Raw genomic sequence first — 57,332 nt, forward strand, 5'->3', positions numbered from 1 at the left:
GGTTTACGCTGCATCCTGTGTGGGCGTGGGCTCGGGCAGCATGAAGTGGAGCGAAGAGGAACTGAAGGCCCTCGAGGTCGGCGTGGTGGGTGGATTTGCCCGAGGTTGCCATGACGCGGGTATTGCTCACTTCGCCCTGCTGTCCGCCGTAGGAAGCACGCCGAAAAGCCGGTTTCGCTATGTGCGCGTCATGGGGTTGAAGGAGCAGGCCACTGAAGCGGTTGGCTTCCGGCGTCTCGCTATCTTTCGCCCCGGCATCATCGCCGGCAATGCTCACACGCCGGGCTATGTGGCCTGGCTGGGGCGCCTGATTCCGGGGCGGTTTGGCTCGGTCGATCAGGACGACATCGGGCGTGCGTTCGTCGCCGAGTTCGTCAACAACCCGACTGGGAGCGGCGTCGTGCATCTCGAGAACGAAGCGATGAGGCAAGCGTCAAAAGCGCTTCCATCTCGCGGCTAATCGACCAGTTCGATGCCCAGTCCATAAAGAAGGCCGGCGGCCTCAGTGCGTGTGAAGCGCGCACCCTTGACCTGGTTCTCCCGGATATCCATCACGTAGTTGGTCGCTTCGCTGAAGTCCGTGCCTTGCAGCTTCGTGGCGCCAAAGAGGCTTTCAGCGAAGTCGGAGTAGGTAAAGTTCGAGCGGGCGAAATCGCCCTGTCTGAAGTCGACGTTGCGAGCCTTGCACTCTTCCAGCACAAGCTCCTGGAGATTCAGGCCGAAGAACGATGTGTAGTTGACGATCGACTTGCGGAAGGCGAGTTTCGCCGGTGCCGCGTATCGCGGCCAGTCCGCGCGCGTCCAGTCGACGCCGATGACCTTGCACTCGTCAAACGCCACCGACTGAAACTTGCTGGCGTTGAGGTTCACATTGCTCAGGTCACACGACCGGAACGTGCATTCGATGAACTTGCAGTGGTCGAACTCGGCGTCGCTGAAGCTGCACTGGGTGAACGTGCACTCTTCGAAGGTCTTTCCGGCGATCGTACCTTCGGCATGGTCGAGCCCCCGGAAGGTCTTGAGGTAGTAGTCGTTCTCTTCACCGATCATGTCGCTCATGCGCCGATTGTGCCCATGGTTTTAGTCGCAGTCCTGATAGCCGCCGAGTGTGCCGCAATGCCGGCAGCGAAAGAGGTAGGCAGTCGGTGAGCCGTCTTTGTGTAGAGCGCGATAAAAGCGCTCCCAGTCGGGTCCTTCGAGCCCGGCATTTTCTCTGATGGCCCTGGCTGCGTCATCACCCATGGCGTCAAGCTCTTCGTAGCCCTGACGCCCCAGAAAGATCGCCGCATCGTTACAGTGAGTCCACCATTGCTCCTGTTGCCACCCGGCGAACCCAGGCGTGCGATAGGCGACTTCGCCGATCACGTCGGTCGGCACATGGTCCCATGCCCCATAGCCCCCAATCCCCGACTCATCGGCGAAGCAGGCCCCAAACTTCGCATGGGCCGTTCCATCCGAGATGCACCAGGGGCACAGGCTGTCCTGATACTCCCCAATGGCGTAAACGGGGCCGCTGTAGATATATCCACGTACTTGCTCGCAGCACTTACAACGATTGTCCGATACACGGATGCTGCCGGTGGCGACGGCACCGGGGTGATAGCGAAAATGGGGAAGTGTGTTCAACACGATTCACTCACGGCAAGCGGGCTTAACGTCGTCGACTCATGCTGCGTCCCAACATGTGAATCGGCTTGGGGGCATTGGTCGGAAGTGTACTTGCGCTGCTACGCTTTGCCATCCAGCGACCAGGACGAGGACGGCTCCGTTGAAAACGATCGGGATGCTCGGCGGCATGTCTGCTACTTCCACGCAGATCTACTACCGCGAACTATGTCGGCTAACGAGCGAGCGGCTGGGCGGGCTGCATTCGCCGGAGCTGCTCATCCGTTCGCTGGACTTTGCGGGCATCGAGGCCCTTCAGGCGGAAGGAAACTGGGATAGGGCAGGCGACATCCTTAACGCCGAGGCGATGGCCCTCCAGCACGGAGGTGCCGATTTTCTGATCCTGGCCACGAATACGATGCACAAGCTGGCGGACAGGATGATGCAGGGTTTGTCCCTTCCGTTGCTGCATATTGCCGACGCCACGGCGGCGGTCGTACGAGGAAAGGGCTTGCATCGTCCGGGGCTCATCGCCACGGCCTTCACCATGGAGCAGTCGTTCTATCTGGATCGCTTGATAGCGGCAGGTCTCGATCCGATCGTCCCCGACGCCGTCGATCGTGCCGATGCGCACCGGATCATCTACGAGGAGCTTTGCCGCGGTGTCACTACGCCCGAGAGCGAGGCTCGGTTCGTCGCCATCGCTGAGCGGCTTGTGGAGCGGGGTGCAGACGCGATGATCCTGGGGTGTACCGAGGTTGGCATGCTGCTGAGCGAGGGCAATGTGTCCGTGCCGGTGTTCGACACGACCCTGATTCATTGCGAAGCTGCGCTGGATTTCGCTGGAGTGACTCATGACTAAAGTAAAAGTTGCCGGGTTCGGTGTCTCGCTTGACGGTTTCGCCGCCGGCATCGACCAGAGTCTGGAGAACCCGCTAGGCGTGCGAGGCCCGGAGCTTTTCCAGTGGTTTTTCCCTACACAGTCGTTTCGCCAGATGCAGGGGAAAGAGGGCGGTGAAACCGGGCCGGACGACGACTTCGCAAGACGGGCGATGGCCGGCTTCGGTGCCTTCATCCTCGGTCGCAATATGTTTGGACCGATTCGTGGCGAATGGCCTGACGACCAGTGGAAGGGCTGGTGGGGCGACAACCCGCCGTATCACGCGCCAACCTTCATATTGACGCACTACCCGCGGCCGCCCATTGAGATGGAAGGCGGAACCACGTTCTACTTCGTCTCGGAAGGGATCGAGGTCGCGCTGCAACAGGCGCGCGAGGCCGCTGGTGGCAAGGACATCAAGATCGGCGGCGGCGCGGAGACGGTCAGGCAATATGTGCAGGCCGGCCACGTGGATGAGATCCACCTGGCATTTGCTCCCGTCGTACTTGGCGAGGGCGAGTCGCTTTTCAGCGGGCTTGATCTGCGTGCGCTGGGCTACCGGACCGTGGAGCATGTTCCGACGGAGCGGGCTACGCACATTGTGCTGGCGAAGTAGAGGGTGCGGGACGGCCGCGGTGCGGGAAAGGCATTTGGCGTTCGGGAAATCACCAGATGCCAAGGTCATGCGTCAAAACGACCAGGAGCGCACCCCCGACCAGCACGACGATCGGCCAATAGTCGCGGAGAGCCTTTGCCCATCCGTTTTCCGCGACGGTACTTCCGAAGCCAAAGAGGTGCCACACCGCCGTGAGGAACATGAAGGCCATGACGGAGTAGGTGCAGGCCCATGTGTCACATCCCCTCCCTCGGAGTAGGGCACAGGTAACGGATGTCAGTAGCATTTGTGAGCGACTCCTTGCGATTTATCGGGCCGTGATCTTCGTCGGATTAGCGATAGATGTGTCACGAGCTTCCCAGTTTCAGAAAGACGAGCGAGGTGTCCGTGGTTTTCTTGATCTTAACGGGGCTCAACCTGGCCGACGCCATCGCGACCGCGCGGCGTTCCGAGTCGCCGGTCTGGGTCAATGCCGATCTGGTCGGGCCCGAGGAGGCGGCACAGCTTCGCGCTGACGGACTCAATCTCACGACCATCTCGCACTGGATAGATCCGATGGACCGCGCCGACGTCGACGATATGTTGGCGACGATGCGGGAGCATCATCCCGGTCACATGCTGGCTGTCGAGTGGCCTGTCTCCGGCAGCGAATCCCCCCTCTGAATTCGAAAAAACTCAGCCAGCCTGTATTCCCAAACGCAGGTCCATGCGTTTCAGCCGTCATGAGGGTTTCACGTCGGTATCGTTCTGTAATGATGGAGTGCGCATGGAAGACCTGAATATCGCGGAGATCCTGTCCGAGAGCGGGCGCGTGCGCTACCGATATACGCGTTATTTATCAGCCGACGGGACCGAATGGATTCGCCACGGCCGCTTCGAGGCCTACCACGTCAATGGCACGCTCTCGTCGGAAGGCACCTTCGTCGACGGGGTCGAACAGGGCGACTGGCGCGACTATCACCCGAACGGGCAACTCGCGGCGCAGGGCGTCTACAAAAATGGCGAAGCGATCGGCGATTGGCAGTTCTACGATCAGTATGGCGTCGTCCTGGACGATGGTGAAACGCCGTCATAGCGCCAAACGTGGACCAGGCGCGTCTTTCTGAACCCTAGATACAACAAAGCCCCGCATCGCTGCGGGGCTTCGTCTATAATTGGTGCCCAAGAGAGGACTCGAACCTCCACGGTTTTACCCGCTAGTACCTGAAACTAGTGCGTCTACCAATTCCGCCACCTGGGCAGGTGTCACTGAGCATCGCTGCCCCGTGAGCCGCGTAGATTAGGTAGGTCCGGGAAACTTGTCAACGATTTTGCACACAGGATGTGAAACTATTTCGCATCCACCTTCAAAGGTCCTTACGTGACGAAGAAAAACTCAGGTTCGGGAGCCGATCGCGGTCCCCGTAAACCCAAGGCCAGCCGCCCCGGCAAGGCGCTGGACAAGTATCGCGATCGCCCGGCAGCCGCCGTGGTCGATCCCCATGCCGACCGGGAGGCTGCGCTCTACGACCAGCCGATCCCCAGCCGCGAGGCCATCCTGGCGCTGCTCGACGACCGCGGTGAGCTGCTCTCGGAAGAGAGCATCGCCCACGCGCTGCGCCTGTTCACCGATTACGAGATCAATGCCCTGGGCAAGCGCCTGGGCGCGATGGTCCGTGACGGGCAGCTCCTGCGGAACCGCAAGGGCGACTACGCCCCGGCGCAGAAGCTCAGCCTGATCCCGGGCCGTGTCATCGCCAATGCCGAAGGCTACGGCTTCCTCCGTCCCGACGAGAGCGGTGAGGAAGACCTCTACCTCTCGCCCGCACAGATGCGCAGCGTGCTGCACGGTGACCGTGTGCTGGCCAGCGTGGTCGGCATCGATCGCCGCGGCCGTCGCCAGGGTGCGATCGTCGAGGTGCTCGAGCGCCGTTCGCCGCGCCTGGTCGGCCGGGTCGTCATCGAGAACGGCGTGACCCTGGTCGAGCCGGACGACCGCCGCCTGCATCAGAACATCATGATTCCCGCCGGCCGCGAGTCGGGGGCTAACTCCGGTGAGATCGTGGTCGTCGAGATCACCGATCCGCCGACCCCGCACCGGGGCCCGATGGGCACGATTCGCGCCGTGCTCGGCCAGCGCCTGCAGCCGTCGCTGGTGGTCGAGATGGCGATCGCCAGTCACGACCTGCCGCACGAGTTCCCGCAGCAGGTGGTTCGCCAGGCCGAAGAAGTCGAGCCGAAGGTCACCTCCGAGGAGCGGAAGGGTCGCGTCGACCTTCGCAAGCTGCCGCTGGTCACCATCGATGGCGACGACGCCCGTGACTTCGACGATGCGGTCTATGCCGAGCCACTGAAGGACGGCGGTTTCCGCCTCGTCGTGGCCATCGCGGACGTCTCGCATTACGTGCCGGTCGGCACGCCGCTGGACGTCGAAGGCTACAACCGCAGCACGTCCACGTACTTCCCCGGCTTCGTCGTGCCCATGCTGCCGGAGACGCTGTCGAACGGCATCTGCTCGCTCATGCCCAAGGTGGAACGCCTGTGCATGGTCTGCGACATGGAGATCGACGAGGACGGCGACGTCACGCGCTCGAAGTTCTACGACGCGGTGATGTTCTCGCACGCACGCCTCACCTATAACAAGGTGTGGCAGGCCGTCGGCGAGCGCAATGCCGATGTCCGCCAGGAAATCGCCGACGTGCTTCCGCACATCGAGTCCCTGCACCGCCTGTACAAGGTGATGGCCAAGGCGCGCAAGCGTCGTGGTGCGATCGATTTCGAAACGCCGGAAGTGAAGTTCCGCATCGGCCCGGCGGGTGACGTCGAATCGATGGGCGCCTCCGACCGTAACGACGCGCACAAGATGATCGAGGAATGCATGATCGCCGCGAACGTGCAGGCGGCGCGCTACCTCACCAAGCGCAAGATCCCCGCGCTGTATCGCGTGCATGCACCGCCGCCGGCCGAGAAGTACGAAGACCTCCTGCGCTTCCTCAAGGAGTTCAAGCTGAAGATGCCGCCGGCGGACGAAGTCACGCCCGCGGATTTCTCGGCTCTCCTTAAGCGCGTGCACGACCGTCCCGAAGCCGAGCTCATCCAGTCGGTGCTGCTGCGCTCGCAGAGCATGGCGATCTACCATCCGGAGAACCAGGGCCACTTCGGCCTGGCGCTGGATGCGTATGCGCACTTCACCTCGCCGATCCGTCGTTATCCCGATCTGCTCGTGCATCGCGCCATTCGTTATGCGCTGAGCAAGGGCAAGCCGGCCGATTACGTTTATAGCGACACGCAGATGGCGGCCATGGCCGTGCATTGTTCGCAGCGTGAGCGTCGTGCCGAAGAGGCCGAGCGCGATGTGGACGAGCGCTTCAAATGCGCGTGGATGGAAAAGCACGTCGGCGAGGAATTCGCCGGCACCATCACCGGCGTCACCTCGTTCGGTCTGTTCGTCGAGCTCGCGGCGTCGCGCGTGTCCGGCCTGGTGCATGTGTCGCAGCTGCCGAACGATTACTACAAGTTCGATCCTATTCGTCATCTGCTCAGTGGCGAGCGCACGGGTTCCACGTATCGTCTCGGCGACTACGTGAGCGTGCAGGTGCTTCGCGCCAGCCTGGAAGATCGCAAGATCGACTTCCGTCTGGTCGCGCGCCTGGCCCAGTTGCCGAAGCAGGCGCCCAAGGTCGAGGTCGCCGCACAGGTCGCCGAGAGCTCGGGCATGGCCAAGGCGGGTAAGGCCATTGGCCGCGCCGCGAAGAAGGCCATGGACAGCATCTTCGGCAAGAAGAAAACCAAGGCTGCGGTTGCGGTAGAAGCGCCCGCGGCGCATCATCCGGCCCCCGCGCCGGCATCGCGACGCCGCACGGCCGAGCCGGCAGCGAGCGAGCCGTCGTCGTCCCGGTCGCCGCGTCGTCGTTCCGCCGCGCAGGCACCGGTACACGAGCAGCCGGCCGGAAGGTCGACTGCCAAGAAGACCGCCACGAAGAAAACCGCCGTGACGAAGACGACGACACGGCAGGCGCCGGTCGCGACGTCGGATACACCGGCACCGGCCAAGAAATCGGCACGGCGTCGGTCGCGTAAACCCAGGAGCAAGCCAGAAGCATGAGTGAGTCGTGGATCGTAGGAATCAATCCGGTGGAGGGCGCCCTCGCCAACGACCCGGATCGTGTCCGTGAAGTTCTGATCGAACAGAACTCGAAGAACGCGCGCGTGGTCGAAATCGCCGCCCTGGCGCGCAAGCTCGGCATCATCCTGAAACCGGTGAGCAAGGAGCAGCTCGAGAAGCTTGGTGGCGAAGCCCGTCACCAGGGCGTTATCGCGCTTTACGACACGCCGCCGTTGCGTGACGAGAGCCATCTGCCGGCGCTTCTCGAAGCGGCGGGTGGCAACGCCTTCGTGCTGGTGCTCGACGGCGTGACCGATCCGCACAACCTGGGCGCCTGCCTGCGTAGTGCGGCGGCGGCAAACGTCACTGCGGTCGTGGTGCCGAAGGACCGTGCGGTCGGTATCACACCGACCGTTCGCCGTGCCTCGGCGGGCGGGGCCGACCTGATCCCGCTGATCGCCGTGACCAACCTGGCCCGCGCCCTGCGCATGCTCAAGGATGCCGGCGTGTGGATCACCGGTCTGGACGGCGACACCGACAAGTCGATCTACGACATCGATCTGAAGGGGCCGATCGCGCTGGTCATGGGTAGCGAGGGCGACGGTATGCGCCGTCTCACGCGCGACACCTGCGACTTCGTGGCGAAGATCCCGATGCCCGGCGGCATGGAGAGCCTGAATGTCTCCGTCGCCACCGGCGTGGTCCTGTTCGAGGCCCTGAGGCAGCGAGGAGCGAAACGATGAGCAGCATGATGTGGCATGACTGGGCCGGCCTGGTCGGCGTGGCACTGGTGTTGGTCGCGTTCTTCCTGCTCCAGGCTCACAAGCTCTCGGGGCAGGGCTATACCTATCAGGTGATGAACCTGGTCGGGGCCTTCGGCATCCTGCTTTCGTTGATCTTCGGCATGTTCAACCTGCCGGCCTTCCTGCAGGAAATGGCCTGGTTTCTGATCAGCGTCTACGGCATCGTCCGCGGCGTGAAGGCGCGCAAGGCGGCGGTGATTACCCCGGATAGCCTGCCCTGATCGTCGGGTCAGCGAGGGGTTACACACCCTCGGTACAATGGGTGCAGATCGGCGCAAGGCCGGTCTGCCCCTGGGGACGACCCCAGGGCGCGCAGCAACTCCGCGGGGACGACCCCGCTTCTGCGGAGCGACACCATGTACTGGTTCGTGCTTGTTCTGGCGGGTCTGTTCGAGATCGCCTGGGCCGTTGGCCTGAAATACACCGAGGGCTTTACCAAGCTCATTCCCAGCGTGCTTACCGGCACCGCGATGGTTATCAGCATCGTGCTGTTGGCGTATGCGACGAAAAAGTTGCCCTTGGGTACCGCTTATGCGGTGTGGACCGGCATCGGCGCGGTCGGCGCGGTGACGCTCGGGATCATCCTGTTCGGGGAGTCCGCGCAGCCTTTGCGGCTGCTTTGCGTCGGGTTGATCGTGGTCGGGATTCTTGGGTTGAAGCTGACGTCGTCTGTTTGATGATTCATCGGCGAAGGGGGCTCGCGATACCGCCAGGTACCGCGACACCCCTCACCGGCAAAATCAAAACTCCGGATTGGCCGTCGTATCTTTCTTGACGCGCGGTGCCACCAGCGGCTCGCCGTTCACCACGAACCAGACGTTCTCCGCGATGTTCGTCGCGTGATCGCCGATGCGCTCGATGTTCTTCGCCATGAACAACAGGTGCGTGCACGGAGTGATGTTGCGCGGGTCTTCCATCATGTAAGTGAGCAGGGCGCGGAACACCAGGGTGTATTCCTCGTCCAGGCGCGCGTCGGCTTTCCACACTTCGTAAGCGGCCTCGGCATCCTGTTCGTCGTACGCCTTGAGTACGTCGCGCAGCTCCTGGATGGCGAGCTCGGCGAGATTGGCCAGGCCGCCGACGACGGCGATGGGCGCCACGCGGCTGAGCGGAATCGACCGCTTGGCCACGTTCGCGGCATAGTCGCCGATACGCTCGATGTCCGCGGCAATGCGCAGCGCAGCGAACACGTTGCGCAGGTCGCCGGCGATCGGTGCGCGCAGGGCGAGCAGGCGAACCACGTCCTGGCTGATTTCCTGTTCGAGCGCGTCGATGGCGTCGTCATTGTCGACCACGCGCTGGGCAGCGCGCTCGTCGCGGCGTTCGACCACGTCGATGGCGGCTTCGAGCTGGGCGACGGCGAGCTCGCCCATCTTGACGATTTCGCGGGTGAGCCGCTTCAGTTCGTCGTCGTAGCTCTTGATGATGTGCTGGTGCGGAGTGTTCATCGCATGCCTCGAGGTGGGGGCTTAGCCGAAACGGCCGGTAATGTAGTCTTCGGTCTGCTTCTTGTTCGGCTTGGTGAAGATCTTTTCCGTCCGGTCGAACTCGATCAACTCACCCATGTACATGAAGGCGGTCATGTCCGAGCAGCGTGCGGCCTGCTGCATGTTGTGGGTGACGATGACGATGGTGAACTGGCTCTTCAGCTCTTCCACCAGCTGTTCGATACGGCTCGTGGCGATCGGATCGAGCGCGGAGGTCGGTTCGTCGAGCAGCAGCACTTCCGGCTTCAGCGCGATACCGCGGGCGATGCACAGGCGCTGCTGCTGACCGCCGGAGAGGCCGAGCGCGCTCTGCTTGAGCTTGTCCTTCACTTCGTCCCACAGCGCGGCGCCGCGCAGGGCCTGCTCGACGCGGCCTTCCATGTCCGTGCGATTGAGCTTCTCGTGGTGACGAATGCCGTAGGCGACGTTCTCGAAGATGGTCATCGGGAACGGGACCGGCTTCTGGAACACCATGCCGACCTTGCTGCGCAGGCGGTTGAGCGAGTACTTCGGGTCGAGGATGTTCTCGCCGTCGAGCACGATCTCGCCGCTGGCGCGCAGGTTCGGATAGATCGCGTAGATGCGATTGAAGATGCGCAGCAGGGTGGACTTGCCGCAGCCGGAGGGTCCGATGATGGCGGTGACCTTCTTCTCCGGCACATCCATCGCGATGCTCTTCAGCGCGTGGAACTCGCCGTAATGGAAGTTGAGGTCGCGCACGGTCATCTTCGCGGGGACCTGGCCGAGATCGACGCCAGACTCATGCGGTGAGGTGCCGAAACCCGGCTTGGAGGCGACTTCGTTCATGTTAGTCATGGGACACCTTGGAGCGCGAGAATACAAAGCGGGCGATGAGGCTGAGTGCGAGCACGAACATGGTCAGGACGAAGGCGCCGGCCCAGGCGAGGGTGTTGATATCCGGGCTCGGGTCCTTCGTGTATTCGTAAATGACCTGAGGCAGGCTCGGCATCTTGTCGATCGGGTTGAAGGTCATGAAGTTGTTGCCGAACGCCGTGAACAGCAGCGGCGCGGTTTCGCCGCTGATGCGGGCGAGGGCCAGCAACACACCGGTCACGATACCCGAGCGCGCGGCGCGGATCAGGATCTGCACGGTGAGCTTCCACTGCGGCACGCCGAGCGACAGCGCGGCTTCGCGCAGCGTACCCGGTACCAGGCGGAGCATTTCGTCGGTGGTGCGGACGATCACGGGCAGGGCGATCAGGGCCAGCGCGATGCCGCCGGCGATGCCGGAGAACGTCACGTCGCCGTTGGTCAGCCACTTCGACGGCAGCACGATGATCGTGTAGACGAACAAGCCCAGCACGATCGACGGCGCGGACAGCAGGATGTCGTTGAGGAAGCGGATGGTCGGCCCGAGCTTCGAGCGGCGCGAGTACTCAGCCAGCCAGGTACCCGCCATCACGCCGATCGGTGTGGCGATCAGGATGCCGAGCACGTTGAGGATCAGGCTGCCGACCATGGCGTTGGCCAGGCCACCTTCTTCGCGATAGGCGGTGATCTTGGTGAACAGGGCGGGCTTGAGGCCGGCGATGCCCTGGCTCAGCGTTTCCCAGAGGATCCAGGCCAGGAAGAGCAGGCCGATGCAGGTCGCGGCGACGCTCAGGATCATCGCGGCGATGTTCTTGATGCGGCGCGTGGTGTAGAGCGAGGCGGACATCAGGAGCCTTCCTTCGAAGCCAGGCGGCGAAGCATGAGGCGGGCGATCATCAGCACGATGAAGGTCACCACGAAGAGGAGGAAGGCGATCGCCATCAGCGCCGATTTCTGCAGGCCTTCGGCCTCACCGAACTGGTTGGCGATGGTCGAGGCGATCGAGCTGCCGGTTTCGAGGATGGACGGGGTGAACTTGAACGTGTTGCCGAGCACGAAGGCCACGGCCATGGTCTCGCCGAGCGCGCGGCCCAGGCCGAGGAAGATGCCGCCGATCACCGCCGTGCGGGTGTAGGGCACGACGATGTCCCAGACCACTTCCCACGTGCTGGAACCCAGTGCGTACGCGGATTCCTTCAGCCGGGTCGGCACGGTCTGGAAGACTTCGCGCATCACCGAGGAAATGAAGGGGATGATCATCACCGCGAGCACGAGACCCGCCGTGAGTACACCGGCACCGAAGAACGGGTATTCGCTGGAGAAGAACTTCGCGATGAACGGCACGTGCTGGACCAGCCACGAGACCTGGCCGTCCGGCGGGTCCGCGCTGAAGTTGTTCATCAGCCAGGGCTTGATCGTCGTGGCGACGAACGGCGCGAAGATGAAGAGGCCCCACATGCCGTAGATGATCGACGGGATGCCGGCGAGCAGTTCGATGGCGGAGCTGACCGGACCGCGCAACCAGCTGGGTGCGATCTCGGTAAGGAAGAGGGCGATGCCGAAGCTGACCGGCACGGCAAAGATCAGGGCGATGAGCGCCGTGGTGACGGTGCCCATGACGGGCACGAGCGCACCGTAACGGTTGTTGCTCGGGTCCCATTCGGAGCTGGTCAGGAAGCCCCAGCCGAAGGTGGCGAACGCATCGCGGCCGAGCCACAGGGTGGAGGCGGCGGCGCCGATCAGGGACACCAGGACGAGCAGTGCGCAGGCTTTGAGCAGCCCTCCGAACAGGCGGTCGTTGCGCGTATCCCTCGCGTTACGCGCCGCTTCCTCCGCACGCGCGGTGGTAGGGGCGTTGCTGCTGACGGTCGCATGCATGATGGGAACTTCCTGGGCCTATGCATAGTGTGGGTCGGCCCACCCAGGGCAACGTAGTCGAGCGAGGCGGCCTGCGACTGGCCGTTCTCCATGGACCACTTGAAGAAGTCGAAGGCGACCTTGGTGTGCGAGGCGTTCTTGGACTTCTTGTACATGATGATCCAGGTCGTCGCCGTGATCGGCCATGCCTGTTCACCCGGGGCATTGGTCATGATCAGGTTGAAGTCCTTGGCGTTCTTCCAGTCGGCCGTGGCAGCAGCGGCGGCAAACGTGTTGGCGCTCGGCTCGATCCACTTGCCAGCGGCGTTCTGCAGCTGGGTGTAGGAGATCGCGTTCTTCTTGGCGTAGGCGTATTCGACGTAACCGATCGAGCCCGGGATCTGGCGAACGTACTGCGAAACGCCTTCGTTACCCTTGCCGCCGACGCCGGCCGGCCACTCGACGGCCGTGCCGAACTTGACCTTGGACGCCCACTCCGGGCTGACCTTGGACAGGTAGTTGGTGAAGTTGAACGAGGTGCCCGAACCGTCCGAACGATGCACGACGGTGACCTTCACGTCCGGAATCTTCACGCCCGGGTTCAGGGCGGCGATGCGCGGATCGCTCCAGCGGGCGATCTTGCCCAGGTAGATGTCGGCGAGGAGGGCGCCGTCCAGCTTCAGCTGGCCAGCGGCCACGCCCTGCAGGTTGACGATGGGAACGATGCCGCCGACCACGGCCGGGAACTGGCCCAGGCCGAACTTGGCGAGATCTTCGGCGCTCATCGGGGCGTCGGAGGCGCCGAAGTCGATGGTGCCTTCCTTGATCTGGGCGATGCCTGCACCCGAACCGACGGACTGATAGTTCAGCTTATTGCCCGTCTTCTCGGCGTACGTGGCCGACCACTTGGAAAGAACGGGATAGACGAAGCTCGAGCCGGCGCCGGTGATGTCGGTGGCCTGAGCGGACATGCCGAACAGCGAAGCAGCGACCAACGCGGCGATGCAGAGTTTACGTGTGAACACGGAGTAGTCCCCTCGGAAGAATGAGTGTCAGGCGAAGCCCGCCCGGGGCTGTATTCCAGCCCTGCCGTGTTGCAATGAGACGTACTGAATGTTTCAACGGGATGACAGCCGCCTTTTTGCTGTCATATTCAGGAACTTACGAAACGCCTCAAACCGCGATCGGGGTCGTCTGGTCGCGCTCGAAGAGCTCCAGCCGGCGCCAGCGGTTGACGATTTCGCAGAATAGTTCGGCCGTGCGTTCGGCGTCGTAGATGGCCGAATGGGCTTCGCGGGTGTCGAAGGCGAGCCCGGCGGCGAGCACGGCCTTGCTCAGCACGGTCTGCCCGTAGGCCAGGCCACCGAGCGTAGCGGTGTCGAAGCAGCTGAAGGGATGGAACGGATTGCGCTTGTGGCCGACCCGTCGCACCGCCGCATTAAGGAAGGCGAGGTCGAACGCGGCGTTATGCCCGACCAGGACGGCGCGCTGGCATTCGGCAACCTTCACCGCCTCACGCACGGCATTGAAAATGTGGTCCAGCGCCTGGCGCTCGGGCAGGGCGCCACGGAAAGGGTGATCCGGATCGATGCCGGTCACTTCCAGGGAGCGGGGGTCGATGTTGGCGCCCGGGAAGGGCTCCACGTTCGCTGCCACGGCCGGCTGGGGCACGAGGAGGCCCGAGGGCTCCATCTTGACCGCGACCACGGCGATTTCCAGGAGCGCGTCCCGTTCGGAGTCGAAACCGCCGGTTTCGACATCCACGATCACGGGAAGGAAGCCCCTGAACCGCCCGGCGATGGCTGTGGCGGTGCTGTTACTCGTCGTATCCATGCCGCAAAGGATATCAGCCCGGGGCCGACTGAGGCGCTCGCGTTAAGCGGATGTGCGCGTGTCGTCGTTCTGTAACAAAAAAGGCATGGAACGGTAAAGCCGGCGGCTCATCCTTCGCGCCGTTGGCCCCGCTTGAGCTTTTTCGGACAGAAAGATCTCAAGAGGGGGACAGGGGAAAACACTTAATCCATACCTAGCGGAGAAATCCCATGCGTTCCAAGTTGCTCACGGTGGCTATCGCTGCCGGTCTGGGCGTGACGAGCTTCTCGGCCCTCGCCGCGACTTCCAAGTCGCCGCCGCAGCCGACTCGTGTCACGATCGACGCCGCCACCCTTCAGCAGCTGCAGGCTCAGCTCGCCGCCCTGCAGGCCCAGGTCTCCGACCTCCAGGCCAAGCAGGAAGCCCAGGCTGACGCCCAGGTCGAAACCGCCAAGGCCGTCAACGACGTCCAGGTCGCCGCGACCAAGCCGACCGAAGACCTCTCGAAGAAGCTCGATGCGCTGAACAAGATCGTCGATAACACGAAGATCGGCGGCACGATGTTCTTCGACGCGACCAATCAGGACCACAAGGAAGCGACGGGCGTCAACAGCCCGATCAAGAAGGACGGCCACGGTTCGACCAACGGCACCGGTTTCGACGTCAAGCGCTTCTACCTGACGGTCGACCACAAGTTCAACGACACCTGGTCGGCTAACCTGACCACCGACTTCAGCTACCAGTCGTCGATCTCGTCGACCAGCCTGTTCGTCAAGAAGGCCTACGTGCAGGGCAAGTTCGATCCGCTCTTCACCGTCCGCTTCGGTGCGGCCGACATGCCCTGGATCCCGTTCGTCGAGAAGTGGTACGGCTACCGCTACGTCGAGAACACCATCACCGACCGTTCGTTCGAAGGTGGTCGTAGCGGTGGTACCGCTACCGCCGGCGGCGTTGGCGCGTTCGGCAACTCGTCCGATTGGGGTGTCCACGCTCTCGGCGCGACGACGGGCGACAACTCGGTCAACTACCAGGTGTCCGTGGTCAACGGTCGCGGCTACCGCAACCTGAGCCGCTCGAAGACCGTCGATACGGAAGCCCGCTTCGGCTACTCGCCGATCGAACAGATGGTCATCGCCGTTGGCGGTTACTCCGGCAAGCGCGGCAACGAGACCGAAGGTGGTGCTCCGACCCGTACGGCGACCCGCGGCGACGCCCTTGTTGCCTGGCGCGACTCGAACTTCGGCGCAGGTGTGGAATATTTCCACTCCCAGAACTGGGACGACATCCTGAAATACGCCGGCACCGGTCCGGGCGTGGGCGCTGCGGCGGGCACGACCAAGGACAAGGCCGACGGTTACTCGGCATGGGCCGACTGGCACTTCTACGACCAGTGGGCTGTCTTCGCTCGCTACGACAACCTGGACTACAAGTACAACAACCTTGTCCAGGTCGAAGAGAAGATCAAGGACAAGTACTACAACGCCGGCGTCTCGTACGACGTGCTGAAGAATCTGAAGCTGGCCCTCGTCTACAAGCACAACAAGCTGGACGGCCCGGTCGCAACCCCGTACCACTACAAGACGAACGAAGTGGGTTTCTGGGGCATGCTGACCTTCTAACGAGCATCGGAACGGAGTTCTCCTCAAGGACGAATAAACGGCGGGCGCAAGCCCGCCGTTTTCTTTTTGTCGGCGGCTGGTAAGTCCGGCTGCCATGCTGGATTGCGAAACGTCTCAGTCCTCGATTCGCATCTGGACGGCCAAATGCTGAACCGATATCACCAGGCCGCAGTCGGAAAAATGTGGCCAATCTGTTGGTGCCCAACGGATTGCGCGATGCGGTGGCGCGAAGTCTGAATTTGCTGCGCCGCCGCACTTGCGATTGTCACAATGCCTCGCGTAGTTTCGGCCCATGGCAACGTCCTCGACATTCTTCCTGCGCCGCTTCGCGACCACGTTCTTCGTGTTCATCGCGTTGTTCGTCGCATGCATGGGTGTCCAGGCCTTGCCGTATGACGGCGACACAGGCCACGAGCCGGTCGCTGAGCACACGGTGGCGMCAGTCACCGATGACGGTTCCCCGTCAACCGACGACGGCGATCTGCCCTCGATCGAAGACAATAGCGGTGGCCTCGACGACACCTTCGACGTGCCTACCGAGCACGCATTGACCGTGCCGCGCCTTGCGGTCGGTGGTCACGGGCACAGGGTGCCGGCCCCGCACGCGCACCATCCCAACCTCGACCTGCGCCCGCCCATCGCCGCCTGATCGAAGCCGGCGTTCGCGTCCGCGCGCGCCCTGTAGCACCCAGCCCTTTCCCCGCGTGCCGACCTCTGTCGGTCGCCAGCGAGCGTGCGCGCTCGCTCCCTAATCCTCGCCAAAGAGAGAGCATCGCCATGGAACGTCTCATCCAGGGTTTCGAAGAATTCCGTCGTGACATGACCTCGGAGCACCGCGAACTGTTCGCGCGCCTTGCTTCCGGCCAGACGCCGCACACCATGTTCATCACCTGCGCGGATTCGCGCATCATGCCGGAGCTGATGTTCAACGCGCAGCCGGGTGACCTGTTTGTCTACCGCAACGTCGGCAATATCGTTCCGCCTTACGCCCAGCACGTCAGCGGCGTTGTCGCCGCCATCGAGTACGCGGTCACCGCGCTCAACGTGCAGCACATCGTCATCTGCGGCCATTCCGATTGCGGTGCGATGAAGGCCTTGCAGAACCCGGCCGCGCTCAAGGGCAAGCCGTCCGTCGAGCAGTGGCTGAAGCATGCCGACGTGGCGCGTTATGTCGTCGAGAAGAACCGTCCGACCATCCACGGTGCGGAAGGCCTGCGTTATCTCACCGAAGAGAACGTCGTCGGCCAGTTGGAAAACATGCGTACCTTGCCGGCTGTCGCCGCTGCGATGGCTAACGGCAGCCTGCGCATCCACGGCTGGATCTACGACATCGCGAACACGGAGATCACCGCCTTCGACCCGCTCGAAGGACGCTTCCGTCCGCTGGATTCGAGGGATGCAAACGTGCCTGATGCCACCCCGCATGCACGCTTCTCGACCCCGCTGCCGATCGCGTCCGCCGCTTAAGAACCAGGAAGCTTTTCATGCGCGCTTATTTTTCCCAGGGCCTCTTTGGCCGCGACCTCCTAGGATCGGTGGTCGTCTTTCTTGTCGCTCTGCCGCTGTGCATGGGTATCGCCATCGCGTCGGGCATGCCGCCCAGCGCAGGGCTGATCTCCGGCATTGTCGGTGGTCTCATCGTTGGCGCCATCGCCGGCTCGCCGCTGCAGGTCAGCGGGCCGGCAGCGGGTCTTGCGGTCCTGGTGTTCGAACTGGTGCGCGAGCACGGCGTGGCTGCCCTCGGCCCCGTCGTGCTACTGGCCGGCCTTATCCAGCTAGTCGCCGGGCTGTGCCGGGTGGGCGTGTGGTTTCGCATGACATCGCCGGCTGTCGTGGCCGGCATGTTGTCCGGTATCGGCATTCTCATCGTCGCCTCGCAGTCGCACGTGCTGCTCGATGCCATCCCCAAGGCGCGTGGCCTGGAAAACTTCGCCGCACTCCCTGCGGCGGCATGGGAATCGGTGACGGGCGCCGCTGAAGGGCAGGCACCAGCGGCGCTGATGGTCGGTGTCGCAACGATCGCCATCATGTTGCTCTGGGAGAAACTGCGGCCTGCCAAGCTGCGCTTCGTGCCCGGCGCCTTGCTTGCCGTGGTGGCGATGACCGCGGCGGCGCAGTTCGGTGGCTTCGACGTCAAGCGTGTCGACGTGCCGGCCAACCTGTTCGCGGCGGTCAGCCTGCCGAGCATGGGTAGCCTGTTCGGTCTGTTCGATTCCTCGCTGCTGGTTGCAGCGGTGACCTTCGCCTTCATCGCCAGTGCGGAGACCCTGCTCTCGGCGGCCGCGGTGGATCGCATGCACAACGGCGTTCGCACCAACTACGACCGCGAACTGACTGCCCAGGGCGTCGGCAATATGATCTGTGGCTTCCTCGGCGCCTTGCCGATGACCGGCGTGATCGTGCGCAGCGCGGCCAATGTCCAGGCAGGCTCGGCGACGCGCATGGCGTCGGTGATGCACGGCGCGTGGTTGCTGGCCTTCGTCATGCTGCTTCCGTGGCTGATGCGTATGACACCGGTGTCGTGCCTTGCCGGCATCCTCGTCTTTACCGGTGTAAAGATGGTCAACCCGAAGCAGATCAAGGATCTGGCGGCCTACGGTAAGGGTACGGCGGCGGTGTACGTGGCGACCACGGTGGCCATCGTCGCCACCGATCTGCTCACCGGCGTGATCGTCGGCTTCGGCCTGTCACTGTTCCGCCTTGCCTTGCTGTCGTCGAAGATGCGCATGGACGTGGAACACCATGACGAGCCGGGCAACGCGACGCTGCACATGGAAGGCTCGGCCACGTTCCTGAAGGTGCCGAGCATGGCGCGTACACTTGCCACGGTACCGCCGAACACCCGCCTGAGCGTCGTGATGGATCGCCTGCACCACGTGGACCAGGCGTCGCTGGAGCTGTTGCGCGAGTGGGGCCAGAACGCTTCCAAGCGTGGCTGCGAACTCATCGTCGACTGGAAGGAGCTGGGGCGACGCGTGGAGGGATCCCGCCAGGCAGCGTAGTCCCTGCCGCTCTGGTAGGAGCCGATTCATCGGCGAACAGGCGTCACCACGTAGACAGGCCTGATCGCCGATGAATCGGCTCCTACCGAGCAGGTACCCGAACGTTCAACATAACCGGCTTCACGCCGGTTTTGTTTTCTGCTTGTACGCGCAAAGATCGATGATCGCGCAGTTCGGGCATTCGGGCTTGCGCGCCTTGCAGACATAACGCCCGTGCAGGATCAGCCAGTGGTGTGCGTCCTGGATGAACTCCTTCGGGATTACTTTCTCCAGCTTGTCTTCCACCTTGCGAACGTCGGCACCCGGCGCCAGGCCGGTGCGGTTGGCGACGCGGAAAATATGCGTGTCGACGGCGATGGTCGGCTGGCCGAAGGCGGTGTTGAGCACGACGTTGGCTGTCTTTCGTCCCACGCCCGGCAGCTCTTCGAGGGCTTCCCGGGTCGTCGGGACCTCGCCGTCGTAGCGGTCGACGAGGATCTGGCTCATGGCGATCAGGTTCTTCGCCTTGTTGTTATAGAGCCCGATCGTGCTGATATAGGTCTTAAGCTTGTCGAGGCCCAGGTCGAGGATGGTCTGCGCGGTGTTGGCGACAGGAAACAGCTTGCGCGTGGCCTTGTTTACGCCGACGTCGGTGGCCTGGGCTGAGAGCGCGACGGCCGACAGCAGTTCGAACGGCGTCGTGTACTCGAGTTCGGTTTTCGGATGCGGATTCAGTTCGCGGAGACGACGGAACATCTCGACGATATCGGCCTTCTTCACGGGCTGTCCTTTTTGCGTGCTTTGGCGCGTGCGAGCGCTTCGAGCACGGCGTTGCGTGCCGTCGGCGCCGCGACATCGCTCTTGCTCACGGCAAGTTGCTCTTCGCGACGGGCGAGATCGCGCGCCAGTCGCGCCTCGCGACGCACGAAGCGGATACGGGCGGCATCGGCATGGCCGCGGTCGTCAGACTGGGCCAGTGGCATGGGATCCAGCGCGATGCAGTCGACGGGACAGGCCGGAACGCAAAGCTCACAGCCTGTGCAGAGATCGCTGATCACCGCATGCATCAGCTTCGCCGCACCGACGATCGCGTCGACTGGGCAGGCCTGGATGCACTTGGTACAGCCGATGCAGTCCGCCTCGACCACGCGTGCCAGGGTGCGCGGCTTTTCCACGCCGCGTGACGTATCCAGCGGGATAACGGGGCGGTCGAGCAGGGCGGCGAGGCGGGTGATGCCAATGCTGCCACCTGGCGGGCAACGGTCGATGTCCGCCTCGCCGGCCGCCATGGCGTCGGCGTAGGGACGACAGCCATGGAAGCCACACTGCTCGCATTGGGTCTGCGGGAGCAGGGCGTCGATCCGGTCGGCGAGCGTTGGCGTCATGGCTGGCGCGTTGCCGAACGTCGGATCAGCGGACGGTGGCGCCCGGCGCCGCGCCCTGGTCGGCGTCGAGCAGGAACAGGTCTGCGCCGCCGTCACCCGCGGAAAGGATCATGCCCTCCGAGAGGCCGAAACGCATCTTGCGCGGTGCCAGGTTGGCGATGAAGACGACGTTGCGACCCACGAGCTTCTCCGGCTCGCCATAGGCAGCGCGAATGCCCGAGAAGATCTGGCGCTTGCCCAGCGAGCCGCCGTCGAGTTCGAAGCGCAGCAGCTTGTCGGAGCCTTCGACGAACTCGCAGGCCAGCACCTTGCCGATGCGCAGGTCGAGCTTGGCGAAGTCGTCGATCGAAATGGTGGCGGTCGTATCGGCGGCGGGAGCGGTGTCGGTCATGGGCGGAGAGGCTTCTTTGGACTTGAACGGTTTCTTGGTGGCCGGCGCGTTGGCCCTGGCCTGCTCGGCGGGCGTCAGCGATTCCTTCGATCCTTCGACCATGGCTTCGATCTTCTTCGGATCGAGGCGGCCGAACAGCGGCGAGAACGCGTTGACGGTGTGGCCATGCAGCTCGCGACGTGCGTCGGCGAAGTCGCTGACGGGCGCGCCGAGGAAGGCTTCGGCCGCGGCAACGGTCGTCGGCAGGATCGGCTTGAGCATGCCGGACAGCAGGCGGAAGGCATTGATCGCGAACGAGCAGACCTGCTGCAGTTCGTCGCGGCGTGCCTCGTCCTTGGCGATGACCCAGGGTGCCTTGGCGGCGATGTAGCCGTTGACGGCATCGGACATGGCGACGAAGCGACGCGAGACTTCGGCGAAGTCATCCGCCTCGTAGACCGCTTCGATGCCGTCGTACTGGGCGAGCAAGTCGCGCCAGATGGCCTGGGCCTCGTCGTCGAAACGATCGGCCAGTTTGCCGGCGAAATAGGTGTGCAGGAATCCTGCGGTGCGGCTGGCGATGTTCGCCCACTTGCCGACGAGGTGCGAGTTGACGCGCTCCTCGAAGGACTTCAGGTCGAGGTCGACATCGACCGGCGTGGCACTGAGCATTGTGGCGAAGTAGTAACGCAGCGCTTCCGGGTCCAGGCCCGACGCAAGGTACGTACGCGCCTGGATGAAGGTGCCGCGCGACTTCGACATCTTCGCGCCGTTGACGGTCAGGTAGCCATTGACGTGCAGCGCCGTCGGCACGCGCATCTGCGCACCATGCAACATCGCCGGCCAGAACAGGCCGTGGAAGKTGATGATGTCCTTGCCGATGAAGTGGTGCATCTCGGCGGTGCTGTCGGTACCGAGGAAGTCGTCGAAGCGCAGGTCGGTGCGCGCGCACAGCGCCTTGAACGAGGCAAGGTAGCCCACCGGCGCGTCGAGCCACACGTAGAAGAACTTGCCGGGCGCATCCGGAATCGGGAAGCCGAAGTAGGGCGCGTCACGGGAGATGTCCCAGTCGCGCAGGCCGCCATCGAGCCACTCGGCGAGCTTGGCCGAAACACTGCTGTGAGCCACGGCCTTGCCGCCGGTCAGCTTGCCGGCGAACCAGTCGCGCAGCAGCTGCTCGAACTTGCCCAGTTCGAAGAAGTAGTGCTCGGAGTCGCGCAGGATCGGCGTCGCGCCCGACATCACCGAATACGGATTGATCAGGTCGGTCGGCGCATAGGTCGCGCCGCAGTTCTCGCAGTTGTCGCCGTACTGGTCGGGCGTGCCACAGTTCGGACAGGTGCCCTTGATGTAGCGGTCCGGCAGGAACATGTCGCGCTCGGGATCGTACAGCTGCTGGATATCGCGACGGGCAATGTAGCCAGCGTCGCGCAGGCGCGTGTAGATCGAGGTCGCGAGTTCGCGATTCTCGGGCGAGTGCGTCGTGTGGTACTGGTCATAGCTGAAGTGGAAGTCGGTGAAGTCCGCTTCGTGACCCGCGCGGATGGCCGCGATGTAGTCCTCGGGGCTCTTACCGACCTTCTCGGCGGCCAGCATGATCGGCGTGCCGTGGGCATCTTCGCCGGCGACATACCAGACCTCGTTACCCTGCATTCGCTGCGCGCGCGCCCAGATGTCGGCCTGGATATAGCCGAGCATGTGGCCCAGATGCAGCGGGCCATTAGCGTAGGGGAGGGCGTTCGTTACGAGTATGCGGCGGGCCATGATTCGCGCGGTCGGCTGATGGACCGGGGATTATGGCACGGGCAGGTGCCTGCCTTTGTAGGAGCCGATTTATCGGCGATTGGCCTTCCGGCGTCTCCGCTCCGTTGGCTTTTCGCCGATGAATCGGCTCCTACACGAAGCACGCGTAGCTGTTACTCGGCCCGGACCCACTCCTGGCTGCGGCCGAGCAGCGAGAAGCCGATGTAGCCGTGGACGTCGAGCTTGTTGCCGCCGTCGACCAGCTTGAGCGTGACTTTGTAGATCTTGCCCTTGGCCGGATCGAGGATCTGGCCGCCCGACCACTCGCCGTCGTCCTTCTTCAGGCCCCACATGATGGTCATGCCTTCGATGGGCTTGTTCTTGCGCTCGCCATCGCATTCGGAGCAGACCGGGTGCGGGCCATGGTCGGACTTGAGCACCTGGAGCACCTTGCCCTCGAGCAGGCCGCCGTTCTCGGTGATCTCCACGATGGACTTCACTTCGTGGGTCTTGTCGTCGATGGTCTTCCACTTGCCGACCGGTGTATCGGTGGCGGCCAGGGCGGGGAGGGCGCTCGCGGCGAAGGCGAGGGCAAAGGTGGTGCGGATCAGCGGCTTCATGTCTAGCGGAACTCCCCATACGGTCAGGTATGGCCGGAGCCTGACGAGGAGCATCGCGGTCGTCAAGCTGCATCGCGCCAGACGGCGGCGTGGAGGGAGCGCCCGGCGGGGGCGGGCAGGCACTGGCATAATGGGCGATCTTCGATTTTGCCCAAATCTCCCCATGACCCAGCCCACCGAAACCCTCGTACGCGGTCTGCTCGATCGCGTGATCGACCCTCATTCCGGGCAGGCGCTCGGCGCATCCATCCGCGCTGTCGGCGTGGACGGCAGCCGGGTGTCGGTCGATATTCAGCTCGGCTACCCGGCCGTGGGCTACGTCGAGCAGGCGGCCGCCGAGGCGAAAACCGCCCTGGAGGCGGATCCGGCCATCGATGCGGCGGCCGTCTCCGTGACCTGGCGCGTCCATGCCCACAAGGTCCAGGGCCAGCTCGCGCCGCTGCCGGGCGTCAAGAACATCATTGCCGTGGCTTCGGGCAAGGGTGGCGTGGGCAAGTCCACCGTCTCGGTGAACCTGGCCCTGGCCCTGGTTGCCGAGGGCGCCACGGTCGGCATCCTCGACGCCGATATCTATGGTCCCAGCCAGCCGCGCATGCTGGGCCTTAGCGGCAAGCCGAGCTCGCCGGATGGCAAGAGCATCGTCCCGATGCGCGCCCACGGCCTGCAGGCCATGTCGATCGGCGTGCTGATCGAGGAAGACACGCCGATGATCTGGCGCGGTCCCATGGTCACCCAGGCGCTGATGCAGCTGCTGACCGACACGCGCTGGGAGGAGCTCGACTACCTCATCATCGATCTGCCGCCCGGCACGGGCGACATCCAGCTGACCCTGTCGCAGAAGGTGCCCGTCTCCGGTGCCGTGATCGTCACCACGCCGCAGGACATCGCCCTGCTCGATGCCCGCAAGGCATTGGGCATGTTCCGCAAGGTCGAGGTGCCGGTGCTGGGCGTGGTCGAGAACATGGCCACGCATATCTGCTCGAACTGCGGCCACGAAGAGCACATCTTCGGTCAGGGCGGCGGCGCACGCATGGCCGCCGAAGCCGGCATCGCCTATCTGGGCGACCTGCCGCTGGATATCCGCATCCGTCAGCAGGCGGACGATGGCAAGCCGACCGTGGTGGCCATCCCCGATTCCGACCTGACGGCCCGCTACCGCGCCATTGCGCGCTCGACGGCCGCCCGGTTGTCGCTGCAAGCCCGTAACAAGGCCATTTCCTTTCCCAAGATCGTCATCCAGAACACGTAAGTGGCGTGTTCGACGGCGTTCCTATACCTTTCCGGCTCCAGCGAGGGAGATCATTAAGTGAGCATCAAGTCCGACAAGTGGATTCGCCGCATGGCTGCGGAGCACGGCATGATCGAGCCGTTCGCGCCTGGCCAGGTCAAGGAGCGCGACGGCCACCGTCTGGTGTCCTACGGCACCTCGAGCTACGGCTACGACGTCCGCTGCGCCGACGAGTTCAAGGTGTTCACGAACATCAACTCGACCATCGTCGACCCGAAGGCGTTCGACGAGCGCAGCTTTGTCGACGTGAAGTCCGATGTCTGCATCATCCCGCCGAATTCCTTCGCCCTGGCCCGTACGGTTGAGTACTTCCGTATCCCGCGCCAGGTGCTGACGATCTGCCTGGGCAAGAGCACGTATGCCCGCTGCGGCATCATCGTCAACGTGACGCCGCTCGAGCCGGAGTGGGAGGGTCATGTGACGCTGGAGTTCTCGAACACCACGCCGTTGCCGGCAAAGATCTACGCCAACGAGGGTGTCGCCCAGATGCTTTTCCTCGAGTCCGACGAGGAATGCGAAGTTTCTTACGCCGACCGCGGCGGCAAGTACCAGGGACAGCGCGGCGTCACCCTGCCGACCACCTGAACAACGCTTCACGTCGCAGACGCGCCCGACACGGGCGCGAGCTAAACTCGCCCTTTCCACGCCTGACTGATTCCACGGAGACACGCATGATCCGAGTTCCCACCCTGATGGCTCGCGCCGCCGCGGCGATTCTTCTCGCCAGCATGCTCGTGCTTGCCGGCTGCCACAGTGGCGTCTCGAAGACCGACCACATCGCCACGACGCAGGGTCAGTTCGACTACACCATCAAGGCGTACAAGAGCGGCCAGTTCGTCGTCGACGGCGCCGTGCTCTCGGCCGCCGACACCGGCAGCCACTTCGCCTACCTGAAGGACCAGGGCAAGCTGCCGAAGACCGTCCTCGTGCTGCCCAGCGACGACTCGAAGATCCGCGACAACCATCTCGGTTTCATGGCTCGCATGGCGCTGGATTACGGCTTTGCCGTGTACTACGACAAGAAAGGCGAACTGGTTCGCCTGAACGCCGTCGAGGCCGATGCACGTCAGCTGGAAGACACCCCGCAGAAGGGCACGCTGCCCGACCGCATGCAGGGTAAGGAAGCCTCCAGCAGCCCGTACGACACGCAGAACGGCGCCGGCGGCCAGCCTCAGCGCTAAGCGCCTGACTGCACGACAACGAGCCCTGCTTGCGACCGCGCTCCGCGGCTCGTAGCAGGGCTCGCTTCTTTGTGCAGGCCCCGATTTATTTGCAGGCCCCGATTTATCTGTGGGAACCGATTTGTCGGTAGGAGCCGATTTATCGGCGATAGGCCTCGCAGCGTCGCCGCTCCGTCGGTTTTTCGCCGATAAATCGGCTCCTACAGGTACGGCAACCTCAAGGGGTGCTTAGGCCCAGCTCTTGCCGCAGGGCCTCGGCGACGCGCTCCGCGTCGCCCCCGGCATAAGCCTCCGCCTTACCGAACCCCCACACCGGCCCCGGCCACGCGGCATCRCCTTCACGGCGGGCCACGACGTGCACGTGCAGCTGGCGCACGATATTGCCCAGCGCGCCGATATTGAGCTTGTCGCACGGCCCGAGTGCCCGAAGTGCCCGCCCGGCTGCATCGACCTCTCGCCAGAGCATGGCCCGCTCGTCGTCAGCTAAGTCGGACACCTCGACCAACCCAGCCCGGCGCGGCACCAGTACGAGCCACGCATAGCGGCTATCGCGCATGAGCAGCACGCGACTCAAGGGCAAGTCGCCGACGACGAGGGTGTCGCCGACGAGCCGGGCATCGAGTTCGAACGCGGCGCTCACGCCAGTTCGCGGGCGAAGAACGACAGCGTGCGCTCCCAGGCCAGTTTGGCGCTGGGTTCGTCGTAGCTGGCGCGTACGTCGCAGTTGAAGCCGTGGTCGGCCGGATACACCCAGGTATCCATCTCGGGCTTCAGTTCGCGATGCTTCTCCACCATTTCCGGCGGGATCGAATGGTCGCGTTCGCCGAAATGGAAGATGACATTGGCCTTGGCCGGCTCGGTCAGGAAGGGCAGGTTGCGCGAGCCGTAGTAGCTGGAGGAGGGCAGGCCGAGCCGCAGGGCGGCCAGCGCGGCCACGGTGCCGCCCCAGCAGTAACCGACCGTACCCACCTTGACCTTGTACTGGTCGGCGATGAGCGCCGCCGCGATGCCCACGTCCTGGAGGGGACGGAGCAGACCCAGCTCGCCGATATATTTCACGCCCTTCTGCATGCCGTCCTGGTCGTAGCCCAGTTCCACGCCCTTCTGTACCGGGTCGAACAGGGCGGGGGCGATGGCCACATAACCCTCGGCGGCGAAGCGGTCGGCCACGCTGCGGATGTGAGCATTGACCCCGAAGATCTCCTGGATCACGACGACACCGCCCTTGGGCTTGCCCTCGGGCTCGGCCAGGTAGGCGTCCATGCTCTCGTGGGGGCGGGAGGTATCGAGGATTAGCGTGCGGCCCATGGGGTGGGTCTCCGTCGGCAGTGAGAAAGGGATCCCAAGCGTAACCGGCTTTCCCATCCCCGGTACCCATGGCAATGTTCCAGGCCGCTCCTAAAGTCGGTTTCGTCAGCCTCGGCCGACCCTGGGCTACGGTATCTGTACGGCGCCGCCTGCCACACGCATTTCCAGAAGCGATTCGAAGTCGGCATCGCCTTTGCCAGGCAGAGGGCGATGAGCGAAGCTGCACACCTGTCATGTCCGATTTCGACCCAAGGCGGCATGGCGCAGAGGGTAGCCACCTGTCGGCGCGCCGCGCCGGCGTTCATGGATGACTGGAGAATTGCCACATGTCGATCACGTTTGTGCAGCGTCAGACACCTCGCTTCTTCGGGAAACTGGCGGTGCTTACGCTCGTTGTTTTTTCGATTCCGATCGTTTCGGCCGCTGAGTTAGCTACCGATAGTGCTTCCTGGGAAAACAACCTTCGCCCCGCGATCGTCGAGGCCGGCCGGCCCGTTCCGCACTGGTCGCTTCACGACCGGATGGCGTACTACCACATCCCCGGCGTTGCCGTCGCCGTGCTGCGCAATGGCAAGGTTTGGCAGGCGAAGGGGTACGGAATCCGGGAGGCTGGCACGAATGACAAAGTCGATGGCAATACGCTGTTTTCGGCTGGCTCGATCAGTAAGGTAGCAACGGCCGTCATGATCCTGCGCATGGTGCAGGCAGGGAAGCTGGACCTTGACCGCAACATCGATACCTACCTGACGAACTGGCATGTCCCGGTTACCAAGGACACGCTCCATCCCGACGTCACCCTGCGCATGCTGATGTCGCATACCTCCGGGTTCAACGTGGGCGGCTTCCCCGATTTCCTGCCTCAGGAGCAAGTGCCGACCTTGCTGCAAACGCTGGATGGTCTGCCGCCTGCCAAGCACCATGCCGTTCGACTTATCCACCCACCCGGCTCGCGCTACGCCTATTCCGGCGGGGGCATCGAGGTGGAGCAACAGTTGCTCGAAGACGTGACTCATACTGATTTTGCTACGGCAGCCCGCACCTGGCTGCTCGATCCGCTGCACATGCAGCGAAGCACGTTTGAGAGTCCGCTGTCTGCCTCACACGGCAACATCGCCAAGGCCCACGATGAACAAGGCCGGCTCATCGCGTTGCCGCGCGGGTGGCAGACGTTTCCCGAGCAGGCCGCTTCGGGACTTTGGACGAGCGCGAACGAGCTCGGTGCCATGGTTGCCACGCTGATCGAGAGCTATCAGGGGCATAACGGCTTCCTGTCGCGCACCCTTGCCACACAAATGATGAGTCCCGTCTCGCCCAGTCCCCAGGGACTTGGCCCGGAACTGCTGGGATCGGGTAACGGACGGGTGTTCTTCCACAGCGGCTCCAACGACAATTACCGCGCCTGGATGGAGGGCTATCTCGAGACGGGCGACGGATTCGTGATCCTGACCAATAGCCCGAACGGTGCCCGTTTGCGCCTGGAAATCAGGCATGCGTTGTCCGACATGATCGGTCAGGGAGTCGATCCCGTGTTGCATGCGGTCGCACTCGACCCCGCCGACGCCTCCTATGCGGACTACCAGGGTACGTATCGCATGGATGACAGCGTTCCTATGGATGTGCGCGGCCGGCTCGCCGATGATTTTGATACCAGTTCGTTGCAAATCACGATGTCCCACGGCAAGGCATCGATGCGAGTGCCGGGCGACGCTGACGTGCACCAGCTAGAGGCCCTGTCGCCTACACGCTTCGTCGATCCGGAATCCGAGTCCGTGCCTCTTATGCAGCTTGAGTTTCATCGCGACGCACTTGGAAAGGTCCGGGCCGTTAGCGTGGAAAGCGGCGATTATCGTGCCTACTATCGGCGCCAGTAGGATGAGCGAAGCTACGCACCTAATGACCGCTTTCGGCGCGAAGCGGACATTTCCGAATCCGGGGTTTCTGAACCAATGAGGCGGTGAAAAGTGAGCTTTGACCTATTCATGCAACGCTTCAAGTCCGGAGATTCCGCGGACGTGAGCCGAGTAAACGTTCTCGCTGCACTGCGGCGCCATAGCCTGGTCGCTGCTGACGGGTTCGGGTTCTACCTGGTTGATTTCCCGGATGGTTCTAGCGTTGAGTTCTCCGCCAAGGGGCTTGAAGGTGAAGGAATCTTCGCTGGGTGTGCGTTTCATGTCCGTGGCTTCTCGCAGAGCATTATCGAGTTCGTATTCGATGTTGCGAAGAGCGGAGACATGGTCGTATTGAACCCGCAGGGCAGCGGAGATGTCACCAACCCGGTCACAATCCTTACCGACGCGTCGCAGGCCGGAAACCTGCCTGCGGAATTGTTGCCAAACCCTGTCCTATGCACATCCAGCGAGCATCTGAGCGAGCTGTTCCGGGGCGGTTATGAGCACTGGCGGGCCTATCGCGATCAAGTAGTTGACGTGAATCCAGACCGGTAATGTCTTGGAGTGCCGATCTACAACACCAGCCTGGGCACGCGGCCCGTCGATAATTGCGTAAGACTTCGTCCAACATGCCCAGCTTCATAGTTTGTCTAGTGGCTGACAGTTTGTTCGAAGAATCGCTGGCGCTTTACAGTCGTGTGCCCGGAGCATCTAGGTGTCAATGGAGTTCAGGAGAGCGTGTTCTGGGTTACTGGTCTCGGTTTTTCTGCGGCCTGCCCGTGCGCGGGTTACAGTCTATGGTTTCGTTAGCCAGGGCACCTTTGCCCAAGCGAACTTCGGCGAGATTTGTGGAAAATCTAGAAAATTCAAGGGATAGTGCCGGCACGTCGCCCGAAATCGGGTTTGTTTCGTTAGGTTGCCCCTACGCTGCGGCATCTATACAGCGCCGCCTGCCACACGCATTTTTAGAAGCGAGTCGAAGTCGGCGTCACCCTTTGCTACGCAGAGGGCGATGAGCGAAGCTGCGCACCTTAAATGTCTGCTTTCGACCCACAGCGGACACAACTGATGGTCACGACGGACGCAGGGGGGGGGGAGGATGGAAACTCAGCTGGACGTTCGGTGCACCGATTGCCTAATCGGTTACCACGCGCCCTTTGAAAGGTTCGAACGATTGGCCGTGATCGAACAGGGTCCGACCTTCCTAATGCGTTGCACCTTGTGCGGTTCGCTGTGGAATGAAACGCTTCACGACGCTAGATTGCTTGCGGCATCGGAGGCGGCATCCATCTATTCGACTTCTAGTGTTAACTAGGTTCGCCTTCGATCCGTATCAGCCCTAAGCAAGGAGGCATTGCGCGTGCGTTCGATTCTCGAAAGCCCGGTCGATCCCGAGCGACTCAATCTGTTAAGTCGCCTAGTGGAGCGAGTCTACGCACTTCACGAAACCGCACACAGTTACGAGAATGAGCTCGTAGAACTGGGTGCGCTAGCTGGCTCCGCCGTGACGCCATTTCAGATTGATTGTGCCTTTGGCTCGGCGAGCCCGCGAAGCTTTGCACACGACTTGCTAGTGCGCTCAGTCGTTATTCCCAGTGACATTGGTCGCGCGGAGATGCTGGAGATGCTGCAACATCTTCTCCAGCCGAAGCGCAGCGAGCTACGACATGGATATTGGCTCGCCTGCCTCGCGCGGAGTACTGGTGACCAGAGGATCTCTGATCTCGTCTACTGGCCGGGCGAATATTTTAAAGACGGCGACAATAGTAGGGATATGAGCGCTGAAGCGATCCTGCGTGTCGCTGAAGCTAGTGGGCGTTCTGAAAACTGATTAGAAATGTCCGCTTTCGACCGATAGCGGAAAAGTTGCCGATCAAATAGCCGATCCTTAGGAGGGCACGTGAAAGAGTTTCTAGTCCTTCCGGAGAGTAAGCCCAACGAAGACGCCTTTGATCGCTATCCCGTCTGGTCTGAGCACTACGATTGGGACGAAATTGAAGACATCGAACGGTGGGGCCTGGATCGCGAGTACGTGCTCGACCTATTTTCGAAGAATTCTCCTGGGAATGAGCATTACGTCTACACAATGCTTGAATCGAATCCGTTCCCGCCGCGCATGCGCATATTCGTCCGCGCCAAGGTCCGGACCTCCGATGGGCGGCGATTGAAGGGGTATGTGATGAACGATGACGGATATGTTCTGACCGTATTCCATGGGGGAAAAACCTTCCCCTTCAGTCGACACGACCTGCTGTGGAGCAATAACGAGAGCCATAAGCATCAGTTGATGAATTCGCTTGGCACATCTAGTGACATCTTTCCGTTGAGCTACGAGACCGAGTTCAATGATGCTGGCGGGAATCTTATCGCCGATACGTTTGTGTGCAGTGCCCCTGGCACCTAGTGCCGAGCGCCAAGGTTGACGTTCGGCGGCAACAGGCGTTTTGTCTCGATCGTCTCAGTAGCTGCTGCGACTGAGGCCCGGATGATCGGACCCGGCGTCACTGGCCGCCCGGCTCTGTGACCACCAACCAGCTATAATGCCCGGTTTCCCACCCCCGGTACCCACGGCAATGTCCCAGGCCGCTCCCAAAGTCGGTTTCGTCAGCCTCGGCTGCCCGAAAGCGCTCGTCGACTCCGAACGTATCCTCACCCAGCTCAAGGTCGAGGGCTACGAGATCGTCCCGAGCTACGGCGAGGCCGATGCCGTGGTGGTTAACACCTGCGGCTTCATCGATTCCGCCGTGCAGGAATCGCTCGACGCGATCGGCGAAGCGCTGCATGAGAACGGCAAGGTGATCGTCACCGGCTGCCTCGGTAAGCGTTCGGAACTGATCCGCGAAAGCTATCCGGACGTGCTCTCGATCAGCGGGCCGCAGGACTACGCCAGCGTGATGAGTGCGGTGCATCAGGCTATCCCGCCGACGCGCAACAAGTTCCTCGACCTGGTGCCCGACATCGGCGTGAAGCTGACGCCGAAGCACTACGCCTACCTGAAGATTTCCGAAGGCTGCAATCACCGTTGCAGCTTCTGCATCATCCCGTCGATGCGCGGTGACCTCGTCAGCCGTCCGGTCGACCAGGTGCTGATGGAAGCGGAGAAGCTGGCCAAGGGTGGCGTGAAGGAACTCCTGGTGATCTCGCAGGACACCAGCGCCTACGGCGTGGATGTCCGTTACGCCGAGCGCGAATGGCGCGGCAAGTCGTATCGCACGCGCATGACCGAACTGTGCGAAGGTCTCTCGGAACTCGGCATCTGGACGCGACTGCACTACGTCTACCCGTATCCGCACGTCGACGAGATCATGCCGCTGATGGCCGACGGCAAGATTCTTCCGTACCTCGATATTCCCTTCCAGCACGCCAGCCCGCGCATCCTCAAGCTGATGAAGCGCCCGGGTAATGTCGACAAGACGCTGGAGCGCATCCAGAACTGGCGCCGTCAGGTGCCGGATCTGACCATCCGCAGYACCTTCATCGYCGGTTTTCCCGGCGAGACGGATGCCGAATTCCAGGAGCTGCTCGGTTTCCTTCGCGAAGCCGAACTCGATCGTGTCGGTGCGTTCGCCTATTCGCCGGTCGACGGTGCGAAGGCTAACGATCTCCCCGGCCAGATCGACGAAGAGCTGAAGGAAGACCGCCTCGAGCAGTTCATGGCGGTGCAGGCGGAGATTTCGGCCGCCAAGCTGCAGCGCAAGGTCGGCAGCACGATCAAGGTGCTGATCGACGAAATCGATGCCGATGGCGCGTGGGGCCGTTCCAGTGCCGATGCGCCGGAAATCGACGGTGCCGTGCGCATCGACGATGGCCAGATGCTCAAGCCGGGTCAGTTCGTCGACGTGCTGGTGGAAGAAGCCGACGCGCACGACCTTTACGGTCGTCTGGCCTAAGTTCCATGCGGTACGTGGCGCCCACGCGTGAGACGCTCGAGCGGAGCGTTCTCGCGTCGCCGCCTCTGTCCTATTGGGACGAGTTCAGCGCGTTGATCGACGGGTCGGACTGGCCCGCGATCGACGCCCTGAATGCCTTGCTGCCCGATAGCTCGGACGTCCGTTTCGTCACGCAGGATCCCGCGCTCCTCGCCGATGGCCTGCACTACGAGGAGCGGATTGCGCGCCATGGCGTCATCGCCACTCGCAGTGAAAACTGGCACGACTTGTTCAATGCCTTCGTCTGGCTCCGCCACGACGCACTCAAGCGCGCGCTGAATGCGCGGCAGATGGCCGAGATCGCCGTGATGGGGCCACGACAGCGCTCGCGCGCGCAGTGCGCGCTGACCCACTTCGACGAAGCGGGGATGGTCGTGACCCTGAAGGACCCCGCCATGCTCGCGGCCTGGGATGCGCACGACTGGCACACGCTGTTCTGGACCCATCGGGACGCGTGGCGCGACGGGCAGGCGCACGTCGAGATTTTCGGCCATGCGCTACTCGAGCACGCGCTCGTGCCCGAGAAGCTGCTGGTCGGCAAGGCCCTGGTGGTGATGGGGGGAGGGGATGCGAGCGCCGTGTGTGCGCGTGCGATCGCCGATGCGTCCGTGCTGAACGACCCCCAGGAACTGCGCCCCCTGCCGGTATCGGGCGTGCCGGGATGGCACGCCGGAACCGCCGAGGCGTCGTTTTACACGACGGCGCCTTGCTTCCAGCCACTGCGCGCAGGCAGGACCTACCCGGCGCCGCTCACGGCCTAGATCAGGCCGTGGTCGCGTACGTGCTCACCGAGCAGGCTGTCGTGATCCACGCCGAGCTTGCGCATCGCATCGCGCTTCTGCCGGCTGATGGTCTTCACCGATTTGCCTTCCTGATCGGCGATCTGCTGCAGCGACATGCCGTTGACGAACATGCGGATCACTTCGATCTCGCGTGGCGAGAGCGGGGTGCCGGGCATCGCCACCGAGGTGTCGTCGGCCTCGTTGAGGATGTCGAGCAGGGTTTCGCTGAGATAGGTTTCCCCGTCATGGACGGCACGCGCGGCGGTGGCCAGCTCATCCATCGGAGCGCGCTTGTCGATGATGCCGCGGGCACCGCGGCTGAGCATGGACTGCAGCGCCGCCGGTCGGTTGATCATCGTCAGGACGACGAGGGCGACGTGTGGATATGTCCGGGTGATCGTCTCGAGCAGGAGGAATCCGTCGTCCTGCCGATCGCTCGGCATGAGAAAATCCGTAATGACAACGTCGCAATCTTTCTCTGCGAGCAGGGTCAACAGCTCGTCCGCTGCCTTGGCTGCACCGACGACTTCGATGTGCGCATTCTCCAGCGCAAGCCGTCCGCCCACCAGAACCAGGGGGTGATCGTCTGCCAGAATGACCTTGAGTGGCATGCCTTGTGTTCTCCTGTTGGCGTGTCAACGCGGCGTATAGAGCCGATTATGCCTTTGAAGTTCCCCCTGACGAAGCCTGCGACGTGATTCGACGAATCCTCCTGTTAATACTGGTTGTGCTCTCAGGCCCGGTCTCGGCCCTGCCCGACACGCCGCTGCCGCGCGAAGACCGTGAGTGGCTACGCCACCACCCGGTGCTCACCGTGGGGGCCTATCGCGAGGGCTACCCGCCGTTCGACGAGCTGCGTGAGGGGGAGCTCGAGGGGCTGGGGCCGGACTACCTGCGCGAGATCGCGGGCGAACTCGGGGTGACTCTGCAGACCCGCACCTACGCCACCTGGCCGGAATTGCTCAAGGCGCTCGCTCGCGGCGATATCGACGTCGCGACGTCGGTCACGCCGCTCGAGAAGGGCATGCCCGGCATCCGCGTGGGCGCCACCTACTTCGAATCGCTACCCGCCCTGGTCGAGCGTATCGATGTGCCGATCATTCACCGCCCGGGCGAGCTGAGGGGCAAACGCCTCGCGGTTCACGCGGGCTATTTCGACGTCGGCGCGCTGCGTCGCGAGCTTCCTGAGACGACGCTGGTGGAGACCGGGTCGACCGCCGAGGCGCTCGCCCTGGTCCGCTCCGGCGACGTTGCCGCCTACATCGATAATCCCTATTCGGCTCGCGAGTTCGTGGCTCGACTGGGTCTGGAGAGCGAATTGCGCGTGGGCGGCCCCCTCGCGCTGCCGATCAGCGCGCTGGCGTTCGCGGTGCCAGCCGATCGCGCACCCCTGGGGGATGCCATCGACCACGCCCTGGGCGAGCTCACCGCGGCCGACCATGGGCGCCTGCGCGCGCGATGGGTAGGTCGCGATATCGCGCCGCGACCGCGTCAGGACGGCATCCCGCTCAGCGAACGCGAAAAAACCTGGCTGGCCGCGCTGCCGCCACTGCGCCTCGGTGTCGATCCCAGCTATGCGCCTTTCAGCCTGATCACGGGGCAAGGTGAGGCGGAAGGTCTCTCCCTCGACTACGTACGCGAGATCGCCGCGGAGCTCGGTATTCGGATCACCCAGGTGCCCAGCGAGAACTGGGCGGGTACGGTGGACCGGGTCAAGAAGGGCGAGGTGGACCTCGTCGCCGCGATCAATCCGCAGAGCGCGACCTTTCCTGTTCTCGAAGCGAGCGTGCCCTACCTCGACTTCCCGATCATGATCGTCACCCGCGAAGGCGCGCCGACCATTGCCGGTCGTGACGATCTCACCGGCAAGCGCGTCATCGCGAACATGACGCGCGAACCGATCCGGCGCCTGCTTGGACGCATTCCGAGCGTGCAGGCGATCCCGGTGGATACCGAAGCCGAAGGCCTGCGCCGGTTGGCAGCGGGCGAGGGCGACGCGTTCGTAGGCAATCTGGCCTCCGTCGACTACCTGATTCGCGAGAGCTTCCTCGGTCAGCTGAAGGTTGCCGCCCCGACGGGGGATTCGGAAGCGATCGCGATCGGCGTTCGCCGCGAACTGGCGCCCCTCCTGCCCCTGGTCAACCGCGTGCTGGTGAACCTCTCCACGCATCGGCAGCAGGAGATCCGCAACACCTGGTTCGCCTCGCATTACGTAGTCGGCCCGACGTGGCGCGAGGTGGCCGGTCGCGTACTGCCCTTCGTCGCGGTGCTGCTTTTCTCGCTGATTGCGATCAGCTACGCCTACCTCAACCTGCGCCGCGAAACACGCCGCCGCGAACGCACGGAACGTCGACTCGCCGAAGTCACGGCCCACGTGCCGGCCGTCGTCTATGAAGCCGTGCGTGGAACCGACGGCATCTATGCGATGACCTACGTCGGTGGCGATCCCCAGCGCGTGCTCGGCATGGAACCGGCTGAAGTGCTCGGCGGCGGCGAAGCGATGCTCGCGCCCGTGCCGCCGGAGGATCGCGAAGCCCTCCGCGCCGCTTTCGAGCGCTCGGCACGCGAACTGAATCCGCTGCATATCACCGTTCGCGCCCAGATCGGCGGTCGCGTGCGTTACCTCAGTTCGGATGCCGTGCCCTTGGCCGCCGCCGACGGCACCGTACGTTGGAATGGCTACTGGGTGGATGTGACCGCGCAGGAGCAGGCGGCCCGTGGCCTGGCACGTGCCCGCGATGAGGCGGAAGCCGCGACGCGTGCAAAGAGCGATTTCCTCGCCACGATCAGTCATGAAATCCGCACGCCGATGAACGGCGTGATCGGTTTGCTCGACGTGCTGGAGCGCACGCGACTGGATGCGGAGCAGCGCACGATGGTTTCCACGATCGAGCATTCGGCGGAGGCCTTGCTGCACATCCTCGACGACGTGCTCGATTTTTCGAAGATCGAAGCGGGGCACCTGACTTTCGATCCCCAGCCATCCGATCCGCGCAGCATCGTCGAGGGCGCCGTGGCTATCCTCGCTTCGCAGGCGGAAGCGAAGGGGTTGGCCATGCATACGCGCTTCGACGAGGCCCTCGCGCCGTGCGTCCTGGTCGACGATGGGCGGCTGCGCCAGGTGTTACTCAACGTCATCGGCAATGCCATCAAGTTCACCGCGACGGGTGAGATTGACGTGGCGGTGTGCGTCGATGAAACGCTGGCCTCGCGTCAGCGGTTGCGTTTCGTCATTGCCGATACCGGCATTGGCATCCACGCCGCCAAGCTTCGCCATGTGTTTGCGCCGTTCAGCCAGGCGGAGTCCTCGACCACGCGACGCTTCGGCGGTACCGGTCTCGGTCTCAGTATTTCGCGGCGATTGATCGAGCGCATGGGTGGCCACATTGCTATCGACAGCGAGCCGGGGCAGGGCACGACGGTGACCGTGACGCTGGACCTTCCGGTGGCGGAGATGCCGGAAGCGCCGGTCGACATGAGGGCGGATGCACCCTTGCCAGTGCGCCCTTTGCGACCCGACGCGCGCATCCTGCTGGCGGAGGATCATCCGGTGAACCAGGCGCTGGTGCGCGTGCAGTTGGGCTTGCGCGGTTACGAGTGCGACGTGGTCGAAGACGGCGTGGCGGCGATGGAGGCGCTTGAAGCGCAGCCTTACGATCTCCTTCTCGTCGACTGCCATATGCCGCGCATGGATGGTTATGCGGTGGCGCGGGAAGTGCGTCGTCTCGAGAGCGGTACGGGAAGGCATCTTGCCATCGTCGCGATGACGGCGGATGCGCGGGCGGACCAGCGCGAGCTTTGCCTGGCCGCTGGCATGGACGATCTGCTGCGCAAGCCGATCCGGCTCGAAGCGTTCCATGCGATGGTCGCGCACTGGTTGGAAGACGGTGCCGTGAACGAGCCCACGATCGACATGGYGCGACTGCGTCGTGCGTTCGGGTCGGACGACAATGTCACCAGCGTGATTCGCGCCGGCGTGGAGGCGACGCGGGAGGCCCTGGGCCGTCTTGCGCCGGTGATCGAACGCGCCGATCGTGAGGAGGTCGCCGGGTGGATTCATCACGTACTCGGCGGCGTGAACGTCTTCGGCGCATCGCCCGTGGCGGAGGACGGTGAGCGCATGGAGCTGGCGCTGCGTGAGGGGGGCGATGTCGACAGCGCGGCTGTCGAGGCGTTTGCGCGCGACGTGACGCGGTTTACCGAGGGTCTGGAGAGGGTCGCTAGCCGACTGACTGTGACTTCATGACCGCCGCCTTGGTATGCGCCGATTTATCGGCGAATGGGTGCTGCGGCGTCCTTGCCCGCTGCCGCGGGATCGCCGATGAATCGGCTCCTACCGGGGTGAGGGGGCGTCAGCTGTATTCGACTGACAAAACTGCGAAGCGCGTCCGCCCGCCCGGCAGGTCGGCCTCGAATTCATCATCGACGCGCTTTTTCAGGACCGCCCGTGCCATGGGCGAATCGATGCTGATCCATCCCTTGCGTGCATCCGTCTCGTCCGGGCCGACGATGCGGTAACGCACGGTTTCGCCCGTTTCGACGTTCTCGATTTCCATCGTGGCGCCGAAGAAGACGGCGTCGCGCTGGGATACCACGGCCTCGACCACCTGCAGCACGGGAATGCGCTTGCTCAGGTAGCGCGCGCGACGGTCGATCTCACCGAGCTGCTTCTTGCGATAGGTGTATTCCGCGTTTTCGGAGCGGTCGCCCTCCGCCGCCGCGGCGGCCAGCGCCTTGACGACCTCGGGCCGCACGGTGTGCCAGAGATGATCGAGCTCACTCTTCAGGCGTTCGAAGCCATCGCGTGTGATGATCGCGGTCGATGACGGTGCGGGTGGACGCCACCGACTCATGACGACACCTTGCGTGTCGTTGCCAGCGTGTCGAGCGAGGCTTCGATGTCCCCGCACAGTGGATGACCCGGATAGGCGGCCAGGAGTCGTCGCCCGAGCGCTACCGCTTCGGCTGGCTCTCGCTGGCGCTCGTGCATGCGCAGCGCGAGCAGGCCGTAGTGCGGCGCGCCCATGTCGCTGGGCCAGGTACGCAGGTAGCCGAGCGCGAGGTGGAGGGCGAGACGGGTCATGCCGCCATGCGCCGCGGTGTCGGCGAGTGGCCCGCAGGTGATCGTGGCGTCCGGAAGGAACGCCGGATCGACGTCGAGGCAGTCTTGCACGACGCCGAGCGCACGACGTTCTTCCTTGGCCTGGACCAGTGCGGCAATCCAGATCTGGCCATGAACGAGCAGCTCGGGAAGGCGGTTCTGCACCCGCAGCAGTTCGCGATAGCGTGTGTGCATGGCGCCCGGTGCGAGGCCTTCGCGAAGGCGTTCCGTGAGGATGTCTGTGGCACCCGGAATGTCGTCGCGGGCGATCAGGTTCGCATGGCCGAGCAGCGCGACGTCGTCGTCCGGATTCATGGCTTCGGCGATGACCTGCGATTCGGGATGGTAGCCCAGCGTCTCGTGGCGATGGTGGATGAGTGCGCCCATCAGGTGGAAGTTGTAAATGGTCAGGTAGTTGGCGACCAGGTAGAACGCCGCCGTCCCGAAGAACGTCGGCCCGTGGTCTTTCATGGCGTACTGGGCGCCGGCCTGTAGCAGGCTCGATATCATGACGATGGCGAACAGCAACAGGTAGTCCCCGCCGAGCCGACCGACGACGGCGATCCAGGTCATCGGATTGAGTGCCGCCCCCACGCCGTCGAAGGTCAGTGACATCGTCATGATCGGCAGCACGAACGCGAACAGCAGTGATACCAACAGTCCGGGCACGCCTAGAAATATCGGCGCGAGTACCGCGACCGCGTTGCCCGCGAGCTGGATCAGGATCAGTGCGAGGCTCGTGCGGTCCTCCGTATTGACCGCGATTTCCGGCGGGTCGGCGAAGCCGTCCGCGGAATGGCGCAGGCATTCGATCGCATAGGTATAGAGGGCAATCCAGCCAAGGAACACGGCGAGCACGCGAAGGCCGGCCATCGGGATGAGCGACAGCAGATCGAACGCGGCAACGGCGAGAATCGTCAGCGGCGCGGCACCGCGCAGCGGATAACGCACACCGATGAGGATGCGTTGCGCAAACGGCGTGCTGGCATCGGCGAGCGCGTGTCGCGGCATGGTCAGCGTTTTCCGCCAAAGATGCTGCCGAGGATGCCGCGCACGATCTGCTGGCCCGCGCGCGAGCCCGCCGTACGCACCATGGATTTGGCCATCGTTTCGATCATGCCCTGCCGACGTTTGGTGYCGAACACGGCGTCGCGAACCGCGCCGCTCCAGCCTGCATCAGCCGGGGCATCGTCGTTTTTCTCCTGCGTCGATCGGGCTGGCGGCGCGTCCGGCGCACTCTTCTCCGACGCACGCGCCGCGAGTTTTTCCTCGGCCGACTCGCGGTTCACCGTGGCGTCGTATTTGCCGCCGACGGGCGAGCGTGAGCGCACCGCGGCGCGTTCCTCGATCGTGATCGCGCCGATGCGGCAAACCGGTGTTGCTACGAGGATCTTCTGCACGGGCGAGGGCACGCCACCGTCGCCAAGCGTCGAGGCCAGCGCTTCACCGGTGCCGAGCGTGCCGATGGTCTCCACGACGTCGAGCTTCGGATTGCGCGCGAAGGTTTCCGCTGCGGCCTTGACCGCCTTCTGATCGCGCGGCGTGAAAGCGCGCAGGGCATGCTGCACGCGATTGCCGAGCTGGCCGAGGATCTCCCCGGGAACGTCGTCCGGATTCTGCGAGCAGAAATACACCCCCACGCCCTTCGAGCGGATGAGCCGCACGACTTGCTCCACGCGCTGGCGAAGCGCTGCCGGGGCGTCATCGAAGAGCAGATGGGCCTCGTCGAAGAAGAAGACCATCTTCGGCACGTCCAGATCGCCCACCTCGGGCAACTGCTCGAACAGTTCCGAGAGCAGCCAGAGCAGGAAGGTGGAGTAGAGGCGCGGCTTCATGATCAGCGTTTCGGCGGCCAATACGCTGATGACGCCGCGACCGCTCATGTCCTGGCGCATCAGGTCAGCCAGTTCCAGGGCGGGTTCGCCGAAGAACGCGTCCGCGCCGTCCTGCTCCAGACGGAGCAGGGAGCGCTGGATCGCCGCCACGCTTTGCGCGCTGATGAGGCCATAGCGCGAGGAGATGTCTTTGGCATGGTCGGCGGCGAAGCCGAGCATGGCGCGCAGGTCGGCGAGGTCGAGCAGGAGCAGTCCTTCGTCGTCGGCGACGCGGAAGACCACTTCGAGCACGCCTTCCTGGGTGTCGTTGAGCTCCAGGATGCGCGAGAGAAGGGTCGGGCCCATTTCCGACACCGTGGCACGGACGGGATGGCCGAGCTTGCCGTAGATATCCCAGAAGACAACCGGGTTGGCCTGGGGTTTCCAGTCGGTCAGGCCGAGCTTTGCCAGTCGCGCGGTTAGCTTGTCGGAAGGCGCACCCGCCGCGTGTGACAACCCCGCCAGGTCACCCTTGGCATCGGCGAGGAAGCAGGGCACGCCAAGCCGGGAGAAGCCTTCCGCCAGCAACATCAGCGACACAGACTTACCCGTGCCGGTGGCGCCGGCGATCATGCCGTGCCGGTTGCCGTAGCGGGAATCCAGTTCCACGGTGGCCTCGTCGTTACGGCCGATCAGGATGTTGGGCATGGCTTCGTCCTTAAGGATGTCCTGAACAAGTTTACGCAACCGCGCGCCGTTACGGAGAATTTCGCATTCCGGCGCTTGAGTCGCGGGGTCTTGAGGGGTAACGTGGCCTGCATTGTCCGACCCCGAGCCCTGCATGTCTTTTCGCGTTTCGCGCCCTCTTATTTTCCTGCCGCTGGCGATCCTCGCCGGCTGCGCTTCGACTGGCGCCCCGCGTCCGGGCAAGACAACGCCCGAGGTCAATGCGTTGTACGACCGGATGAACCAGGCTAGCAAGGGCTACGAGTCCTCGATCGACCAGGCGCGCCGTGGCGACACTCCGCAGGCCGCCCAGACCCGCAAGCAGGCCCTGGATCAGCTCAAAGACGCTTCGGCCCGTTGCGGCCTGACCCCGGGCTGCGATCCCCAGCGGTTCGCCGCGGTGTTCGATCGCCTGCTCCGCCTGAAGGACGGCAGCTTCATCGAAGGCGAGGACGCCGATGACACCGAACAGGGTGCCGAAGTCGGCGCCCAGCCGGGCGATGCTACGGGCGCCGTGGCGGTCGGTACCTTGCCGCAGGCGCAGCGCAGCGTGACCATGCTTCGCGGCCAGCAGTTCTCCGACATGATGGTGATGAACGGGCCGGTGAAAGCCGCGCTCGAGCTGTGGCTGACCCAGCTGCGTCCCAACCTCATGGACGCTTACGTCAACTACCAGATGATGCGCTATAAGATGTGGCCGGCTTACAAGAAGGCCGACCTGCCCGAGGCCCTGCTGTTCGGCATCATGGCCAAGGAGTCCGGCGGCAAAGTGCACGCCGTGTCGCGTTCGGGCGCCTCGGGGCCGTTGCAGTTCATGTACGCCACCGGCCTTCGCTTCGGCCTGTCCAATGCCGACGGCTTCGACCAGCGCTTCGACCCGACGATGGCGGCCCAGGCCAATGCCGAGTACATCGACGAGCAGCTCGGCGCCTTCAACAACAATCTGGAAATGACGTTGGCGGCCTACAACGGTGGTGAAGGGCGCATGCGCCGCATCGCCGCCGGCAGCCCCGGAGCCAGCTTCTACGACCCGCAGATCTACGGCCAGATGTCGGCCGAAACGCGCGATTACGTCCCGATGGTGCTGGCGGCCGCCTGGCTGTTCCTGCACCCGGACAGCTATCACCTGAAGTGGCCGAAGATCGACGGCGAAGCGGGGCAGATCGTGCTCAAGCGCCCGGCATCGCTGTCGGAACTCACCGTCTGCCTGGGCTCGGCCGAGGACATGCCACAGGGCTGGTTCCGTACGTTGCGCAACCTCAACCCGCGCCTGGATCCGCAGGTCAGTCAGCCGGTGGGCGCGCGCCTGGAAGTACCCAAGCAACTCGAGAAGGCCTATGCCTCCAGCTGTGCGGACGGCCCGTGGCCCATCCTTGCCAGCGACCTGCATAACGCGGTGAAGATCGTCGCGCCGCCTCCGCCGGCGGCCACCTCGGCCGCCCTCGTCAGCGGCTCGTCGTCGGGTTCGTCAGCGTCGAAGTCGTCGGGTAGCTCGTCGAAGAGCTATACCGTGCGCCGTGGCGACACGCTGGTCAGCATTGCGCGCAAGAGCAGCTGCGCGGACGTCGAAGACATCGCGAAGATCAATGGCCTGAAGGGCCATGCGCTGAAGGTGGGTCAGTCGATCCGGGTGCCGGTCTGCCGCTGACGCGGATGATGGCGCCTCACGCGACGGCGTGAGGTTCCATCCAGCGGTCGCTGGCGTCGCCGGCGCGGCCGGGAGCCGAAAGCTCCTTGATCTGGCGCATCAGGCGCAGGATCTGGCGGTGGAGGTCTTCCATGTTCGGCCGGCGGGCGTCGAGCGTCTCGTGATAGACCGAGGCGATCCACAACGCCACGCCACGGGTGGCGATCAAGGGATTTTCCGAGCGCGCCTTGCCCAGGCCGATATCCGGCCCATGCCCATACGTGCTGTAGCGTTCTTCGGGCGGCGTGCCGTAGAGATGGGGGAAATCACAGGCAGCGGCCTGCTCCATTTCGCGCCGGACCAGCTGTTGCAGGTCGGCATGCGTACGGACGGGCAGGGCCAGAACGACGCGTTCGATATCCGCAAGTTGCCTGCGGAGGCGAATTTCGCGATTGACGGCAATGAGATGGCTGACGAGACGCATGGACGACTTCCCCTAGACGGATGCTTCTTCGGTCCAGGCCCTTCCCCCGAGGGGCTCCAGAAGCCCGAAGCATACGCTGCCCGTACGTCAAATGTAAGACGTTTTCGTCACAAAGTGACGTCCGCCGTCACGTCGGTGACGGGGCGCCCATCCAGCGACCGATACGTTGTCCTACGACTACTTGCTGTTGCGGCGGGAGGGCGTCGAACTCGTAGCCCTCCGGCAGCAGCAGGATAACCGTCGAACCCATGTTGAACCGGGCCATTTCGGCAAATCGGTCGAGACGGATGTCGCGGCCGGCACAGTCCACGCGGATGATGTCCGAGGCGTAAGGCGGGATGGCCATGCCGTCCCAGACCGTGGCGACGCTGGACACCAGGATGGCGCCGACCATCACCGAGACGAAGGGGCCGTGCTCGCCCTGGAACCGGCAGACCAGTCGCTCATTGCGGGCGAACAGGCGCGGAATCGCGGCCACGGCGAACGGCGCGACGCTGAAGATGCGGCCCGGCACGTGGGTGGTCCCGGTAAGCTCCCCGGCCAACGGCATGTGCACCCGATGGTAGTCGCGCGGCGAGAGGTAGATCGTCGCGAAGCTGCCATTGCGGAAGGGCACCGCGGCGGCTTCGTCACCGAGCAGCTCGGCGGCCGTGTACTCCTGACCCTTGGCCTGGAAGATACGCCCGTCGCGGATGCGTCCCAGCTGGCTGATCCGGCCGTCGGCCGGGCAGAGGATGGCCTGCGGATCGGGGTCGGCCGTGCGTGCGCCAGGCTTCAACTTTCGGGTGAAGAACGCATTGAAGTGCGCGTAGCCGAGCGGGTCCGGCTGGGCCGCCTGGCTCATGTCCACGTCGTAGCGCTGCACGATCTCCTTGATCAGGAAGTTCTTCCATGGGGTCCACTCCCACCGGGTCGCCCAGTAGACGATGCGCGACAGGAAACGGTGCGGGAGGATGTACTGCAGCAGGACGTTTGGCTTCATCGGCGGGAGTATAGGGGAGGTTGCGACGGGGTTCAGCCGTACATCCGTTCACTTTCCGTGATCGTTGCATGCACGATATCTTCACGATAAGACGCCTATGAAGGGGCCACGGGGGGATTTGCAACGGCAACGTGCGAATCGCCGCTTCGCACCGAGGTCACTGACGACCACGGCGGAGCGTAGGGAGGGGGGACCTCGCCTGCCGCGGCATGGGATAGCCGAACGTGCATCCAGACCACCAGGACGGTGGCGACGGGGTACGCACCATGAAAATTCGCCATGCGACGACCAGCCGCCAGACTCTGTCGGCGCGGCGGCACGCCACGCTTTCCCTTGCCATACTTGCCGCGCTATCGACGACGCCATGGCCAGCCGATGCGCAGACAGTGACCCTCCCGGCTTACGATCCGACGATCAACGACAACCTGGTCGGGCAGACCGTAGTACCTGGCGGCGGTACTGTGACCTTGGGAGGGCCGCAACGTTTCGCCGCTGGCGATGCCGGTACCCGAAGCACCACGCTCGGAGCGCTGGATGCCCTCGGGCGACTCATCTCCGGCGCGCAATGGATCGGTGCCGCACGCCTGAATCCCGGTGCCCAGAACTTCGGCGTAAGCGTCCCCGATCCCATCACCGGCGGCCGACGCGTGGTCTCGACCTATGCCACCGCCAATCTCAACCCGACGGCGCCGGTCGATTCGACGACGACGGTTCCCGACGTGGTCAACGTGAACAACCAGCAGTACATCAACGCCCGCGTCGGCACGGTCACCGCCGCAGGGGGAACGCTGAATGTGAACATCGGCAGCGCCGGCGCGTCGACGACCGCGGCGACCAACGGCTGGACCATGGCGGCCAAGCAGTCGTCGCTCTTCTATGCCGATGGCACGGGAGGGGCCGCGAGCAACATCGACTGGACGTCGACCAACCGAATCACCTTTACCGGCGCGGTGGCCGACCCGACGATGCCGCAAAATTTCGGCGTGTCCTTCGTCGCGCACTACGGTGGCACCTTCACGGTCACCACCAGCGACGGCGCAACCACCTCGCATACGGTCAACAACGACGCCGACCTGCGTAGCTACAACAATTTCCTGATCGCCCAGCTGCAGGCGGGCAACCTCGACCCAGCGCAATACAACGCGCTGTTCGCCCGCGGTTACACCTCGACCACCGAACAGATCAGGTACGGGCAGAGTGCGGATAGCCCGCCGGATGAAGTCGCGCAACCCATCGGCAATCGCATCGTCATGCATCTGGTCGGTGCCAACGCGCACGGCACGATCGCGCCGGGTGCCACGCTCGAAGTGGTCAACGCCAACAACGGTGCGGTACGCGGCGAGAGCGGCGCCACGGTGACGATCCAGGGCACGCTGGCGACGACGCATACGACGGGCGACGGCTCGGCGCTGATCCTCACCACGGGCAGTTCGGGGACGAACAACGGCGTCATCAATGGCAACTTCTTCCGCACCGCGGTCGGCGGCGCGGCGTTGATCACCAACGGCGAGTTCGGATCCAACGTGGTCGACGTGCAGTCGAACAGCACGTTCGCCAATGCCGGCATCCTCAACCTGGCGACGGGAAGCTCCAACGGCGCGGGCAAGTCGACGGGCATCCGCGTAGGGGCCGGCGCGAGCGCGACGAACAGCGGCATCGTCAACGTCGGTGTCACCGGGTCGCGTTCCAATGGCTCGATGGATGGCATCTATATCAACGATGCCACCGCGAGCTTCACCAACACGGCCGGGGGCACGATCTACCTCGGGCGCGGGCCGCAACAGGACCCCGCTGTCGCGCCAGCCGACGTGGCGATCAATCAGCAGGCGATCACGACCGGCATCAATGTCGCGAATGGCGGCACGGTGGCCAATCAGGGCACCATCACGATAGGCACGCTTACCCAGAATGCGGCGGGCATGCTCGTGACGTCGCCTTCTGCCAATGTGACCAGTTCCGGCACGATCAACGTGAATGGGCGGGCCGCCGCGGTGCCTCGAGAAAACGATGGCATCCTCGTCCAGAACGGCGGCGTGACCGGTGTCGTAGTGAACAGCGGCACGATCAACGTCAGTGGCGTGAACGGTGTGGGCATCAAGGCGCTTTCCACGACGGCGGCGGCGTCGACGGTGCGTTCGACCGGTACGATCAATGTCGCGGGCGGTGCCGACCCTTCGAGTGGTACCCGCAACTTCGGTGTGTGGGCCGAGGGGCAGGGCACGGGGACGGCTTGGGCGAACGTGCAGGGCGCCGTTAACCTGATGGGCGATGGCGCTATCGGCATCCACGCCCGTGGTCGCGCGACGGTGGACGTCGCCGCCGGTGCGGCACCCGATTTCGTGAGCGGAACGAAGCAGATCGGCTTCTTCGCCTTCGGTAACGACGCCCATATCAACGTCAATGGCGGTTCGAGTCTCGATGTCTCGACAGCACAGTCGACCCTGTTCCGACTCGACAGTGGTGCGGACTTCGACGGTACCGGATTGACCATGAGTGCCTCGGGCGCACAGTCCACGGGGATCCTGGGAAGCGGTACGGGTTCGGTGCTGAACACGCGGAACGCCAACATCACGGTCTCCGGCGCCGCGGCGCAAGGTGTCGTCGCCGAGGGCGGCTCCAACGCGACCATCGATGCGGCGACGACGATGTCGCTGACCGGCGTCGGCGCGATCGCCGGCATCGCCGACGGTCAGAAACACGACCTGACGGGTGCCAACAGTGGCGCGATCTTGGGCAGAACCTCGCTCAACAGTCTCGCCAGCCTGACCTCGTCGCAGAGCGGTGTCACCGGATACATCGCCCGCAACGGCGCGTCGCTGTCGAACGCCGGGGCGATGAACCTTACCGGCGCGAACGCAACAGGGTTTATTGTCGAAACCAACGCCGCGGCGACGAACAGCGCCGCCGTGAACCTCAGTGGGCCAGCGGCGACGGGCGCCATCTTGCGCACGGGTGGAACGTTTGCCAACAACGGCAGCATCCATGTACTCGACGGAACGGGCGTGCGCGTTGAAGGCGTGGGTACGCAGCGACTGAATCCCGCTGGCTCGATCACGGTGGACGACGGTATCGCGGGCGTGCAACTGCTCGCCGGCGCAGGCCTCGCACTGGGTAGTGGCGATTCGGCGATCGTCACGAACGGATCGGCGCACGGCGTGCTGCTGGACAGCGGCGCCACGTCACTGACGGCGACGGGCACGACGATCACCACCCTAGGCACGGGTAATGCCATCGAGAATGCGGCCGAGATCGGTGCGATCACCTTGAGCGGCGCAACACTTCGCGTCGGCAACGGGGCGGGGCTGCGTACGGCGACCTCGATCGATCCCGCATCGACGGCCACCGTCGAAGTCGACGGGGCGGGTGTGGGCTACGCCTTCCGCCGTGCGGATGGAAGCGCCGCCACGACGGACCTCGCCATCGGCCCGGGCTTCGTCATCCACGGCAACGGCGCCGGCGCGACCGGTATCCAGGCGCTGACCACGGGTACGGTCAGTAGCGCGGCCACGGTGAACATTCTGAGCGCGGCAGGAGGACCTGCGCTGCTCGCGGGCACGGCATCGTCGGTGCTCAACAGCGGCAGCCTGAGCTCGGTGAGCAACAGTGCACCGGTGGTGGACCTGTCCAACGGGGCGGGTACGCGCTTCAGTAACAGCGGCGCGATCGCTGCGGTGTCACCGGCGGCGGTAGCGATTCGCGGCAGTGCGGGGAACGATACGGTCACGATGGCGGGCGGATCGATCCAGGGCGATGTCGCCACGGGCGCCGGCACGGACGCGGTGAACTGGAGCGAAGGCACGCTGAATGGCGGCATCACGATGGGTGACGGAGCGAGCAACGCGGCGACGATCGGCAAGGTCGATACCTCGGGCACGTACCATGTGCTCGCGGGCATGGGTGGTGGCAACACGCTCACGTTTGCCGGTACGCAGGCGCGTGGTGGCTCGTTCGATGTGGACAGCCTCGACAAGGGCATCAACCTCGGCCGCGGCTGGAATACGATCGCGTTCGCCGACGGTGCGATGTTCACGCTCACCGACGATGTCCATCTCGCCAACAGCGACCTCACCATCGATTCGACCTCGACACTTTTCGCCGGCGACAACGTGCATCCGGTGATTGCCGGTGCATCGCCGGGATCGGCCAACGTGAGCAACGCCGGGACGATCGACCTGACCAACGGGGGAGGATCGCCGGGAAACAGCCTGGACATCGACGGCTCGTATGTTTCCAGCGGTGGACGCCTCCACCTTGTCACCAACCTCAATGACGGCGGCGCGCTGGGCAATCAGTTCACCGATCGTCTGCTCGTGCGTGGTGATGCCGGTGGCGAAACGCTGCTCGACGTCACGCCCGCGATGGCCAGTACGGGCCGGCTCACGGATCGGGATGCGAATGGCTACGTCAGCGCCGACGAGGGGATTTCCGTCGTGCAGGTGGCGGGTGCTTCGACCGGTGGAGCTTTTCGCCTGAACGGCGGATACCTGGCGGCAGGACCCTGGCAATACGGCCTGTACGCGTTCTCGCCCGGGAGCAGCGACGCGTCGCAGCGCGTCGTTGGCGGCGCCACGTCAGGTAACGCGTTTTGGGACTACCGGCTTGCCAACGTGCTGGTGTGCGACGGTGGATGTCCCGCACCGACCACGATCACGCCGGCGGCGACCCCTCCCGCAGGGACGCCCTACGTCGCGCCACCGCCGCCACCCGGCGCGACAGCGAGCTTCATGCCGACGGTCGACTCGCTGCCACCTGCCAACGCCAGGCCAGCCGTCGTTCCACAGGTGCCGGCGTATATCGTCTCGCCCTCCGCGCTAGCCCTCTACAGCTACCGCAATGTCGACAACTTGCATCGTCGGCTCGGTGAAGTGCGCGACATGGACGATATGGGGCAAGGGCTGGGTGCCGAGCCCTTCGTACGCGTCATGGGCGGCGACTACACCTATTCGACCGACCGTTCGTTCAAGCAATTCGGGTACGACTACGACGTGGATACCCGTGCGGTGCAGGTCGGCGCGAATATCTTCGCGCTGGACAGCGATGCTACCGCACTGCGTGCGGGCATTGCCTATACGCACGGCACGACGAGCCTGGATCCCAAGGCGGTAGACGGCCACAGCCACGCGCGGTTCTACGGAAACTCAATCGCCATGTTCATCACCTGGCAGCGCGCTAATGGCTTCTATGTCGACGTCGTCGCATCGGGCGACCGGCAGCAAGGCGACGTCGACACGGCGCGTACGAAGAGCGTGGCTCGCGTGCATGCCTCCGGGTGGACAGGTTCCGTGGAGACCGGTTATCCGTGGCGCTTCGAGGGTGGCTGGGAGCTCGAGCCGCAGTTGCAGCTTTCACGGCAGAACATCTCTGTGCGGGACCAGGTGGATATCGATGGCGTGACGACTCATTACCAGCCGTTCGAGCAGACCATCGGCCGCGTCGGCGTGCGCTTCGACCGCACCTGGGTCAGCGAAAGTGGCCGCAAGGCGACGCCGTATGTGCGGGTGAATTACATCCGTGGGTGGGGCGGGTCCACCAAACTCGATGTCGGCGCGGAAGGGCTCGACGTCACGCAGCAGTTCACCGGAGGCAGCTTCGGGCGGATGGGTGAGATCGGCTTTGGCGGAACGGTGGGTTGGGCGAATCGGTTGTCCATCTATGGTGAGGCGGACTGGCAGAAGAACCTGGGTGACGCAGGTGCGCGGGGTTGGGGTCTGAATCTGGGGGCTCGCTGGGACTTCTGACGCCTATCGCCGATGAATCGGCTCCTACAGGGGGGCAGGCTGCTCTTGTAGGAGCCGATTCATCGGCGAAAGGGCGTGCGAAAGACTACCCATCCGCCGCCACGCGCGCGGTCAAAAAATCGATAAACGCACGCACGCGCAAAGGCACGAAACGGCTGTGCGGATAAAGCAGATTGAACGGCCGCGAACGCCCTCCCAGCTCCGGCAGAAGTTCCACGAGCGTGCCCTCGGCGAGCTCGCGCTCCACGATGAACCGGTAGGTCTGGAACACGCCGGCACCGGCGCGCGCGAGCGTCACGCCTCCCAACACGTCCTCGCCCACGGTAAACGCGCTCTCGGCCTCGAACTCGACGTCATCGCCGTCCTCGTGGAACAACCACGGAATGCGTCGCCCGCTGCTGGGCAGGTCGAACTGGATGCATTCCAGCGCGGCGAGGTCGGCAAGCGTTCGCGGCACTGCCCGGCGTTCCATGTAAGCAGGAGAGGCGATTACTACAAGCGCCGCGTCTTCGAGGTGGCGCACGATCATCGTCGAATCGGCCTGCGCGCGGACCCGAATGGCAAGGTCGAACGCATCATCGGCGAAGGCGATGTTGCGGTTGCTGATGTGCAGGTCGAGCAGGACATCCGGGTGCTCGCGATGAAACGCGGGCAGGAGCGGGAGCAGACGGTAGTGCGCATACGTCGTGGGTACGCTGATCCGCAGGCGGCCGGCCGCGCGGCCTTGCTGGCCCGTCGCCATCTGTTCGGCCTCGGCGAACTGGGCGAGGGCCTGGCGACTCTGGTCGAGGTAGACGCGACCCGCTTCGGTCAGGCGGATGTTCCGGGTCGTACGGACGAACAGGCGAACGCCCAGGCGTGCCTCGAGGCGCGCCACGGAGCGGCTCACGGCAGCTGGCGTGACCCCGGCCGCCGTTGCGGCGGCGGTGAAGCCGCCCAGTTCAYCGGCCAGGCAGAACAGTTCGATGCTGCCCAGCATCAGGTCGTCGAACTGCCTTTGCATGCGTTACACCGTGTAATGAGTCTTGTGTCCCGGATCTTATTTATCCCTGCCCGCCGCAGCAATAGATTGTGTTCCAGCCCGTCGCCACGTCGGCGCGGAACACCGTTTCAGGAGTGATGTCCCATGAGCAGCAACAAGACCGTCATCGTCACCGGTGCCTCCAGTGGCCTCGGTTTCGCCATGGCGAAGGCCTTCCTCGACCTCGGCTACAACGTCGTCGGCAACGCCCGCACCCAGGAACGCCTGGACGCCGCGGCGGCCGAACTGGGTAACCCCGATCGCTTCCTCGGCGTGGCCGGCGACATCAGCCTGCGGGAAACCGCCGAGCGCCTGCTCGACCATGCGCTGGAGGCCTTCGGCAAGGTGGACGTGCTGGTCAACAACGCCGGTATCTTCGTCGCGCGTGACTTCATCGACTTCACGCCGGCCGAGATCGACTCGGTCATCGACACCAACCTGCGCGGTTTCATCTATCCGACCCAGGTCGTCGCCCGACACATGGTGTCGCGCAAGCAGGGCAGCATCGTCAACGTGACGGCCTCGGTGAGCATGCAACCGGATCGCAACGTGCCCGGCACCATGGCGATCCTGACCAAGGGTGGCCTGAACGCGGTGACGCGTGGGCTCTCCATCGAGCTGTCTCGCCACAACGTACGCGTGAATGCCGTCGCTCCCGGGATCATCGACACGCCGATGCATTCGCCCGAGACCCATGAATTCCTCAGCCGCCTGAATCCCGCGGGTCGCCTGGGTACGCCGGAAGAAATCGCCGAGGCCGTGGTCTACCTCGCGGAAGCTTCCTTCATCAATGGTGTGGTCCTGCCGGTCGACGGCGGCGGCACCGCCGGTCGCTGGTAATCGCCAACATGCCCTATGTCAACGTTCGTATCACCAAAGAAGGCAACACGCCTGAGCAGAAAGCCCAGGTCATCGCCGAAATCACCGAGACGCTGGAGCGCGTCCTCGGCAAGCCACCGGAGGTGACCTTCGTGGTCATCGACGAAGTACCGATGGAAGACTGGGGCTACAAGGGACTGCCCACGTCGAAGCTGAGACCACCGAATCCCGGTCCCGTCTGATCGCCGAACCCGAGCGCCGCTGAGGAAACCCAGCGGCGTTTTTTTTGCTCTTGGTAGGAGCCGATTCATCGGCGATCCCGCGGCAGCGGGCCAGGTTGCTGCAAGCGCTCAATCGCCGATGAATCGGCTCCTACGAGAGCAATCTGTCCAAGCGTCCTTGATATGCCGTGGTGGATCCTATGCGGAGGGCACAGCTTACGATCCATAGTCAGTCCCTATCGGCTCCGTCACAAATATGAATTTCCCTTATTGGTCGACGGGACCTAACGTTGCCCCACGTCGCGGCCCCGCCGCACGCCTCTCCCACGAATACCAGCAAGGGTAAGACCCATGAGCAAGCTGACCACCGTTTTTGGCGCCCCCGTGGCCGATGACAACAACACGATGACTGCCGGCCCACGCGGCCCGGCCCTGCTGCAGGACGTCTGGTTCCTCGAGAAGCTCGCCCACTTCGACCGCGAAGTCATCCCCGAGCGCCGCATGCACGCCAAGGGCGCGGGCGCCTTCGGTACCTTCACGGTCACCCACGACATCACCCAGTACACCCGCGCGAAGATCTTCTCCCAGGTGGGCAAGACCACCGAGATGATGGCCCGCTTCTCGACCGTAGCCGGCGAGCGTGGCGCGGCCGATGCCGAGCGCGACATCCGCGGTTTCGCCCTGAAGTTCTATACGGAAGAGGGCAACTGGGACCTGGTCGGCAACAACACGCCGGTCTTCTTCATCCGTGACCCGCTGAAATTCCCCGACCTCAACCATGCCATCAAGCGCGATCCGCGCACCGGCCTGCGCAGTGCCGACAACAATTGGGACTACTGGACGCTGCTGCCCGAGGCGCTGCACCAGGTCACTATCGTGATGAGCGAGCGCGGTGTGCCGAAGTCGTTCCGTCACATGCACGGCTTCGGTAGCCATACCTACAGCTTCATCAATGCGAACAAAGAGCGTTTCTGGGTGAAATTCACCTTCAAGACCCAGCAGGGTATCCAGAACCTCACCGACGACGAAGCCGGCCAGGTGGTCGCCAAGGATCGCGAGAGCAACCAGCGCGACCTCTACGAGGCGATCGAGCGCAAGGAATTCCCGCGCTGGACGCTGTTCGTGCAGATCATGCCGGAGGCCGAAGCGGCCAATACGCCGTACAACCCGTTCGACCTGACCAAGGTCTGGCCGCATGGGGACTATCCGCTGATCGAGGTCGGTTTCTTCGAGCTCAACCGTAACCCGGAAAACTTCTTCCAGGATATCGAGCAGGCCGCTTTCGCCCCCGCAGTGATCGTTCCGGGTATCGGCTTCTCGCCGGACAAGATGCTGCAGGGGCGCCTGTTCTCCTACGGCGACACGCAACGCTACCGCCTGGGCGTGAATTACGCGCAGATCCCGGTCAACGCACCGCGTTGCCCCGTGCACGCCTATCACCGTGACGGCGCGATGCGCGTCGACGGCAACGGCGGTGGTTCGACCAGCTACGAGCCGAACAGCCGTGGTGCCCTGCAGGCGCAGCCGGACTTCTCCGAGCCGCCGCTGGAGATCGGCGAGACGGTGGCCAAGCGCTGGAACCATCGCGAAGACACCGACTACTTCTCGCAGCCGCGCAAGCTCTTCGAAATGATGAGCGCCGAGCAGAAGCAGACGTTGTTCGGCAACACGGCGCGCGCGATCAAGGGCGCTTCCCAGCCAGTGGTCCAGCGTCACATCGACAACTGCACGGCCTGTCATCCGGATTACGGCAAGGGTGTGGCCGAGGCGATCGCCAAACTCGGCTGATCGACCGCGCATGTAGAGAGCGGGGTCGAAGGCGACCCCGCTCGTTGATCCACGCACGACGAGGCCCCCATGGTCGACTACCTCTCCCACTTCGAACGCAGTATCGACGCCCTGAAACAGGAACGCCGGTACCGCGTCTTCGCCGACCTCGAACGGCAGGTGGGGCGCTTTCCCCGGGCGATGCTTCATGGCGCGGAGGGTGCAAAGGAAGTCGTCGTCTGGTGTTCCAACGATTACCTCGGCATGGGACAGCACCCCGACGTGATCGAAGCCATGAGCCACGCGGCCCGCACCATGGGTGCGGGGGCGGGCGGAACACGAAATATTTCAGGGACGCACCACGCCATCGTCGAGCTCGAAACCGAACTGGCCGATCTGCACGACAAGGAGGCGGCCCTGGTGTTCACCTCCGGGTACGTCTCCAACCTCGCCGGCATCGCCACGATTGCCCGGCTGCTTCCGGATTGCGTGATCCTCTCGGACGCGCTGAACCACAACTCGATGATCGAAGGTGTGCGTGCCTCGGGCGCCGACAAACGCGTCTGGCGGCATAACGATCTCGCACACCTGGAAGATCTCCTCATTCGCGCAGGCGACCGGCCCAAGCTGATCGCCTTCGAAAGCGTGTACTCGATGGACGGCGATATCGCACCCATCGCGGCCATCTGCGATCTCGCGGAAAAGTACAATGCGATGACCTACATCGATGAAGTCCACGCGGTGGGCATGTACGGGCTACGCGGGGGCGGCATCGCCCAGCGCGAAGGGCTGGCGCATCGCATCGATGTGATCGAAGGTACGCTGGCCAAGGCCTTCGGTACCCTCGGTGGCTATATTGCCGGTCGCAAGGCGGTGGTCGACGCGGTGCGCTCGCACGCACCTGGCTTCATTTTCACCACGACACTCCCGCCGCCGGTTGCGGCCGCGGCAACGGCATCCGTGCGTCACCTCAAGGCGTCGCAGGTCGAGCGGCTGGGCCAGCAACACGCCGTGCAAGCCACGAAGGCAGCGCTGGCTGCCTCGGGCCTGCCGCTGATGCCCGGCGAAACGCACATCGTGCCGCTGCTGGTAGGCGATGCCGACCTCTGCAAGCGTGCAAGCGATCTGCTGCTCGATCGCCACGGCATCTACATCCAGCCGATCAACTACCCCACCGTACCGCGAGGGACGGAGCGCCTCCGCATCACGCCGACACCCTTCCACGACGCCGCACTGATCGGGCAATTGCAGGACGCCCTCGTCGACGTCTGGAACACCCTGGGCCTGCCCTTGGGTGCGTCCGTGAGCGAACGCGCCCACCCCTCGCTAACGGTCGCCGCCGGAGGCTGAGCATGCACCACACTCACTCCGCCACCTCCTCGTGGGAGCCGCTTCAGCGGCGATTAGCGTCCGGCAAGGTCGGCATCCTCCTGTCGAACCTCGGCACGCCGGATGGCACCGACTACCGCTCTGTCCGCCGTTACCTTGCCGAGTTCCTCTCCGATACCCGCGTGATCGAGCTGCCGAAACTCGTCTGGCAACCGATCCTGCAGGGCGTCGTCCTGCTCCGTCGCCCGGCCGTCAAAGGCAAGGACTACGCGCGCATCTGGAATCACGCGCTCGACGAGAGTCCGCTGAAGACAGTCACCCGTAACCAGGCGACAAAGCTCCAGGCCTGGGCGAGCGAGATGTTCGGCGAGGACCGTGTCGCCGTCGACTGGGGCATGCGCTACGGCAATCCGTCCATCGAGGATGCGGTGAAGCGCCTGAGCGCGCTTGGCTGCGATCGACTCCTCATGTTCCCGCTGTATCCGCAGTATTCCGCCACGACCACGGCGACGGCCAACGACAAGCTGTTCGAGGTCCTGCGTGGCATGCGCAACCAGCCCGCGGCTCGCGTCGTGCCTTCCTACTTTGACGAGCCAGCTTATATCGAAGCGCTCGCACGTTCGGTACGCGGCACGCTGGCGGCCCTGGACGAGGAGCCCGAAGTCGTCGTCGCGTCGTTTCACGGCATCCCCCAGCGCAACGTCGCCCTGGGTGATCCGTACTACGCGCAGTGCCAGCGCACCGGCGAGCTCCTGCGCGATGCGCTGGGCCTGCCGGCAACACGCTTTCGCATCAGTTACCAATCGCGCTTTGGCTATGCCGACTGGCTGCAGCCGTATACCGAGGCCACCATGCGGCAGCTCGCGCGTGACGGCATCCGTCGTATCGCAGTGATTTCCCCGGGCTTCGCGGCGGACTGCATCGAGACCATCGACGAAATCGGTCGCGAGAACGCGCACTACTTCCGTGAGGCGGGTGGCGAGGCGTTCACCCTGATTCCCTGCCTCAATGACAGCGAAGACGGCATGACCGTGCTGCGCGATCGCGTGCTACAGGAGACGCGGGGATGGCTGTGAAACACACGCCCCGCGCCGAACCGTTCGGCGATCGCGATCGTGGCAACCTGGCCGGGCTCTCGTTGCGCGATCTGGAATACGTCGTCGCCGTGGCCGATCTCGGCAACTTCATGCGTGCCGCCGAGCGTTGCCATGTCACGCAACCCTCGTTGTCGGTACAGATCCGTCGCGTTGAGGAACGCCTCGGCACGGTGATTTTCGAGCGGACGACGCGAAAGATCCTGCTTACCGATCAGGGCGCGCGCCTCGTCGACCAGATGCGCAAGGTGCTGGTCGAAGGGCGTCGGCTGCTCGATATCGCGCATCGGCCCGAACGCGCTTTTGGTGGCACGTTGCGGCTATCCGCCATCGCCACGCTCGGCCCCTATTATTTTCCGTATGTGCTGACGGACATTCAGACAAGCTTTCCGGACGCGTCGCTCGAACTCGGCGAAGGCAAGACGGACGATCTGGTCGATGCCTTGCTCCGTGGCGAACTGGACGTCGTGTTGATGTCCGCCCCGGTCATCAACACGCAGGTGAGTTGCGTGGCGATTTTTCAGGAGCCCTTTCGCCTTGCCTGTCGCGAGGATCACCCGGCGAACGCGGGGAGCGGAGACCTGTGGGCCTCGCTCGAGCCGCGAGAGCGACTGCTTCTGGAGGAAGGACACTGCCTGCGCGAGCAGGCGCTGGCGGCGTGCAACGACGTGGCGCCGGCCCAACGCCAGGGCACCAGCCTGGAGACCCTGCGGTACATGGTTGCCGCGGGGGAGGGTTGCACGCTGATGCCGCAGCTAGCCACCACGCAGGTGCAAGGGATGCGTTACCTGCCGCTGCCTGATGATTTTGCGCGCACCATTGTGCTGGCCTGGCGGAAGTCGGATCCGCGCACCGACGATTTTCGGGCCTTGGCGCGGACGCTTCGTGAGGCGAATCATCCGCGGCTTTCGTGATGCTGTAGATGATCGGTGCCTGGCCCGCTGCCGCGGGATCGCCGATGAATCGGCTCCTACCAGGCTTCCGTCCTACCTGACAACCGGCAATTCCACAAACGTCCCGTTACCCCCGTCCCGCACGATCTTCTGCGTCGCCTTCTGGTAATCGCCAGGCTTCGCATTGAAGATGTTCGGCACGAAGGTCTGCGGATTACGGTCGTAAAGCGGGAACCAGCTCGACTGGATCTGCACCATCACGCGATGGCCCGGCGCGAATACGTGGTTCACCGTGGGCAGTGGGAATCGGTAGTCCAGCGGCTTGTCCGGCGTGAGCGCCGCAGGCTTGTCATAACCTTCGCGATAACGGCCGCGGAAGATCTCCATCGCGATCGGCAACTGGTAGCCACCCATCGAAGGTTTCTCATCGACTTCGTCCGGGTAGACGTCGATCAGCTTGACCACCCAGTCGCTATCCGTCCCACTGGTGGATGCGAGCAGATGTACCAGTGGTTCACCGGCGACGCCCATGGGCTTGTCGAGCACCGGCGACACGTACGTGAGAACGTCGGTGCGCGTAGCGAACTGGCGCTGATCGTCGACCAGCCATTCCGGCCAGCTGTCGATTTGATCGGGGGCACCGTGC

At 64.0% G+C, this 57,332-nt stretch carries 52 protein-coding genes, 1 tRNA gene and 1 pseudogene (1 of these 54 running past the window's edge); 31 read left to right on the top strand and 23 right to left on the bottom strand.

All coding sequences use genetic code 11. From position 1 onward, the window contains the following. Nucleotides 1-460 (top strand): Rossmann-fold NAD(P)-binding domain-containing protein (locus AC1DYM_RS16965; protein ID WP_477340316.1); only part of this gene is annotated, 460 nt, incomplete at its 5' end. On the opposite strand, the gene AC1DYM_RS16970 is transcribed toward AC1DYM_RS16965, so the two are convergent. Both AC1DYM_RS16970 and AC1DYM_RS16975 read right to left on the bottom strand, forming a co-directional pair. Next, nucleotides 457-1,059 carry a pentapeptide repeat-containing protein gene (locus AC1DYM_RS16970; protein ID WP_477340318.1) on the bottom strand — a complete coding sequence of 201 codons (603 nt, stop codon included), beginning with the start codon at nt 1,057-1,059 and terminating at the stop codon, nt 457-459. The genes AC1DYM_RS16965 and AC1DYM_RS16970 overlap by 4 nt on opposite strands. A gap of 21 nt (nt 1,060-1,080) precedes the next feature. Next, nucleotides 1,081-1,629: a CbrC family protein gene (locus AC1DYM_RS16975; protein WP_477340320.1), complete on the bottom strand. Its 549-nt coding sequence runs from the start codon at nt 1,627-1,629 to the stop codon at nt 1,081-1,083. A gap of 154 nt (nt 1,630-1,783) precedes the next feature. On the opposite strand from AC1DYM_RS16975, the gene AC1DYM_RS16980 reads away from it, so the two are divergent. The 4 genes from AC1DYM_RS16980 (at nt 1,784) to AC1DYM_RS16995 (ending at nt 4,176) form a co-directional block, all read left to right on the top strand. Next, nucleotides 1,784-2,467 (top strand): aspartate/glutamate racemase family protein, encoded by a 684-nt coding sequence (locus AC1DYM_RS16980; protein ID WP_477340321.1) that lies wholly within the window; start codon nt 1,784-1,786, stop codon nt 2,465-2,467. Beyond that, nucleotides 2,460-3,101 carry a dihydrofolate reductase family protein gene (locus AC1DYM_RS16985; RefSeq protein WP_477340322.1) on the top strand — a complete coding sequence of 214 codons (642 nt, stop codon included), beginning with the start codon at nt 2,460-2,462 and terminating at the stop codon, nt 3,099-3,101. The genes AC1DYM_RS16980 and AC1DYM_RS16985 overlap by 8 nt, the downstream gene beginning before the upstream one ends. A gap of 387 nt (nt 3,102-3,488) precedes the next feature. After that, nucleotides 3,489-3,764, top strand: coding sequence for a hypothetical protein (locus AC1DYM_RS16990; protein ID WP_477340324.1), 276 nt, complete (start codon nt 3,489-3,491; stop codon nt 3,762-3,764). A 103-nt stretch (nt 3,765-3,867) separates the two neighbouring features. After that, nucleotides 3,868-4,176, top strand: coding sequence for a toxin-antitoxin system YwqK family antitoxin (locus AC1DYM_RS16995; protein WP_477340326.1), 309 nt, complete (start codon nt 3,868-3,870; stop codon nt 4,174-4,176). Between the two features lie 80 nt (nt 4,177-4,256). On the opposite strand, the gene AC1DYM_RS17000 is transcribed toward AC1DYM_RS16995, so the two are convergent. Further along, nucleotides 4,257-4,341, bottom strand: a tRNA-Leu gene (locus AC1DYM_RS17000). Nucleotides 4,342-4,461: 120 nt separating this feature from the next. Here AC1DYM_RS17000 and rnr point away from each other — a divergent pair. The 4 genes from rnr (at nt 4,462) to sugE (ending at nt 8,665) form a co-directional block, all read left to right on the top strand. Further along, nucleotides 4,462-7,185 carry a ribonuclease R gene (gene rnr / locus AC1DYM_RS17005; RefSeq protein WP_477340328.1) on the top strand — a complete coding sequence of 908 codons (2,724 nt, stop codon included), beginning with the start codon at nt 4,462-4,464 and terminating at the stop codon, nt 7,183-7,185. Then, the gene (gene rlmB, locus AC1DYM_RS17010; RefSeq protein WP_477340330.1) at nt 7,182-7,928 is read left to right on the top strand and encodes a 23S rRNA (guanosine(2251)-2'-O)-methyltransferase RlmB; all 747 of its coding nucleotides are present in this window, start codon (nt 7,182-7,184) and stop codon (nt 7,926-7,928) included. The genes rnr and rlmB overlap by 4 nt, the downstream gene beginning before the upstream one ends. Beyond that, nucleotides 7,925-8,209: a CBU_0592 family membrane protein gene (locus AC1DYM_RS17015; protein ID WP_046967150.1), complete on the top strand. Its 285-nt coding sequence runs from the start codon at nt 7,925-7,927 to the stop codon at nt 8,207-8,209. Before rlmB ends, AC1DYM_RS17015 begins: the two co-directional genes overlap by 4 nt. A gap of 135 nt (nt 8,210-8,344) precedes the next feature. Next, complete coding sequence (gene sugE / locus AC1DYM_RS17020; RefSeq protein ID WP_477340332.1) at nt 8,345-8,665, top strand: quaternary ammonium compound efflux SMR transporter SugE; 321 nt, start codon at nt 8,345-8,347, stop codon at nt 8,663-8,665. A gap of 63 nt (nt 8,666-8,728) precedes the next feature. Here sugE and phoU read toward each other — a convergent pair whose 3' ends face one another. From phoU to rnt, 6 genes and pseudogenes are all read right to left on the bottom strand, one after another. After that, a complete protein-coding gene (phoU, locus tag AC1DYM_RS17025; protein ID WP_046967152.1) occupies nt 8,729-9,436 on the bottom strand; it encodes a phosphate signaling complex protein PhoU in 708 nt (235 codons plus the stop codon). A 21-nt stretch (nt 9,437-9,457) separates the two neighbouring features. Continuing rightward, nucleotides 9,458-10,282, bottom strand: a complete 825-nt coding sequence (pstB, locus tag AC1DYM_RS17030) for a phosphate ABC transporter ATP-binding protein PstB (RefSeq protein ID WP_046967153.1) — start codon at nt 10,280-10,282, stop codon at nt 9,458-9,460. Between the two features lies 1 nt (nt 10,283). Further along, nucleotides 10,284-11,153, bottom strand: a complete 870-nt coding sequence (gene pstA, locus AC1DYM_RS17035; RefSeq protein ID WP_046967154.1) for a phosphate ABC transporter permease PstA — start codon at nt 11,151-11,153, stop codon at nt 10,284-10,286. After that, nucleotides 11,153-12,184, bottom strand: a complete 1,032-nt coding sequence (gene pstC / locus AC1DYM_RS17040; protein WP_477340335.1) for a phosphate ABC transporter permease subunit PstC — start codon at nt 12,182-12,184, stop codon at nt 11,153-11,155. Before pstC ends, pstA begins: the two co-directional genes overlap by 1 nt. 44 nt (nt 12,185-12,228) lie before the next feature. Next, nucleotides 12,229-13,188 (bottom strand): annotated as a pseudogene (pstS, locus tag AC1DYM_RS17045) (phosphate ABC transporter substrate-binding protein PstS); the annotation flags it as partial. Nucleotides 13,189-13,336: 148 nt separating this feature from the next. Further along, a complete protein-coding gene (rnt, locus tag AC1DYM_RS17050) occupies nt 13,337-13,996 on the bottom strand; it encodes a ribonuclease T (protein ID WP_046967157.1) in 660 nt (219 codons plus the stop codon). A gap of 209 nt (nt 13,997-14,205) precedes the next feature. Here rnt and AC1DYM_RS17055 point away from each other — a divergent pair, with 209 nt between their 5' ends. From AC1DYM_RS17055 to AC1DYM_RS17070, 4 genes are all read left to right on the top strand, one after another. Continuing rightward, nucleotides 14,206-15,594 carry a porin gene (locus AC1DYM_RS17055; protein ID WP_477340337.1) on the top strand — a complete coding sequence of 463 codons (1,389 nt, stop codon included), beginning with the start codon at nt 14,206-14,208 and terminating at the stop codon, nt 15,592-15,594. A 292-nt stretch (nt 15,595-15,886) separates the two neighbouring features. Then, entirely contained in the window at nt 15,887-16,243 is a 357-nt protein-coding gene (locus AC1DYM_RS17060; RefSeq protein ID WP_477340339.1) for a hypothetical protein, read from the top strand. Between the two features lie 128 nt (nt 16,244-16,371). Continuing rightward, on the top strand, nt 16,372-17,061 hold the full coding sequence (locus AC1DYM_RS17065) for a carbonic anhydrase (protein ID WP_046967160.1): 690 nt from the start codon (nt 16,372-16,374) through the stop codon (nt 17,059-17,061). Nucleotides 17,062-17,078: 17 nt separating this feature from the next. Next, a complete protein-coding gene (locus tag AC1DYM_RS17070; RefSeq protein WP_477340342.1) occupies nt 17,079-18,596 on the top strand; it encodes a SulP family inorganic anion transporter in 1,518 nt (505 codons plus the stop codon). A 120-nt stretch (nt 18,597-18,716) separates the two neighbouring features. Here the strand turns inward: AC1DYM_RS17070 and nth are convergent, their stop codons facing one another. The 4 genes from nth to AC1DYM_RS17090 all read right to left on the bottom strand — a co-directional run bounded on the left by nth (nt 18,717) and on the right by AC1DYM_RS17090 (nt 22,693). Next, a complete protein-coding gene (gene nth / locus AC1DYM_RS17075) occupies nt 18,717-19,331 on the bottom strand; it encodes an endonuclease III (protein ID WP_477340475.1) in 615 nt (204 codons plus the stop codon). Nucleotides 19,332-19,351: 20 nt separating this feature from the next. Further along, nucleotides 19,352-19,960, bottom strand: coding sequence for an RnfABCDGE type electron transport complex subunit B (locus tag AC1DYM_RS17080; RefSeq protein ID WP_477340344.1), 609 nt, complete (start codon nt 19,958-19,960; stop codon nt 19,352-19,354). A gap of 25 nt (nt 19,961-19,985) precedes the next feature. Then, the gene (gene metG, locus AC1DYM_RS17085) at nt 19,986-22,094 is read right to left on the bottom strand and encodes a methionine--tRNA ligase (RefSeq protein WP_477340346.1); all 2,109 of its coding nucleotides are present in this window, start codon (nt 22,092-22,094) and stop codon (nt 19,986-19,988) included. Between the two features lie 152 nt (nt 22,095-22,246). Continuing rightward, nucleotides 22,247-22,693 (bottom strand): DUF2147 domain-containing protein, encoded by a 447-nt coding sequence (locus tag AC1DYM_RS17090; protein WP_477340347.1) that lies wholly within the window; start codon nt 22,691-22,693, stop codon nt 22,247-22,249. A gap of 163 nt (nt 22,694-22,856) precedes the next feature. Between AC1DYM_RS17090 and apbC the strand changes: the two genes are divergently transcribed. The 3 genes from apbC to AC1DYM_RS17105 all read left to right on the top strand — a co-directional run bounded on the left by apbC (nt 22,857) and on the right by AC1DYM_RS17105 (nt 25,162). After that, the gene (gene apbC, locus AC1DYM_RS17095) at nt 22,857-23,942 is read left to right on the top strand and encodes an iron-sulfur cluster carrier protein ApbC (RefSeq protein WP_477340349.1); all 1,086 of its coding nucleotides are present in this window, start codon (nt 22,857-22,859) and stop codon (nt 23,940-23,942) included. Nucleotides 23,943-23,999: 57 nt separating this feature from the next. Then, a complete protein-coding gene (gene dcd, locus AC1DYM_RS17100) occupies nt 24,000-24,566 on the top strand; it encodes a dCTP deaminase (RefSeq protein ID WP_046967166.1) in 567 nt (188 codons plus the stop codon). Nucleotides 24,567-24,652: 86 nt separating this feature from the next. Further along, nucleotides 24,653-25,162 (top strand): hypothetical protein, encoded by a 510-nt coding sequence (locus AC1DYM_RS17105; RefSeq protein WP_046967167.1) that lies wholly within the window; start codon nt 24,653-24,655, stop codon nt 25,160-25,162. Nucleotides 25,163-25,379: 217 nt separating this feature from the next. Here the strand turns inward: AC1DYM_RS17105 and AC1DYM_RS17110 are convergent, their stop codons facing one another. Together AC1DYM_RS17110 and AC1DYM_RS17115 are read right to left on the bottom strand one after the other, a co-directional pair. After that, complete coding sequence (locus AC1DYM_RS17110; RefSeq protein ID WP_477340351.1) at nt 25,380-25,802, bottom strand: HIT domain-containing protein; 423 nt, start codon at nt 25,800-25,802, stop codon at nt 25,380-25,382. Beyond that, nucleotides 25,799-26,470: a dienelactone hydrolase family protein gene (locus tag AC1DYM_RS17115; RefSeq protein ID WP_477340353.1), complete on the bottom strand. Its 672-nt coding sequence runs from the start codon at nt 26,468-26,470 to the stop codon at nt 25,799-25,801. Before AC1DYM_RS17115 ends, AC1DYM_RS17110 begins: the two co-directional genes overlap by 4 nt. 326 nt (nt 26,471-26,796) lie before the next feature. On the opposite strand from AC1DYM_RS17115, the gene AC1DYM_RS17120 reads away from it, so the two are divergent. From AC1DYM_RS17120 to AC1DYM_RS17145, 6 genes are all read left to right on the top strand, one after another. Beyond that, nucleotides 26,797-28,341, top strand: coding sequence for a serine hydrolase domain-containing protein (locus AC1DYM_RS17120; protein ID WP_477340355.1), 1,545 nt, complete (start codon nt 26,797-26,799; stop codon nt 28,339-28,341). A 108-nt stretch (nt 28,342-28,449) separates the two neighbouring features. Next, nucleotides 28,450-28,914, top strand: coding sequence for a hypothetical protein (locus AC1DYM_RS17125; RefSeq protein WP_477340357.1), 465 nt, complete (start codon nt 28,450-28,452; stop codon nt 28,912-28,914). 805 nt (nt 28,915-29,719) lie between these two features. Continuing rightward, nucleotides 29,720-30,190: a hypothetical protein gene (locus AC1DYM_RS17130; RefSeq protein ID WP_477340359.1), complete on the top strand. Its 471-nt coding sequence runs from the start codon at nt 29,720-29,722 to the stop codon at nt 30,188-30,190. 69 nt (nt 30,191-30,259) lie between these two features. Beyond that, nucleotides 30,260-30,763: a hypothetical protein gene (locus AC1DYM_RS17135; RefSeq protein ID WP_477340361.1), complete on the top strand. Its 504-nt coding sequence runs from the start codon at nt 30,260-30,262 to the stop codon at nt 30,761-30,763. Between the two features lie 169 nt (nt 30,764-30,932). Beyond that, nucleotides 30,933-32,249 (top strand): 30S ribosomal protein S12 methylthiotransferase RimO, encoded by a 1,317-nt coding sequence (gene rimO / locus AC1DYM_RS17140; protein WP_477340363.1) that lies wholly within the window; start codon nt 30,933-30,935, stop codon nt 32,247-32,249. Nucleotides 32,250-32,254: 5 nt separating this feature from the next. Continuing rightward, nucleotides 32,255-33,049, top strand: coding sequence for a DUF3025 domain-containing protein (locus AC1DYM_RS17145; RefSeq protein ID WP_477340364.1), 795 nt, complete (start codon nt 32,255-32,257; stop codon nt 33,047-33,049). Here AC1DYM_RS17145 and AC1DYM_RS17150 read toward each other — a convergent pair. Next, nucleotides 33,046-33,681 (bottom strand): response regulator, encoded by a 636-nt coding sequence (locus AC1DYM_RS17150; RefSeq protein WP_477340366.1) that lies wholly within the window; start codon nt 33,679-33,681, stop codon nt 33,046-33,048. The genes AC1DYM_RS17145 and AC1DYM_RS17150 overlap by 4 nt on opposite strands. Nucleotides 33,682-33,764: 83 nt before the next feature. Here AC1DYM_RS17150 and AC1DYM_RS17155 point away from each other — a divergent pair, with 83 nt between their 5' ends. Continuing rightward, on the top strand, nt 33,765-37,316 hold the full coding sequence (locus AC1DYM_RS17155; RefSeq protein ID WP_477340368.1) for an ATP-binding protein: 3,552 nt from the start codon (nt 33,765-33,767) through the stop codon (nt 37,314-37,316). A 106-nt stretch (nt 37,317-37,422) separates the two neighbouring features. On the opposite strand, the gene greB is transcribed toward AC1DYM_RS17155, so the two are convergent. The 3 genes from greB to AC1DYM_RS17170 are packed head-to-tail and all read right to left on the bottom strand — an operon-like array spanning nt 37,423 to nt 40,693. After that, nucleotides 37,423-37,923, bottom strand: coding sequence for a transcription elongation factor GreB (greB, locus tag AC1DYM_RS17160; RefSeq protein ID WP_477340370.1), 501 nt, complete (start codon nt 37,921-37,923; stop codon nt 37,423-37,425). Further along, nucleotides 37,920-39,182: a hypothetical protein gene (locus AC1DYM_RS17165; RefSeq protein WP_477340372.1), complete on the bottom strand. Its 1,263-nt coding sequence runs from the start codon at nt 39,180-39,182 to the stop codon at nt 37,920-37,922. The genes greB and AC1DYM_RS17165 overlap by 4 nt, the downstream gene beginning before the upstream one ends. A gap of 2 nt (nt 39,183-39,184) precedes the next feature. Further along, the gene (locus AC1DYM_RS17170) at nt 39,185-40,693 is read right to left on the bottom strand and encodes a helicase HerA-like domain-containing protein (RefSeq protein ID WP_477340374.1); all 1,509 of its coding nucleotides are present in this window, start codon (nt 40,691-40,693) and stop codon (nt 39,185-39,187) included. A 133-nt stretch (nt 40,694-40,826) separates the two neighbouring features. Here AC1DYM_RS17170 and AC1DYM_RS17175 point away from each other — a divergent pair, with 133 nt between their 5' ends. Then, complete coding sequence (locus AC1DYM_RS17175; protein ID WP_477340376.1) at nt 40,827-42,359, top strand: transglycosylase SLT domain-containing protein; 1,533 nt, start codon at nt 40,827-40,829, stop codon at nt 42,357-42,359. A 16-nt stretch (nt 42,360-42,375) separates the two neighbouring features. On the opposite strand, the gene AC1DYM_RS17180 is transcribed toward AC1DYM_RS17175, so the two are convergent. Together AC1DYM_RS17180 and asd are read right to left on the bottom strand one after the other, a co-directional pair. Beyond that, nucleotides 42,376-42,822, bottom strand: coding sequence for a hypothetical protein (locus AC1DYM_RS17180; protein WP_477340378.1), 447 nt, complete (start codon nt 42,820-42,822; stop codon nt 42,376-42,378). A 127-nt stretch (nt 42,823-42,949) separates the two neighbouring features. After that, nucleotides 42,950-43,804, bottom strand: a complete 855-nt coding sequence (gene asd, locus AC1DYM_RS17185) for an archaetidylserine decarboxylase (protein WP_477340380.1) — start codon at nt 43,802-43,804, stop codon at nt 42,950-42,952. Between the two features lie 266 nt (nt 43,805-44,070). On the opposite strand from asd, the gene AC1DYM_RS17190 reads away from it, so the two are divergent. Further along, nucleotides 44,071-49,542, top strand: coding sequence for an autotransporter outer membrane beta-barrel domain-containing protein (locus tag AC1DYM_RS17190; RefSeq protein ID WP_477340382.1), 5,472 nt, complete (start codon nt 44,071-44,073; stop codon nt 49,540-49,542). Nucleotides 49,543-49,627: 85 nt separating this feature from the next. On the opposite strand, the gene AC1DYM_RS17195 is transcribed toward AC1DYM_RS17190, so the two are convergent. Then, complete coding sequence (locus AC1DYM_RS17195; RefSeq protein WP_477340384.1) at nt 49,628-50,545, bottom strand: substrate binding domain-containing protein; 918 nt, start codon at nt 50,543-50,545, stop codon at nt 49,628-49,630. 123 nt (nt 50,546-50,668) lie between these two features. Here AC1DYM_RS17195 and AC1DYM_RS17200 point away from each other — a divergent pair, with 123 nt between their 5' ends. The 6 genes from AC1DYM_RS17200 (at nt 50,669) to AC1DYM_RS17225 (ending at nt 56,707) form a co-directional block, all read left to right on the top strand. Then, the gene (locus AC1DYM_RS17200; RefSeq protein WP_477340386.1) at nt 50,669-51,403 is read left to right on the top strand and encodes an SDR family NAD(P)-dependent oxidoreductase; all 735 of its coding nucleotides are present in this window, start codon (nt 50,669-50,671) and stop codon (nt 51,401-51,403) included. Between the two features lie 8 nt (nt 51,404-51,411). Continuing rightward, the gene (locus AC1DYM_RS17205; RefSeq protein WP_046968935.1) at nt 51,412-51,624 is read left to right on the top strand and encodes a tautomerase family protein; all 213 of its coding nucleotides are present in this window, start codon (nt 51,412-51,414) and stop codon (nt 51,622-51,624) included. A 330-nt stretch (nt 51,625-51,954) separates the two neighbouring features. After that, the gene (locus tag AC1DYM_RS17210) at nt 51,955-53,391 is read left to right on the top strand and encodes a catalase (RefSeq protein WP_477340388.1); all 1,437 of its coding nucleotides are present in this window, start codon (nt 51,955-51,957) and stop codon (nt 53,389-53,391) included. A 69-nt stretch (nt 53,392-53,460) separates the two neighbouring features. Then, entirely contained in the window at nt 53,461-54,720 is a 1,260-nt protein-coding gene (gene hemA, locus AC1DYM_RS17215; protein ID WP_477340390.1) for a 5-aminolevulinate synthase, read from the top strand. A 2-nt stretch (nt 54,721-54,722) separates the two neighbouring features. Further along, nucleotides 54,723-55,775 carry a ferrochelatase gene (gene hemH / locus AC1DYM_RS17220; protein ID WP_477340392.1) on the top strand — a complete coding sequence of 351 codons (1,053 nt, stop codon included), beginning with the start codon at nt 54,723-54,725 and terminating at the stop codon, nt 55,773-55,775. Then, a complete protein-coding gene (locus AC1DYM_RS17225) occupies nt 55,766-56,707 on the top strand; it encodes a LysR substrate-binding domain-containing protein (RefSeq protein ID WP_477340394.1) in 942 nt (313 codons plus the stop codon). Before hemH ends, AC1DYM_RS17225 begins: the two co-directional genes overlap by 10 nt. A gap of 72 nt (nt 56,708-56,779) precedes the next feature. Here AC1DYM_RS17225 and AC1DYM_RS17230 read toward each other — a convergent pair whose 3' ends face one another. Continuing rightward, a protein-coding gene (locus AC1DYM_RS17230) for a CocE/NonD family hydrolase (RefSeq protein ID WP_477340396.1) crosses the window boundary here: on the bottom strand, nt 56,780-57,332 show its end. Its footprint extends 1,391 nt past the window's final position; the window shows 553 of its 1,944 coding nt (coding positions 1,392-1,944); its start codon lies beyond the right edge, outside the window — the gene reads right to left on this strand; the stop codon is at nt 56,780-56,782.

This window comes from Luteibacter sp. P1_D3, assembly GCF_056406135.1.

Coding starts and splice junctions, on each gene's coding strand:
- AC1DYM_RS17205 (WP_046968935.1), top strand. CDS start 51,412: ATGCCCTATGTCAACGTTCGTATCACCAAAGAAGGCAACACGCCTGAG.
- AC1DYM_RS17065 (WP_046967160.1), top strand. CDS start 16,372: ATGGAACGTCTCATCCAGGGTTTCGAAGAATTCCGTCGTGACATGACC.
- AC1DYM_RS17180 (WP_477340378.1), bottom strand. CDS start 42,822: ATGCGTCTCGTCAGCCATCTCATTGCCGTCAATCGCGAAATTCGCCTC.
- AC1DYM_RS17090 (WP_477340347.1), bottom strand. CDS start 22,693: ATGAAGCCGCTGATCCGCACCACCTTTGCCCTCGCCTTCGCCGCGAGC.
- hemH (WP_477340392.1), top strand. CDS start 54,723: ATGCACCACACTCACTCCGCCACCTCCTCGTGGGAGCCGCTTCAGCGG.
- AC1DYM_RS17225 (WP_477340394.1), top strand. CDS start 55,766: ATGGCTGTGAAACACACGCCCCGCGCCGAACCGTTCGGCGATCGCGAT.
- AC1DYM_RS17145 (WP_477340364.1), top strand. CDS start 32,255: ATGCGGTACGTGGCGCCCACGCGTGAGACGCTCGAGCGGAGCGTTCTC.
- AC1DYM_RS17165 (WP_477340372.1), bottom strand. CDS start 39,182: ATGCCGCGACACGCGCTCGCCGATGCCAGCACGCCGTTTGCGCAACGC.
- nth (WP_477340475.1), bottom strand. CDS start 19,331: ATGTTCCGTCGTCTCCGCGAACTGAATCCGCATCCGAAAACCGAACTC.
- AC1DYM_RS16985 (WP_477340322.1), top strand. CDS start 2,460: ATGACTAAAGTAAAAGTTGCCGGGTTCGGTGTCTCGCTTGACGGTTTC.
- greB (WP_477340370.1), bottom strand. CDS start 37,923: ATGAGTCGGTGGCGTCCACCCGCACCGTCATCGACCGCGATCATCACA.
- AC1DYM_RS17150 (WP_477340366.1), bottom strand. CDS start 33,681: ATGCCACTCAAGGTCATTCTGGCAGACGATCACCCCCTGGTTCTGGTG.
- AC1DYM_RS17080 (WP_477340344.1), bottom strand. CDS start 19,960: ATGACGCCAACGCTCGCCGACCGGATCGACGCCCTGCTCCCGCAGACC.
- AC1DYM_RS17115 (WP_477340353.1), bottom strand. CDS start 26,470: ATGGGCCGCACGCTAATCCTCGATACCTCCCGCCCCCACGAGAGCATG.
- sugE (WP_477340332.1), top strand. CDS start 8,345: ATGTACTGGTTCGTGCTTGTTCTGGCGGGTCTGTTCGAGATCGCCTGG.
- rlmB (WP_477340330.1), top strand. CDS start 7,182: ATGAGTGAGTCGTGGATCGTAGGAATCAATCCGGTGGAGGGCGCCCTC.
- rnt (WP_046967157.1), bottom strand. CDS start 13,996: ATGGATACGACGAGTAACAGCACCGCCACAGCCATCGCCGGGCGGTTC.
- phoU (WP_046967152.1), bottom strand. CDS start 9,436: ATGAACACTCCGCACCAGCACATCATCAAGAGCTACGACGACGAACTG.
- AC1DYM_RS17200 (WP_477340386.1), top strand. CDS start 50,669: ATGAGCAGCAACAAGACCGTCATCGTCACCGGTGCCTCCAGTGGCCTC.
- apbC (WP_477340349.1), top strand. CDS start 22,857: ATGACCCAGCCCACCGAAACCCTCGTACGCGGTCTGCTCGATCGCGTG.
- AC1DYM_RS17210 (WP_477340388.1), top strand. CDS start 51,955: ATGAGCAAGCTGACCACCGTTTTTGGCGCCCCCGTGGCCGATGACAAC.
- pstC (WP_477340335.1), bottom strand. CDS start 12,184: ATGCATGCGACCGTCAGCAGCAACGCCCCTACCACCGCGCGTGCGGAG.
- AC1DYM_RS17015 (WP_046967150.1), top strand. CDS start 7,925: ATGAGCAGCATGATGTGGCATGACTGGGCCGGCCTGGTCGGCGTGGCA.
- AC1DYM_RS16995 (WP_477340326.1), top strand. CDS start 3,868: ATGGAAGACCTGAATATCGCGGAGATCCTGTCCGAGAGCGGGCGCGTG.
- AC1DYM_RS17055 (WP_477340337.1), top strand. CDS start 14,206: ATGCGTTCCAAGTTGCTCACGGTGGCTATCGCTGCCGGTCTGGGCGTG.
- asd (WP_477340380.1), bottom strand. CDS start 43,804: ATGAAGCCAAACGTCCTGCTGCAGTACATCCTCCCGCACCGTTTCCTG.
- AC1DYM_RS16980 (WP_477340321.1), top strand. CDS start 1,784: ATGCTCGGCGGCATGTCTGCTACTTCCACGCAGATCTACTACCGCGAA.
- AC1DYM_RS17190 (WP_477340382.1), top strand. CDS start 44,071: ATGAAAATTCGCCATGCGACGACCAGCCGCCAGACTCTGTCGGCGCGG.
- hemA (WP_477340390.1), top strand. CDS start 53,461: ATGGTCGACTACCTCTCCCACTTCGAACGCAGTATCGACGCCCTGAAA.
- pstB (WP_046967153.1), bottom strand. CDS start 10,282: ATGAACGAAGTCGCCTCCAAGCCGGGTTTCGGCACCTCACCGCATGAG.
- AC1DYM_RS17120 (WP_477340355.1), top strand. CDS start 26,797: ATGTCGATCACGTTTGTGCAGCGTCAGACACCTCGCTTCTTCGGGAAA.
- AC1DYM_RS17105 (WP_046967167.1), top strand. CDS start 24,653: ATGATCCGAGTTCCCACCCTGATGGCTCGCGCCGCCGCGGCGATTCTT.
- AC1DYM_RS17125 (WP_477340357.1), top strand. CDS start 28,450: ATGCAACGCTTCAAGTCCGGAGATTCCGCGGACGTGAGCCGAGTAAAC.
- AC1DYM_RS16970 (WP_477340318.1), bottom strand. CDS start 1,059: ATGAGCGACATGATCGGTGAAGAGAACGACTACTACCTCAAGACCTTC.
- AC1DYM_RS17175 (WP_477340376.1), top strand. CDS start 40,827: ATGTCTTTTCGCGTTTCGCGCCCTCTTATTTTCCTGCCGCTGGCGATC.
- AC1DYM_RS17070 (WP_477340342.1), top strand. CDS start 17,079: ATGCGCGCTTATTTTTCCCAGGGCCTCTTTGGCCGCGACCTCCTAGGA.
- pstA (WP_046967154.1), bottom strand. CDS start 11,153: ATGTCCGCCTCGCTCTACACCACGCGCCGCATCAAGAACATCGCCGCG.